Genomic DNA, 57671 nt, shown 5'->3' with positions numbered 1-57671 from the left:
ACCGACGCGCAGATCACGCCGGGGAACGGCACGGGCGCCCAGTCGGGGTGGTAGTCGAGGAACGGCGACGTGGCGCCGTGCTCGGCGAGGACCGCGGCGCCCACGGCGTCGATCTCGCGGAGCGTCACCCCCACGCCGGCAGCGGCCTCCATGGCCTCGTGGGCGCGGGCGACGACACGGCCGGCCTCGCGCATCTTCTCGATCTGGGCGGGGCTCTTCTTCTCGATCACCCGACCGAGCCTAGCCGTCCGTCCCCGGGATCCCGTCGCAGGCGCCGCCACCTGCCGCCTGCCGGGTCGGCGCCGTCCTCGAGGAGGACGGCGCGGACGTCGTCGCGCGCCACCTTGCCCGTGCCCGTGGTGGGCAGCGACCCTGCGACGTACCAGCGACGGGGTCGCTGCGCAGGCGCCAACCGCTCCCGGGCGGTGGTCTCGAGGTCCTCGAGGCTCACGTCGCCGACGACGACCGCGGTGACGACCTCCCCGAGGCGCAGGTGCGGTGTCCCGAGGACGACGACGTCGTCGAGCCCTGGCGTGCCGCGCAGGCCGGCCTCGACGTCCTCGGGGAGGACGGTGCTCGCGCCCGTCTGCACGGCGCCGGTGCCGCGCCCGAGGACGACCAGCGGGTCGCCCGTCGTGCCACTGCCGACGGCGAGGTCCCCGACGGTGACCCATCCGTCGGAGCGGCGCACCGGACCGCCCGCGTCGCCGAGGTAGCCGAGCGCCGTCCACGGCGACCTGACCCACAGCTCCCGCGCACCGGCCAGGGCGGTGGGGCGCAGGTCGATCTCCACATCGGGGAAGGGGCGCAGGCCCGTACCGTCGGTGTCGACCGCGACGAAGGACGTCTCCGCGGCGCCGTAGTAGGTGACCACCCGGATACCGAGCGCCCGGGAACGGTCCCGGAGGGCGTCGGGGAGCGCGGCGCCGCCCACGACGGCGGTCCTCAGGGAGCGTGGCGCGCCCTCGGGCAAGGCCTCGAGGACGTCGAGGACCGTCTCGAGCCCGCCGGGCGTGGTCTGCACGGCGTCGCACCCACGGATCGTGGTTGGTGCGGCCCCGGCGCCCGACGGGGCGAGGTGCACGGCGGCACCCGTGGCGAGACCGTGCAGCGCCGCGAAGCAGAACAAGGAACTGGACGCCGGGCCGGGGACGAGGACCACGCTCCCCGGTCCGATGTCCGTGAGGTCGGTCACGGCCGGGAACGACCCCACCCAGGACTCTGCGCTGCGCACCACCGCGCGGGCGCGACCGGTGCTGCCCGACGTGAGGACCGCGAGCGCTGGGGCACCGGTCCGGCGCGTGACGGAGCGTGGTGGGGCTGGCTGGGCCGCGGCGGAGGACGGCAGCGTCCTGGCGAGCGGGCGGGCGACACGGACGGTGCGCCCCAGCGCCCCGAGGACCTGGGCCTGCTGCTCCGCGGGGCGGTCGTCGCACACCAGGGCGATGCCACCGAGGAGCTCGACGGCGAGGACCGCCACGAGGACGTCGGCCTGGACGGCGCCGGGTCGCCTCCGGGCGCAGTGGAGGAGGTCGAGGGCGACGAGATCGCCCGCGGCGACGGGGTCACGCCCGTCCCTGCCCGATGCGAGGTCGGCGGCGGCGGCGCTCACGCGACCGGCGAGACCGCCCGCGGTGAGCGTCGCCGTGCGCCCGTCGTCCTCGGTCCACCGCAGCGCCGGCGCCCGCGGCGACCGGCGCGCACGGTCGAGGACGGCGCGGGCGAGCACCACGGGTCAGCCGCGGCGCGCGGACTCGACGCCGCGGTTGGCGAGCTCGTCGGCCTTCTCGTTGCCCACGTCGCCCGAGTGCCCCTTGACCCACCGCCACGTCACCGTGTGGCGGGACACCTCGGCGTCGAGCGCCTGCCACAGGTCCACGTTCTTCACGGGCTTCTTCGCGCCGGTGCGCCACCCGTTGCGCTTCCAGCCCGCGATCCACGTGCTCATGCCGTTCATGACGTACGTCGAGTCGACGTGCAGCGTGACGACGCAGGGGCGCGTGAGGGCGCGCAGGCCCTCGATGACCGCCGTGAGCTCCATGCGGTTGTTCGTCGTGGGGTCCTCACCACCGAAGAGCTCGCGCTCGTGGCCCTCGGTGCGCAGCCAGGCTCCCCACCCGCCGGGCCCGGGGTTGCCCTTGCAGGCGCCGTCCGTCCAGATCTCCACCGGAGGACCGTCGGGAAGGGCGCTGGGCGGGGGAGTCTGCAGGGTCATGCGTCAAGACTAGACAGCGAGGACGGGTGCCCCGAGCAGGACTCGAACCTGCAACCTACGGATTAGAAGGCCGTTGCTCTATCCATTGAGCTATCGAGGCGCGCACGACCGCGTCCGGCGCGACGTGCTAGGCGAGGATACCGGGGATGCGGCACACGCTGCGCGTCCGTCCCCACGGTGCCGTGCAGGTCGTGGCCCCGACGGCGGTTTCACCCTCGTACGGCGCGCGCGCTTGGCGGAGCAACCGTTGCACGCGAGAATCATGCTCGTGAGCACTCTCAGCGGCCCCGAGGCCCACCAGCCCATCGCCGGGCGGCACTCCGCCGACGGCGCGGAGGCGCTCGAGCCTCACTCCACGGTGTTCGACGTCGTGACGGACCTGCGCCGTGAGGTCGCCGGCCTGTCCTTCCCGCTGGAGATCGACGAGGTGGACGTCGCCCGTGCCCGCCAGCAGCGCCTCGTGGCCCAGCTGGACGACCACCTCCTGCCGCGCCTGAAGCAGCTCTCCACCCCAGCGGTCGTCGTCATCGCCGGGTCCACCGGAGCCGGGAAGTCGACGCTCATCAACTCGCTCCTGCGCGAGGAGGTCTCCCAGGCGTCCGTGATCCGTCCCACCACCCGGGAGCCCGTGCTGGCGTTCAACCCGCTCGACGCCGAGGTCCTCGCCGGGACCGCTCTCGTGGACTCGATCCGGTCCGTCCCCAACGAGCACGTCCCGCGCGGCATCGTGCTCCTCGACGCCCCCGACCTCGACTCGGTCCTCGACGAGAACCGCCAGACGGCCGAGCGGCTCCTCGAGGGCGCCGACCTGTGGCTCTTCGTGACGACCGCGGCGCGCTACGGCGACGCCCTGCCGTGGCGCACCCTCGAGGGAGCCATGGAGCGCGGCGCGACCGTCGCCATGGTCCTCAACAGGGCACCCCAGGCGTCGCTGACGACGGTCCGCGGGGACCTCCTGGCCCGCCTGCGCGAGCACGGCATGGACAACGCGCCCCTGTTCGTCGTGCCCGACGCCGGTCCCCACGAGGGCCTCCTGCCCGCAGCCTCCGTCGTGGCCATCGACCGGTGGCTGCGCACCCTCGGCGGCGCCGACCGCGCCCGCACCGTCATCCTCCGCACACTTCGTGGATCTCTCGGCGCCCTCCCGCCGTGGGTCGAGGAGCTCGCCGAGCACGTCGACGCCCAGCACCTCGCCGCGACCCGCCTGGAGGCGGCCGCCGGTGCGGAGCTCCCGCCCGTCGCCACCACGGCGCGCAGGCTGGTCGAGTCCGGTGCGCTCGCCGAGGGCGCGGTGGAGTCCCGATGGGCGCAGCTCGTCCGCCCGGCACGCCTCGACAAGGCGATCTCCCGGTCGGGCGTCGCCCGCGGTTCGGCCCGCGTGGGCCGCAACCGCGAGGCGGCGCTCGCCGACCTGGTGGCGGCGGTGCGCGACGCGGCCGTCGCGGGGCTGACGTCCGCCGCGGACGATGCCCACGCCGCCCTGCGCGAGGCGCTCGCTCGGCAGCCCGGGGGAGCGGACCTCCTCGGACCTGGGAAGGGCGAGGCAGGGCGCGCTGCGGCTGCCGCCGACGCCGTCGACGCGTGGATCGCGGCGACGCGGGACCGCGCGGGAGCCGTCGACCCCGCGTCGGGGAAGCAGGCCGAGTCTGCCGTGCGGGCCTTCGGGCACGGCGGCCTCGCGGCGCTCCTCCTCGCCGCAGGACTGGGGCTGGCTGCCGCCGAGGACCTCGTGGGGCGCCTCCTCGGCAACGACGGCCGCGACCTCGTGCCCGTCGTGACGGGCGACCTCGCGGAACGCACCGCTACGCTGGTGGACCGGGAGCTGGACCCCGCGCGGGAGGCCCTGGCGGTCCCGGCTCTCGCGGACGACGCGGCGGTCGGTCTCCGGGTCCGCCTCGCGGAGATGTCCCAGCTCGCGTGACGTCGCCGCTGTGGCGGGACCCGCCGCGCGGACCGTACAGTCCGAGGACGACGAACCGCACCACGGTCCCGACCCTCCAGGTGCGGGCCGGCACCACGACCAGCACCCCACGACCCGCCCCACGACCGCTCAGGAGCAGCCCGTGACACAGTCCGACCCGACCGGTGCAGCCTCGACCGCAGCCCCGGTGGCGACGACCCACGGAGCGCGCTACACCCAGCACGTCGCCAACCTGCGGCACGCGCTCGACGTCGCCGGCGACCGCCTCGACCCGGCCGTCGCCGAGCACGCACGGAACGTCCTCGCAGGCGCCGAGGAACGGCTCGCCCTCGGCGTCGACCACACGATCGTCGCGCTCGCCGGAGGCACCGGCTCGGGGAAGTCGAGCACCTTCAACGCCGTCTCACGCCTGAGCTTCGCCGACGTGGGTGTCCGCCGACCGACGACCGCCCGGGTCACGGCGTGCGCGTGGAGCGAGAGCGCGACGGCGCTCCTCGACTGGCTCGACGTCGACCCGGAGCGCAGGATCGCCCGCGACAGCCTCCTCGACGGCGACGACGAGTCGCCGCTCGACGGGCTCATCCTCCTCGACCTCCCGGACCACGACTCCGTGGAGTCCGCGCACCGCGCCATCGTCGACCGGATCCTGCCGCTCGTCGACCTCCTCATCTGGGTGGTCGACCCCCAGAAGTACGCCGACGAGGCCCTGCACGCCGGGTATCTGCAGGGACTTGCCGGCGCGGAGGCGTCGATGATCGTCGTGCTCAACCAGATCGACACCGTCGCCGAGGCCGCACGGCCGTCCCTCCTCGAGGACGTCGGGCGGCTCCTGCGGGAGGACGGCCTCGTCGGGGTGGACGTGCGGACCGTGTCCGCCCGTACGGGGGAGGGCATCCCGGAGCTCCGGGAGACGCTGCGCGAGGCGGTCGCCCGGCGGAGCGTCGCCGCGAGCCGGCTCGCCGACGAGCTCGACCGGGAGGGACGACGGATCGCGGACGAGGTCCCCTCCTCGGTCCTCACCGACGCCCGGCCGCTCGCGCAGGGCGAGGTCGACCGTCTCGCGGTCGCCGTCGGGGTCGAGGCCGTCGTCGACGACGTGCGGTCGACCGTGCGTGCAGGTGGCGGGAGCGCGGCCTCGGCCCCGAGGTTCCGCGCGCCGCAGGAGTCGGCCGTGCGCGTCGTGCGCAGCCGGTGGATCACGCGCGTCACCGAGAGCATGACGCCGTCCTGGACGCAGTCCGTGGACTCGGCGGTGCCCGGTCACGGCGAGCTCGCGGCCTCTCTCGTGTCGGCCCTCGACGAGGTGCCGGTGAGCGTGGAGGAGTCCGTCGGCGGCCGTCGCGCCCGCACCGTCGCACGTATCCTCGGGGCGGTCGCCGTCCTCGCGGGCCTGGCCGCGCTGCTCCTCGGTACCGGGGTCGTCGAGACCGACGGTCCCTGGGCGCTCGTGATCGGTGCGGTGGCCGTCCTGGCCGCCGTCGGCGCCGTGGGCAGCGTCCTCCTCGGTGCCCGGCTCCGTGCCGCGCGCGGGGACCAGCGCGCGGAGGAGGTGCGGACAGCCGCGACCGCTGCGCTGCTCACGGTCGTGGAGCGCGATCTCGTGGGGCCTGTCCAGCGGGTCCTCGACGAGCACACCGACGTCCGCGAGTCCGCGCTGTCGGTCCGTGACACGTCCCCCCCAGCCGCGCCGTCGGCGAGGTAGTCCACACGCGGTCCGGGTCCTGCGCGTCGGCCGGGCGCCGCCACCCACGCTGTGAGCACACGGGACGGCGACCGGCCGTCCCGGTGGAGCACAGGAGGACTGCCATGAGCGTCGACACCAAGGTCACCGTCGCCGGCTGGGTCGGGACCCAGCCCAAGCACTTCGTCTCGGAGAGCGGGACGGACTTCACGAGCTTCCGGCTCGCGAGCACCAAGCGGTACTTCGACCGCGCCGAGGAGCGCTGGGTGGACGGCCCCACGACGTGGTTCACGGTCAAGACGTGGCGCGGCACCGCGGTGAACGTCGCCGAGTCGTTGCGGCGCTCCGACCCGGTCGTCGTGCACGGCACCCTCACGAGCGAGGAGTGGACGTCACCGGAGGGCCCGCGGTCGTCCTTCGTCATCGAGGCCGACGCCCTCGGCCCCGACCTCTCCCGAGGGCAGGCGACGTTCCGGCACACGGTCCACCAGCGGGCGACCGACGGGGACGGTGGTCCGCGGGGTGCCGCGCGGACCACCGACGGTGAGGACGCGCTCGACACGCCCGACAGCGGCAAGGAGGACGTCTGGACCGTGGCGCCCGGGGGAGCGCCTGCGCCGTCGGACGCCTCGAGCGACCAGGCGGTCGAGGGCGGCACGGCGACCGACGAGGGCGCCGCGGACACGGCCGACCGCGAGGAGCTCCTGGTCCCAGCAGGGGCGTGAGGACGCCGACGCCGGGACGGCGTAGGCTGGGGGGTTGGTGCCCGTCCGTCCGTGCCCGTCCAGCGCCCCCGCGGCGTCGGACCTCACGGACCGGGCAGGCGGGCGCACCCCTGACCCGCGCGAGAGCGAACCCGCTGCGCGCAATCGAGCATGAGGCGGACAGAGAGCCAGTGGCTGAGTTCATCTACTCCATGTACAAGACGCGCAAGGCGCACGGCGACAAGGTCATCCTGGATGACGTCACCCTGAACTTCCTCCCCGGGGCGAAGATCGGTGTGGTCGGTCCCAACGGTGCCGGGAAGTCGACGATCCTCAAGATCATGGCGGGCCTCGAGCAGCCGTCCAACGGCGAGGCACGCCTGTCCCCGGGGTACTCCGTGGGGATCCTCCTCCAGGAGCCCCCGCTCAACGAGGAGAAGACCGTCCTCGGGAACGTCGAGGAGGCCGTCGCCGAGACCAAGGCGAAGCTCGACCGCTTCAACGAGATCTCCGCGCTGATGGCCGAGCCCGACGCGGACTTCGACACGCTCCTCGCGGAGATGGGCGAGCTCCAGGAGGCGCTCGACCACGCGGACGCGTGGGACCTCGACGCCCAGCTCGAGCAGGCGATGGACGCGCTGCGCTGCCCGCCGCCGGACGCCGACGTGACCGTCCTGTCCGGTGGTGAGCGCCGCCGCGTCGCGCTGTGCAAGCTGCTGCTGCAGAAGCCCGACCTCCTGCTGCTCGACGAGCCCACCAACCACCTCGACGCCGAGTCGGTCCTGTGGCTCGAGCAGCACCTGTCGTCGTACGCCGGCGCCATCCTCGCCGTCACCCACGACCGCTACTTCCTCGACCACGTCGCGGAGTGGATCTGCGAGGTCGACCGCGGGCGCCTCTACCCGTACGAGGGCAACTACTCGACGTACCTCGAGAAGAAGGGCGAGCGCCTCAAGGTCCAGGGCAAGAAGGACGCGAAGCTCGCCAAGCGTCTCGCGGACGAGCTCGACTGGGTGCGCCAGAGCGCCAAGGGCCGTCAGACGAAGTCGAAGGCCCGTCTCGCCCGCTACGAGGAGATGGCCGCCGAGGCCGAGCGCACCCGCAAGCTCGACTTCGAGGAGATCCAGATCCCGCCGGGCCCGCGGCTCGGGAGCGTCGTCATCGAGGCGTCCGACCTCAACAAGGGTTTCGACGGTCGCACGCTCATCGACGGCCTGTCGTTCTCGCTGCCCCGCAACGGGATCGTCGGCGTCATCGGCCCCAACGGTGTCGGGAAGACGACCCTCTTCAAGACCATCGTCGGCCTCGAGCCCCTCGACGGCGGCGACCTCAAGGTCGGGGAGACGGTCTCCATCTCCTACGTCGACCAGTCGCGCGGCGGCATCGACCCGAAGAAGACCCTCTGGGAGGTCGTGTCCGACGGGCTCGACTACATCAAGGTCGGCAACGTCGAGATGCCGTCCCGCGCCTACGTCGCCGCGTTCGGGTTCAAGGGCCCGGACCAGCAGAAGCCCGCGGGTGTGCTCTCCGGTGGTGAGCGCAACAGGTTGAACCTCGCGCTCACCCTCAAGCAGGGAGGCAACCTCCTGCTCCTCGACGAGCCCACCAACGACCTCGATGTCGAGACGCTCGGCTCCCTGGAGAACGCCCTGCTCGAGTTCCCCGGCTGTGCCGTCGTGGTCTCCCACGACCGGTGGTTCCTCGACCGTGTCGCGACGCACATCCTCGCCTACGAGGGCACCGAGGAGAACCCGTCGAGCTGGTACTGGTTCGAGGGGAACTTCGCCTCCTACGAGGAGAACAAGGTGTCCCGGCTCGGCGTCGACGCCGCACGTCCGCACCGCGTGACCCACCGCAAGCTCACGCGCGACTGACCCCGCTCGACCGGTGCGAGCAGCGGATCTCCGGCAGACTGCACCCATGCCTGACGGAGCCCGCGCACCCGCACGTCCCGGCGACGCCGTCCTCGACGGCGTCGCCGGGCTCGTCCGGGCCCTGCGTGACCTGCGCGCGCACGTGGAGGCGACCCGCTTCTCCCTCGAGACGGTCAGCGCCCCCCGAGCGCGCCGCGAGCGCGCCGCGGTCCTCGACCAGCTCGACGACTACCTCCTCCCCAGGCTCGAGGCCCAGGGAGCGCCGCTCCTCGCGGTCGTCGGCGGGTCCACGGGGGCCGGCAAGTCCACGCTCGTGAACTCCCTCCTGGGGCAGCACGTCACCATCCCGGGCGCGCTGCGCCCGACCACCCGGTCCCCGGTCCTCGTCCACCACCCGGACGACGCCGTGTGGTTCGACTCCTCCCGGGTGTTCCCGCACCTCGCGCGAGAGGTCCCCGGCAGCGGCCCCGTCCCACCCCCTCCGTCCTCCGGCAGCGCCGTCCCCGCTGGCTCCCGGACCGCCGACGAGCCCGCCCGGTCCCTGCGGCTCGTCGCCAACGAGGCCCTCCCGCCGGGGCTGGCGCTCCTCGACGCACCCGACGTGGACTCCGTCGTCGTCGGCAACCGGGAGCTCGCCGCCCAGCTCCTCGCCGCGGCCGACCTCTGGGTCTTCGTCACGACCGCCTCGCGGTACGCGGACGCCGTCCCCTGGGACATGCTGCACGACGCCGCCGGGCGTCGGGCGCAGGTCGCGATCGTCGTGGACCGTGTGGACCCCGGTGCGGAGGTCGTCCGCGACCATCTGCGCGGCATGCTCGCCGAGCACGGCCTCGCCTCCGCACCCGTGTTCCTCGTCCCCGAGTCGACGCTCGTCGACGGGATGCTGCCCGAGAGCGCCGTCGCACCGCTGTCCCGGTGGCTCACCGACGTCGGCGGCGACGCGACGGCCAGGGACGCGGTGATCTCCGCGACGCGGGACGGTGTCGTCGACGACCTCGCCGGGCGGGCGATGTCCGTGGCGGACGCAGCCGAGTCGCAGACGCACACGGAGGCATCCCTGCGCAGCAGCGTCGTCGCCACGCACGCAGAGGCCCTCGACGAGGTCACCGACGCGCTCTCGGACGGATCCCTGCTCCGCGGCGAGGTGCTCGCCCGGTGGCAGGACTTCGTGGGGACCGGTGACCTCATGCGGAGCGTCGAGACCAAGGTCGGTGTGCTGCGCGACCGGGTCACCGGGTTCTTCCGCGGCCGGCCGGCCGCCGCGCCGCGCGTCGTCCAGGCGGTGTCCTCGAGCCTCGAGGCGATCGTCCACGACGCGGTCGACCGTGCGGCCGGGCGCACATACAGGGAATGGTCGCTGGACCCGGCGGGCGTGGCCCTCCTGGGCGGTCTCGAGCTGTCCCGGGCGTCCGCCGACCTCCGGCCGGAGCTCGCCGCCCAGGTGCGCGCCTGGCAGGCCGACGTCCTGGCTCTCGTCGCGGACCGTGGCGCGGACAAGCGGGGCCGGGCACGCCTGCTCGCCGTGGGTGTCAACGGTCTGGGAGCGGCACTCATGGTCGTGGTGTTCGCGCAGACCGGAGGCCTGACAGGGGCAGAGGTGGGGATCGCCGGCGGGTCGGCCGTCCTCGCGCAGCGGCTGCTCGAGGCGGTCTTCGGTGACGAGGCCGTGCGGTCCCTCGCCCGCGACGCGCAGACCGCTCTGCTCGCCCGTGTCTCGACGGTCCTCGCCGGGCATGCCGCCCGCTACACCGATCGCCTCGACGCGCTGGAGCTGCCGCAGGACGCCGGGCGGCACGTCCGTCTCGCGGCGCAGGCCGTCCAGGTCGCCGCGTCACGGGAACGCGACGGCCGCGCGCCGGTGACCCGCCCTGCCGACGAGGACCGCACCGGACGGACCGGTGCCCTGCGCGGAGCGACGCTCGACGTCGTCGACGACCCGTACGGGCCCGCAGGGACAGCGACCTCGGGTGACGTCCCGGACGGGTCACCTCGCCGAGGGCTCTGGCGTCGGCTCCTCGGGAAGGCCGACAGGTGACGCGGCGCACCCGCTCGCGGCACGGTGCGAGCCTCGACCAACGGGTCCGGTCCCTCGAGGTCGCGGTCGACGTCGGGCGACGGTGGTTGCCCAGGGGTCTCGTCGACCGGGCCGACCACGTCGTCGGGAACGCGCGCGCCCGGCTCGCACGGTCCGTCGACCACACCGTCGTCGCTCTCGCCGGATCGACGGGCTCCGGGAAGTCCTCGCTCTTCAACACGGTCGTCGGGTCGGAACTCTCCCCGGCGGGCGTGGTCCGGCCCACCACGGCGCGCCCTACCGCTGCGGTCTGGGACGCCGGGGGCGAGGTCGGTGACGCCGCGACGCTGCTCGACTGGCTCGAGGTGGACCGTCGCACGGTGCTGCGCGACGAGAGCCGCGACGGGCTCGTGCTGCTCGACCTGCCGGACCACGACTCGGTCGCCGTGGAGCACCGGGTGCGGGCCGAGCGCCTCGTGGAACGTGCCGACCTCCTCCTGTGGGTCGTCGACCCGCAGAAGTACGCCGACGCGGTGCTCCACGAGCGCTACCTGCGACCGCTCGCCGGACACTCGGACGTCGTCGTGGTCGTGCTCAACCAGATCGATCGGCTCGGCGCCGCCGAGCAGGCCCAGTGCCTCGCGGACCTGCGCCGTCTCGTCACCGACGACGGTCTCCGGGACGCCGTCGTCCTCGGTGTGTCGGCACGTACCGGTCAGGGCGTCGACGAGCTCCGTGAGCTGCTCGACCGGGCAGCTCGCCGGCGTGCGGCGTCCACGGAGAGGCTCGTCGCCGACGTGCGCGCCGCGGCGACGGCGATCCTCGACGGCTGCGGGCTCTCGCGGCCGTCCCGCGTCCAGGACGGCGCCCGGGAGGAGCTCCTCTCGGCGCTCGAGGACGCCGCACGGGTGGACACGGTCGTCGATGCGGTGCGCGGCTCCGCCGAGCTGCGGGCGAGGGCCGCGACCGGGTGGCCGGTCACCCGATGGGTCGGGCGGTTCCGGGCCGACCCGCTGCGCCGGCTCAACCTCCACCGCAAGGCGGTCGACGCCGACCTCGCCCGCACCTCGTTGCCGCCCGCGGACCCTGCGATGGCAGCGCGGACCCATACCGCCGTGCGGACGTACGTCGACACGGCCGCAGCGGGCGCACCCGACCCCTGGGTGGTCGCGGTGCGGCACGCGGTCCGCGACGAGTCGCTGCCGGACGCCCTGGACCAGGCCGTGGCGCGCACGGAGCTCGACGGCGAGCGCCGCCCCCGGTGGTGGTCGGTGGTGTCCGCCCTCCAGTGGGGTGTCCTCGGCGTCCTCGTCGTCGGTCTGGCGTGGCTCGGCGCGCTGGCGCTCCTCGCGTTCGTCCAGCTGCCCGTCCCGAGCTCGCCGGACGTCGAGGGGTACCCGATCCCGACGCTCATGGTCGTCGGCTCGGTGGTCGGGGGGGTGCTCGTCGCCCTGGTCTGCCGGGTGGTCGCCGCGGTCGGGGCGCACCGGGCCGCGCGCCGGGCCGCCCGGCGGTTGCGCGCGCAGATCGAGCTCGTGGCCCGCGCGGCCGTCGTGGACCCCGTCGAGCAGTCGCGGCTGCGCCTCGACGAGTGCCGTGCCGCCGCGGCCCTCGCCGGCCGGTAGTCGGGCGCCCGGCGCGCCGCGGCGCGCCGTGGGGCGCCGTGGGGTCCGCCGGTACGGTGGGTGCATGACGCGACTGCACGTCCCCGTCCGCCTGCGCTGGTCCGACCTCGACGCGTACGGCCACGTGAACAACGTCGAGGTCCTCCGTCTCCTCGAGGAGGCGCGGATCAGCGCCTTCTGGGCCCACCCGGAGGCGGAGGAGGTCGACGCGTGGCCCACGGCCGTCCTCGAGTCGGGGCCCGCAGCCACGTCCCACACCCTCGTCGCGAGGCAGGAGATCGAGTACCTGCGTCCGCTCGCCTACACGCGGGCGCCGGTCCGCGTGGAGATGTGGCTCGGACGGGTGGCCGGCGCCAGCCTCGACGTCTGCTACGAGATCCACGGCGACGTCCCGGGGACCCCGCGGACGGGGCCGACGCTCGGCGAGCAGCCGTTCGTCCGGGCGAGCACCACGATCGTGGTGACCGACGCGGCGAGCGGACGACCGCGCAGGATCACCGCGCAGGAACGGCTGGCCTGGCAGCCGTACGTCGAGCCACCGGTGGTCTTCCGCAGGAGATGAGGCCGCCGTGGTCAGCCGAGGAGGTCCAGCACTGCTGCCTCGGCGGCACGCGTCGACCGGGTCGGAGAGATCGTCCTGCCCCGTTCCCAGAGGTCGAACAGCCTCGGGTCGATGTACGAGGCACGGCACACGGCCGGGGTGTTCCCGAGCTCCGCGGCGACCTCCCGGACGACGCCGGTCACCACGGACCTGCGACGGCGGTCCGACGACGGCGGCGCACCGGCGTCGGCGAGCCCCTGCGCGGCGAGGACGGTGGCGTGCCACGTCCTGAAGTCCTTGGGGCTCGCGTCGTCCCCGAGGAGGTCCTTGACGTGCGCGGAGACGTCGCTGGACGTCACCTCACGCCACTCGACCGGTGAGGACGAGACCTGCCACGCGAGCAGTCGCTCCCCGCCGCGTCGCGCCCGCAGGGCCCGGACCGCGGCGTGGACGTCGGGGTCGTCGAGGACGAGCTCGCGCACCTGCCCGGACTTCGCCGGGAAGCAGAACTGCACGGTGCCGTCGGTGCGCGCCGTGACGTGCTCCTTGAGCAGCGTCGACAACCCGTAGGACTCGTTCTGCTGGGCGTAGGCCTCGCCCCCCAACCGGAAGTACCCGACGTCGAGGAGACGGAACGCGAGGGCCAGCACCCGTTCACGGGGCATGCCCTCCACCCTCAGATCACGGGCCACCCTGCGCCGGGCGGCGGGGAGCCGCGCACCCACCAGGAGGACGTGGTCGTGCTTCGCGCGGTCACGCCGCTCACGCCACTGCGGGTGGTAGATGTACTGACCCCGTCCCGCCGCGTCGTGCCCGAACGCCTGGACGTGCCCGTTGTCGACGGGGCAGATCCACACGTCGGTCCACGCCGGTGGGACGGCGAGACCCCGGCACCGGGCGAGGACCTCCGGGTCGGTGATCCGTCGTCCCTGCGTGTCGAGGTACGTGAACCCTTTGCCGGAGCGCCGCCGCGTGAAGCCGGGCGAGGAGACGGAGACACGGCGCAGTCGTGGCATGGTGCCAGTGTGCACACGGCGCCCCGCGCGTCGCGCGGCGAGCGGCCGTCAGACCTCGGGGACGCGGACCATGCCCTCCTGGGCGATGCTCGCGACGAGGGTGCCGTCCTGGGCGAAGACGCGCGCCGAACCGAGGCCCCGACCCCCCTGCGCCGACGACGAGGACTGGACGTACAGCAGCCAGTCGTCGACGCGGACGTCCCGGTGCCACCACATGGCGTGGTCGAGGCTCGCGACGCTCAGCCCGGGCGTCGCCCAGCTGTGGCCCACGGTGCGGAGGATGGGTTCGAGCATGATCTGGTCGCACGCGTAGGCGAGGACCGCGCGGTGCAGGAGCTGGTCGTCGGGCACGGTGCCGCGCGAGCGCATCCACACGGCCTGGTGGTCGGTGGCCTCCGGGCCCGCCCCGAGGTACAGGGAGCCCTGCACGTGGCGGACGTCGAACGCGGACTGGCGTGACCACCACCGGGCTCTGGGGTGGTCGATCGCGCTGAGCGCGTCGTGGGCGGACACCACGTCGTCGGGCGCCGGGACGTCGGGCATGGCGGACGAGTGCTCGAGGCCGGGCTGGTCCTCCTGGAAGGAGGCGATCATCGACAGGATGGCCTGGCCGCCCTGGTACGCGTGCGTCCGACGGGCGCTGAACGAGCGTCCGTCACGGAGGCGCTCGACCGCGAAGTCGACGGGCTGGGCGACGTCACCGGCTCGCAGGAAGTACCCGTGGAGGGAGTGGGGGAGACGTCCGCGGTCCACGGTGGCGCCGGCCGCGAGGAGCGCCTGGGCGAGGACCTGCCCGCCGTAGACGCGTCCGTTGGGCTGGTGCACGCTGGCACCGGAGTACACGTCCTCGCCGGTCTCGGCCCCGTGGTAGCTCAGGGCGAGGACGTCGAGCAGGTGCGCGAGGGGGTCGTGGTCCGCCGTGGCGGTGGTCGGTACGGGCTTCTCGGGGTCCGGCACGGTCGTCCTACTCGTCGAAGGTGTTGATGAGGGAGTGCGCGGCACGCTCGAGGTAGTCCCAGAGTGTCGCCTCGTGGAGCGGCGGAAGGCCGAGCGTCGCCACGGCGGCGCGCATGTGCGCGAGCCAGCGGTCCCGCGCGCCGGGGTTGACCTTGTACGGGGCGTGCCGCATGCGCAGGCGCGGGTGCCCGCGCTGCTCGGAGTACGTCGTCGGACCTCCCCAGTACTGCTCGAGGAACATCGTCAGCCGGACCTTCGCGGGGCCGAGGTCCTCCTCCGGGTACATGTCGCGCAGGACCGGGTCCGTGGCCACCCCGTCGTAGAAGGCGTCGACGAGACGCACGAACGTCTCGTGGCCTCCGACGAGCGCGAAGAAGGACTCGGGGGCTGGGGTGGTGTCGCTCACCCGGCCATCATCGCAAACGTCGACGCCCGGGTGGCCCGGTGCCGGGCGTGCGTTGCCTCACGCCCGGCGGGCGAAGCGGGTCCGACGGGTGCATCCTAGAGGTGGGCGGTGCCGGGCAGGGGGCGGCTGCCGCCGGACGGAAGTCCAGGGTCGGGAGGTGCCGCGACGGAGCGCACCTCCCGTCTCCCTGTCCCGCTGCGGCCACGTCCTCGGACCACGGCCCGTCGTGCACGCGCTCCTCAGAGTCCCAGGGCGTCGAGCTCGGGCAGCCGCGACCGCACGACCTCCCGGGCGTCCTGGGCCGACTCCGCGGCGAGAGCCAGCTGCGCGACCTGCCGGCACGTGTCGACGTCGACCACCTCGAGCGCCGCGGCGACGTCGGCGAGCGCACGGGGGGTCATCGAGAGCGAGGTGACGCCGAGGCCCACGAGGACGAGGGCGAGGACGGGGTGGGAGGCAGCCTCCCCGCACACGCCCACGGGCCGGCCCTGCGCGGCACCGCCGCGGCACGTCGCTGCGACGAGCTGGAGGACCGCGGGCTGCCAGGGGTCGGACAGCTCGGCCAGCGAGCCGAGGAGCCGGTCGGCAGCCATCGCGTACTGCGTGAGGTCGTTGGTGCCGATGGACGCGAACGACGCACGGGCCAGGATGGGTCCGGCGAGGAGCGCTGCGCTGGGTACCTCGACCATGACGCCGGCGACGTCCAGCCCGTGCCGGGCGCAGGCCGCCACGAAGTCCTCGGTCTCGGCGACGGTGGACACCATGGGCGCCATGACCCACACGTCCGCCTGCTCGAGCGAGGTCGCGGTCGCGATCGCCCCCAGCTGGTCCTCGAGGAGCCCCGGGTACCGCTGAGCAGTCCGCAGCCCTCTCACCCCCAGGGCCGGGTTCTGCTCGTCGTCCGCAGCGAGGAACGCCAGCGGCTTGTCCGCCCCGGAGTCGAGGGTGCGCACCACGACCTTGCGCCCCGGGAACGCGGACAGGACGCGGCGGTACTCCGCGACCTGCTCCTCGACGGTGGGCGGTGTGTCGCGGCCAAGGAAGCAGAACTCCGAGCGGAACAGACCGACGCCCTCGGCCCCCGCGTCCGCGGCGGGCCCCGCCTCGTCGGGGGAGCCGATGTTCGCGAGGAGCTGCACGCGGTGCCCGTCGCGGGTGCGACCGGTCCCCGAGAACGTGCGTCGCCGTGCGGCGAGGGCGCGGGCCTCCTGCACCTGCTCCGCGGTGGGGTCCAGGGTGACGACGCCCGTCCCGCCGTTGACGAGGACGGTGCTGCCCGCGGCGAGGACCTGCGACGCGCCGCGCGCCGCTACCACGGCCGGGATCCCGCGGGACCGCGCGACGATCGCGGTGTGCGACGTCGGCCCCGCCCCGTCGGTGACGATGCCCACGACGAGGTCGGGGTCGAGCGTCGCCGCGACCGACGGCGGCAGGTCGGCCGCGACGAGGACCACGGGACCGCTGCACGCGGGCAGCCCCGGACGAGGACGGCCGGTGAGGACCGCGACGAGACGGTCCCGGATGTCCCGGACGTCGTCCGCACGCTCGGCCAGGTACCCGCCGAGGGCGGCGAACTGGTCGGCCACCTCGGCCGCGGCCTCCCACACCGCCCGCTCGGGCACGAGGTGGTCCTCGACGACACGGCGCCGGGCGTCGGCGACGAGCGACGGGTCGGCCGCGATGGCCGCGGTCGCCTCGAGCACCTCCCGCGTCTCGCCCGTCGCCCGCGCCGCGGCGTGCTCGAGGTCCGCGGTGACGACGGTGCTCGCGTCGTCGATGGTCGCGGCGCTCGCCTCGTGGTCGTCCCGGGGCGACAGCCGCAGGCCCGGCGACGGCTCCTCGACGGGTTCGGACAGGTGCACCACGGGCCCGACCGCGAGACCGGGGCACACCCCGATCCCGGTGACGGTGCGGGGACTCGTGCTGCCCATACGGACCTCCTGGTCGTTCGCTCTGAGGAAGTCTCGCAGGACTTCTTCGTCGAGGCGACTACTCTTGGTCCCGGGAGTTCGTCCACGCAACGAAGAGGAGTTATTCGATGAGCAAGGCAGAGCAGATCCTCGAGGCGCTGGGCGGCCAGAAGAACGTCGTCGACCTCGAACCCTGCATCACGCGGCTCCGCGTCGAGGTCACGGACCCGGACCTCGTCGACGAGCCCGGCCTCAAGGCGACGGGGGCGTTCGGCGTCGTCCGCTCCGGCCGCGTCGTCCAGGTGATCGTGGGCCCCGAGGCCGACAACCTCGCAGCAGAGCTCGACGGGCTGCGCTGACCCCTCTGCGTCGCCCCCGGGCCCCGCACCTCGCGAGGCCCGACCCGACGGCCACGTCCCGGCGCACGCCGGGGCGTGGCCGTCCGTGCGTCGCGGGTCAGGGAGGTGTGCCAGGGCCTCCCACGGGTCCCGAGGTGCTCGCGGCCGCGGCGGCGTCCGTCGACGTGGCCCCCGTCTCGGAGACCACGAGCGTCTGTTGCTGGATGGCCATCTGGACGCGTGCCCCCTCGAGCTCCTCGCGCACCGCGACGCGCAGCGCCCGCGCGACCTCCCACTGCATCGCGGGGTTCGTCTTCACCTGGACCTTGAACTTCATGGACTCCGCGCTCAGGGCCTCGATACCGATGACCTCGGGCTCCTCCTGGAGATAGGTGCTCAGCACCGGGTCGTCCGTGAGGCGCCGTCCCGCGCTCCGCAGCAGCTCCCGTGCACCCTCGACGTCCGCGTCCGGGCGGAGCTGGACCTCCACCATGGCGCGGGCCCACCCCTGGGTCTGGTTGCCGACGCTGAGGATCTCCCCGTTGCGCAGGTACCAGAGGGTGCCCGAGATGTCCCGCACCTTCGTCACGCGCAGCGCCACCGCCTCCACGGTCCCCGTGACCTCGCCGAAGGTCACGACGTCACCGACGCCGTACTGGTCCTCGAGGAGCATGAACGTCCCCGAGAGGAAGTCCTTCACGAGGCTCTGGGCACCGAAGCCGAGGGCCACACCCGCGACGCCGGCGGACGCGAGCAGCGGCATGATGTTCACGCCCACGTCCGAGAGCATCATGAGCAGCACGACCGCCCCCACCACGAGGGTCGCCCCCGAGCGCAGGACCGAGCCGATGGTCCGGGCGCGCTGGGCGCGGCGGGCGCTCGCCAGCGGGTTGTTGCGGAGGATCGCGGACCCCACCTCGGTGCCTCCCAGCTCCCGGAGGCCCGGCCTGCCGAGAGCCGTGCCGTCCGCGATGTGGTTGGTCACCGTCCGGATCACGCGGCGCAGCACGACGAGCACGACGAGCCCGACGACGAGGGTGATGAGGAGGCGCAGCGGGGTCCCGAGGAACCAGTCGAGCCACCAGTCGGCGCTCGAGGGCTCGAAGTCCTCGGGAGCGATGTCGGAGAGGTCCATGGGGGCAGGTTACCGATCCAGGGAGGCCGCCGCGCCGACGTCCCTGCTGCCGGTGGGCGCGCTCTCTGGCAGGATTCAAGCGTGGACCCCGTCGAGCAGAAGTCAACGCCCTCACCCGCTCTCGTCGACCTCGCGGTCGCCTACGGCATCTCGCCGGACCACTGGGGGTTCCACGGGGAGAAGAAGTACGCCGCCGAGCACACCCTCGTCGCCGTCCTCGACGCCCTGGGGGTCGACGCGTCGAGCCCCGAGCGGATCGACGTGGCGCTCGCGAGCGTCGCGGACCGCGAGTGGCGCCGGATGCTCCCCCCCACGGTCGTCGCCACGGCGGGGCGTGCCACCGAGCTGCCGGTGCACGTCACCGACGGGCTCGAGGTCGAGGTGTGGGTCGAGCTCGAGGACGGTGCGGGGGAGCGGGTGCTGGGCCAGCTCGACGTGTACACGGAGCCGCACGTCGTCGACGGGCGCGCCATCGGTCGTGCGGTCTTCGAGCTGCCAGAGGACCTCCCGCTCGGGTGGCACGAGGTCCGTGCGCGCACCGCCGACGGACAGTCGCGTGCGACCCTCGTCGTGACGCCCGCACGGCTCGAGGTCCCCGCCGATCTCGCGGAGCGGCAGGCATGGGGGCTCATGGCGCAGCTCTACTCCGTGCGTTCACGCCAGTCGTGGGGCGTCGGGGACTTCGCGGACCTGGCCGACCTCGGGTGGCTCGCGGGACGCAGCCTCGACGCCGACTTCCTCCTCATCAACCCGGTGGCCGCGGCCGAGCCCACTACCCCCATGACCCCGTCCCCGTACCTGCCGGTGAGCAGGCGCTTCGTCAACCCCATCTACCTGCGCGTCGAGGACATCCGGGAGACCGCGTACCTGTCCGCCGCCGACCGGTCCCTCATCGAGTGGTCCGCCGACGGGGTTCGGGAGATGAGCACCGACCCCGGTCCCATCGACCGCGACGCGTCGTGGGAGGCCAAGAAGTCGGCTCTGCGCGTCGTCTTCGGGGCGCCGCGCTCCGCGGCGCGGGAGACCGCGTTCCAGGAGTTCCGCCGCTCCCAGGGCCGTGGCCTCGAGGACTTCGCGACGTGGTGCGCGCTCACCGACCACTTCCAGGGCGGCCCCTGGCCCGACGGTGCCGACGACGTCACGTCGGACGTCGTCAAGGAGCTGCGAGCAGAGCTCTCCGACGAGATCGACTTCTACTGCTGGTTGCAGTGGGTGGCGGACGTCCAGCTCGAGCAGGCGCAGCGCGCCGCCCTCGACGGCGGGATGTCCATCGGTGTCATGCACGACCTCGCCGTCGGCGTCCATCCCTCCGGCGCCGACGCCTGGGCCCTCGCGGGGGTCCTCGCGAACGGCATCGGGGTGGGTGCCCCGCCGGACATGTACAACCAGCAGGGTCAGAACTGGTCCCAGCCCCCGTGGCACCCGGAGGAGCTCGCACGGACCGGCTACGCCGCGTACCGCGACCTGCTGCGCACCGTGCTCCGTCACGCCGGCGCGCTGCGCATCGACCACGTCATCGGTCTCTTCCGGCTCTGGTGGATCCCGCAGGGTCAGGGGGCGGACGAGGGCGTGTACGTGCGCTACGACCACGACGCGCTCATCGGGATCCTGTGCCTCGAGGCCCAGCGTGCCGGGGCGATCGTCATCGGCGAGGACCTCGGGGTCTTCGAGCCGTGGGTGCGGGACTACCTCACGGAGCGCGGTGTCCTCGGAACGTCGGTCCTGTGGTTCGAGAAGGAGCAGGACGGCCTGCCCGCCAGGCCGGAGAGCTTCCGTCCGCTGTCCCTCACCACGGTCACGACGCACGACCTGCCGCCGTCCGCCGGGTACCTCGCCGGCGAGCACGTGGAGATCCGCGAGCGGCTGGGTCTGCTCACGGAACCGGTGCACACCGTCCGTCAGGCGGCGAAGGAGGAGCGTGACCAGATGGTCGCGGCCCTGTCGGACCTCGGGCTCGTCGGGATCGAGCCGTCCGAGCGCGAGCTCGTCGAGGCCCTCCACCGGTACGTCCGCATGACGCCCGCCGTGCTCCTCGGGGTGTCCCTCGCGGACGCCGTGGGGGAGAGGCGCGCGCAGAACCAGCCCGGGACGGACCAGGAGTACCCCAACTGGAAGGTGCCGCTCGGGGACTCCATCGGCAACGTCGTGCTCCTCGAGGACCTCCTCGACAACGCGCGCCTGCGGTCCCTCGCCCGAGTCATGAACGGCTGATCAGCCACGTCACCGGGACGGTTCACCGCTCGTCCGTGCTGGTGGGGAGCACCCGTCGGGGTGGTCGGCGGTCGCCCGCCGGCCACCCCGACGCCTGTCAGGCGCCGTCGACCGCCTGCGCGGCGAGCGCCCGCTCGACGCCCGCGAGGTTCTCCACGACGATCCGGCGCAGCGCGGGCGCTGCGTCCGGGTGGTCAGCGAGCCACGCCGTGGTCGCCGCCCGGAGGGACTCGTCGGCGAGCGGGGCCGGGAAGAGCCCGTCGACGAGCGTCTCCGCGATGTGGTAGCTGCGCTCGGCCCAGAGGCGCTCCAGGCACGCCAGGTACTGCTCGACCAGGGGAGCGAGGACCGCGGGGTCGTTCACGTGCCCGAACCCGATGGTCGTCGCCCGCACGATGGCGTTCGGTGCCTCGTCGGAGTCCACCAGCGACGCGAACGCGGCGAGCTTGGCGTCGACCGTGGGGATCGTCGCGCGGGCGCGTGCTGCCGCCTGCTGACCGTTCGCCGTGTTGTCCGCGGCGAGGGCGGCGTCGATCTCGGCGGCGCCGGCCCGGCCGCCGAGGACGAGGCCCTCGAGGATCTCCCAGCGCAGGTCCGTGTCGATCTCCAGCCCGTCGAGGGTGCGCGTCCCGTCGAGCAGCGCACCGAGGACGTCGAGGTGCGCGCCGGTGCTCGCGAGGTTCGCGAAGTACTTGACGAACTGGAACTGGGCGTCGGACCCGGCCTCCGCCTGCTGGGCGAGGTCCCACAGCCCGTCGCCCACCGCGGCGACCGTCTCGGCGCGCCGCTCCGGCGCCACGTAGCTGCGGGCAGCGAGGGCCAGCTGAGCGAGGGTGGTGCGGATGGTCGTCGACTCGGTCTCCGTGGCGATGTTGCCGAGGACGAGCCGCACGTAGTCGCTCGCGGGGCTCTCCGCGTCGCGGGTGGCGTCCCAGGCTGAGCCCCACACGAGGGACCGTGCGAGGGGGTCCGTGATCGACGCGAGCCGCTCGACGGCCACCGACCAGGAGGCCTCGTCGAGGCGGATCTTCGCGTAGGCGAGGTCCTCGTCGTTGATGAGCACGAGCGCGGGGCGCGTCGCCCCCACGATCTCGGGGACGTCGGTGCGGGCACCGTCGACGTCGATCTCGACGCGGCGCGTCCGGACGAGCGACCCGCTGCCGTCCTCGTCGTAGAAGCCGACGGCGAGGCGGTGCGGGCGGATGGTGGGGTGCTCGGCGGTGGCGGTCTGGAGCACGGCGAACGCCGTGATCACGCCGTCGTCGTCCACCTCGATCTCGGGGCGCAGCGTGTTCACGCCCGCGGTCTCGAGCCACAGGCGGGACCACTCGCCGAGGTCCCGGCCGCTCGTGGCCTCGAGCTCGACGAGGAGGTCCGTGAGCTCGGTGTTGCCGAACTCGTGCTTGCGGAAGTAACGGCCCACGCCCTCCATGAACGCGTCGATCCCCACCCAGGCGACGAGCTGCTTGAGGACCGACCCGCCCTTGGCGTAGGTGATCCCGTCGAAGTTCACCTGGACGTCCTCGAGGTCGTTGATCGTGGCGACGATCGGGTGCGTCGAGGGCAGCTGGTCCTGCCGGTACGCCCACGACTTCTCCATGGCGGCGAACGTGGTCCACGCGCCCTTCCACTCCGTGGCCTCCGCCGTTGCGAGGGTCGACGCCCACTCGGCGAACGACTCGTTGAGCCACAGGTCGTTCCACCAGCGCATGGTCACGAGGTCCCCGAACCACATGTGCGCGAGCTCGTGGAGGACGGTCACGACGCGACGCTCCTTGATGGCGTCGGTGACCTTGGACCGGAACACGTACGTCTCGGTGAACGTCACGCAGCCGGCGTTCTCCATGGCACCCGCGTTGAACTCGGGCACGAAGAGCTGGTCGTACTTGGCGAAGGGGTACGGGTAGTCGAACTTCTCCTCGTAGAACGCGAAGCCCTCGCGCGTCTTGTCGAAGATGTAGTCGGCGTCCATGTGCTCGGCGAGCGACGCCCGGCAGAAGACACCGAGGGGGATGGTGCGGCCGTCGCGGCTCGTGAGCTCGCTGCGCTGCACGACGTACGGCCCTGCGACGATCGCGGTGATGTAGGAGGAGATCACGGGGGTGGGCTCGAAGGCCCACGTCGAGGTGCCCTCGCCGGCGGGGACGGGCTCGGGGGTGGGCGAGTTGCTCACGACCTGCCAGGCCGACGGCGCGGTGACGGTGAACCGGAACGTCGCCTTGAGGTCGGGCTGCTCGAAGACCGCGAAGACGCGACGGGAGTCGGGGACCTCGAACTGCGAGTACAGGTAGACCTCGCCGTCGACGGGGTCGACGAAGCGGTGCAGGCCCTCGCCGGAGTTCGTGTAGGCGGCGTCGGCGACGACGCGCAGCTCGTTGTCCGCGGCGAGCCCGTCGAGGGCGATGCGCGAGTCGGCGAAGACGACCGCCGGGTCGAGAGCACGTCCGTTGAGCGTCACCTCGTGCACGGCGGGTGCGACGAGGTCGATGAACGTGCTCGCGCCGTCCTCGGCCGCGAACCGGACCACGGTCGTGGAACGGAACGTCGTGGGGCCGGTCGTGAGGTCGAGCTCGACCTCGTAGGACCGGACGGTGACCAGCGCAGCACGCTCCGTCGCTTCGATTCGGGTCAGGTTCTCTCCGGACACGGGCGCCTCCTCGGCTTCGTGGTGCTCGTCGGACGGGCGGTGCCGGTGAGCGCGCCTCGGTCCTGTGAGCACCGGGTTCGGTGGCCTGTGGCGGCCACTGACGATCATTCCACGGACGTCGGGGAACAGCGCCACCCCTGTTCGGGTTAGGTTCGACGTCACCAGCCGCCCCACCTCGAGGAGCACCATGAACGACACCGCCGGCACGACCCCCGCCACCCAGGATCCCGTGACGCGCCACGCCGACTTCTGGTTCGACCCCCTGTGCCCGTGGGCGTGGATGACGAGCCGGTGGATCGGCGAGGTCGAGAAGGTCCGTGACATCACCGTCCGGTGGCACGTCATGAGCCTGTCCGTCCTCAACGAGGGACGTGAGCTGCCCGAGGCGTACCGGGAGAGCATGGACGCGGGGTGGGGCCCCGTCCGCGTGGTCGTCGCCGCGCAGGCCGAGCACGGCGACGACGTCGTGAAGCCGCTCTACGACGCCATCGGCACCCGGTTCCACCCGGGTGGGCGCTCCGACCGGCGCGAGGTCGTCGCGGAGGCGCTCGCCGAGGTGGGCCTGCCCGCGTCGCTCATGGACCACTACGACGCGACGACGTACGACGACCGGCTGCGGGCCTCCCACACCGAGGGGATCGACAGGGTCGGGGAGGACGTCGGCACCCCCGTCGTCGCCTTCGGGGACGTCGCGTTCTTCGGTCCTGTCGTGACGCCCGCCCCGAAGGGCGAGGACGCGGGCCGCCTGTGGGACGGGTGCGTCCTCGTCGCCGGCACGCCGGGCTTCTTCGAGCTCAAGCGGACGCGGACGCAGGGCCCCGACTTCTCGTGACGGCCGTGAGCACCGCGGCGTCGTGGGGGACGGTCCGCGAGGACGACGCCCACCTCGCCGACCACGCCCGCGCCCGGTTCGCCGCGGGTGGCGAGCACGTGCTCGCCACCCGCACGCTCATCGGGACACCCCGCCTGAGCGCGGCGCGCGTCGGGTGGTGGGGGGACGAGATGTGGTTCGGGTGCTCGGAGGGCGCGGCACGAGACCTGCGGGCGGACGCCCGGGTCGGGCTCCTCGCGGCGCCCGACGGAGACCGGGCGGACGAGGTGAAGGTGTCCGGGCGCGCGGTGGAGCTCGTCGGGGACGCGCGCGCCGCGGTGGTGGACGGGTGCGGAGCCGAGGGCGAGCTGTTCGTCCTGCGCGTGCGGAGCGTCGCGCTCACCGTGCCGTCGCTCCTCGGCCCCGCGCGGGTCCTGCGGTGGGACGCGAGTTCGGTGACCTGACCGGGCACGTGTCATCCTGGGCGCTGAGAGCGGGTGAAGGACGCCCGCGACCAGCGTGAGGAGACCGCATGGCAGGCATGTCGACGCCACCCCGGCAGGCAGAGGGGCAGGCCCGGCGCGGGCGCATGTCGCCAGCGCTGGTCGCCTTCGTCGTCGCCGACGTCCTTCTCGTCCTCCTCGCCGTGTGGATCGGGGTGAGCATGTCCTCCGGTGACGAGGAGGAGCCGACGGCGAGCCAGAGCACCTCCGCGAGCGCGAGCCCGTCACCTACCTCCGACCCGGGGGACGGCGACGCCGAGGGCACCGCCGAGCCGGCGGCCGACGCCGAGGCGTTCGCGTCGCCCTCCGGCAACATCGTCTGCCAGGTGTCGTCCACCGGCGCGTCCTGCGGGATCGTCTCCCTCGCGACGGAGCCGGCTCCCGTGCCCGGGTGCGACGGGACCGTCGGGCACGTCGTCGAGGTCACCGGCGACGGCGTGAGCGTCCCGTGCGTCGGGCCCGCGGACCAGCCCGCGGCGCCCCCCGCGGGAACCCAGCAGCTGGCGTACGGCTCGTCCCTGGCCGTGGGGCCCTACTCGTGCGACAGCACCGAGACCGGCGTGACGTGCACGGACACGGCCACGGGCCAGGGCTTCACCCTGGCCCGTGCCGGCATCACCCGGGTGGGCTGACCCGGGTCACCAGATCCGCACCCGCTCCTCGGGTGCCAGGTACAGGGCGTCCCCGGGCTGCACGTTGTACGTCGAGTAGAACTCGTCGATGTTGCGGACCACGCCGTTGCACCGGAACTCCGCCGGGGAGTGGGGGTCCGTCGCGAGACGCTGGATCATCGCCTCGTCGCGCATGGCCGTCTGCCACACCTGCGCCCAGGACAGGAAGACCCGCTCGGCGCCGGTGAGGCCGTCGACCACCGGGGCGTGCGCGAGGTCGGTGCCGAGGGCGATCCGGTACGCCTTGAGCGCGATGGACAGACCGCCGAGGTCGCCGATGTTCTCCCCGATCGTCAGCGCGCCGTTCACGGTGTGCTCCGGGGAGAGCTGGGCCGGGTGGAACGCGTCGTACTGCGCGACGAGCGCCTCGGCACGCGCCTCGAACTCCGCGCGGTCGGAGCTCGTCCACCAGTCCTCGAGGCGTCCCTGCCCGTCGTACTTCGAGCCCTGGTCGTCGAACCCGTGCCCGATCTCGTGCCCGATGACCGCACCGATGCCGCCGTAGTTGGCGGCGTCGTCGGCGTCGGGGTCGAAGAACGGCGGCTGGAGGATCGCCGCCGGGAACACGATCTCGTTCATCGACGGGTTGTAGTAGGCGTTGACCGTCTGCGGGGTCATGAGCCACTCGTCCCGGTCGATCGGGCGCCCGATCTTCGCCAGCTCGTGGTCCAGGTCGAACGTGTTCGACCGGCGCACGTTCCCCACGAGGTCGTCGGCACGGACCTCGAGGGCCGAGTAGTCGCGCCACCGGACGGGGTACCCGACCTTCGGGGTGAAGGCAGCGAGCTTCGCGAGGGCCTTGGTCCGGGTCTCCTGCCCCATCCAGTCGAGGCGGGTGATGGAGTCGCGGTACGCCTCGATGAGGTTCGCCACGAGCACGTCCATGCGCTCCTTGTGGGACGGGGGGAAGTGGCGCGCGACGTACACCTCGCCGACCGCCTCGCCGAGGGCACCCTCGACGAGCGAGACCCCACGCTTCCAGCGCTCGCGGACCTCCTGGGTGCCGGACAGGGTCCGTCCGTAGAAGTCGAAGCTCGCCTCGACCACGTCGGACGACAGGTAGGCGGCGCGGGCGGTGACGAGGTGGTAGACGGCCCAGGCGGCCCAGTCCTCGGGGTCCGCCCCCTGCCACAGGTCGGCGAGGCCGGCGAAGAAGTCGGGCTCGCGGACGACCACGTGGTCGAGCGCCCCTGCGGGGGCGCCGAGGGCCTCCGCCCAGGCGTGCCACGGGAACCCGGGCGCGGACGTCGCGAGGTCGGCGAGCGTCGACGGGTTGTAGGTGAGCTCCGAGTCGCGGTCCTTGACGACGTCCCAGTGGTGGCCGGCGAGGCGGGTCTCGAGGTCGAGGACGCGCTGTGCGGCGGCGGGTACGGACCCCCCGTCGAACTCTCCGGTGAGCACGAGCATCCGTGCGACGTGCGCGAGGTAGCTCGCCCGCGTCCCCGCGTACCTCTCCTCGCGGTAGTAGGACTCGTCGGGCAGGCCCAGGCCGCCCTGGTGCAGGTAGACGACGTACCTCTCGGGGTCCTTCGCGTCGTTGTCGACCCACAGGCCGAACGCGCCTCCGCCTCCGGTGCGCTGCAGGGTCCCGAGCGCCACGGCACGCTCGTCGGGCGAGGACGCCTCGCGCAGGAGGTCCAGGTCCGGCGTCAGGGGGTCGGTGCCCAGACGCTCGACGGTCTCCGTGTCCATGAAGCTCGCGTAGAGCGCCCCGATCTGGGCCATGACACCGGTGGGGCTGTCGGCGGCGCCTGCCTCCTCGATGATCTCCCGCACGTGGAGCTCCGCCGCGTCGTGCAGCGCCCGGAAGGCGCCGTCGGCGGCGCGGTCGGCGGGGATGGTGTGCGAGGCGATCCACCTGCCGTTGACGTGCCGGTAGAGGTCGTCCTGCGGTCGGACGGTGGGGTCGAACGCACCGGTGTCGATGCCGGACCGGGCGCCCGTCGCGGGCGCCGTGCTGTCGGTGTGAGTCATGCGTCTCAGGTTAGGTCCTGGTCGCGGGCCCGCGCGCAGCGATGCGGCAGAATGGCGGCATGCGCGTTCACATTGCCTCCGACCATGCCGGCTTCGAGCTCAAGGCGGCCCTCGTCGAGCACCTGCGGGCCGTCGGGCACGACGTCGTGGACCACGGTGCCCACGAGTACGACGCCCTCGACGACTACCCGTCGTTCTGCTTCGCGGCCGGTGAGGCCGTCGTCGCCGAGCCCGGCAGCCTCGGCATCGTCATCGGCGGGTCCGGCAACGGCGAGCAGATCGCGGCGAACAAGGTCCCCGGTGTGCGCGCGGCGCTCGCCTGGAACCTCGAGACGGCCCGCCTGGGGCGGCAGCACAACGACGCGAACGTCGTGGCCATCGGGGGCCGTCAGCACACGGTCGAGGAGTCCACGGCGTTCGTCGACGCGTTCCTCGCCGAGCCGTTCAGCGGCGACGAGCGCCACCAGCGCCGCATCGACCAGCTCGCCGCGTACGAGGCCGCTCGCTGACGTGACCGCTCCTGGCCCCTGGTCCCGAGGACGCGCGCGTGCCTGAGGGGCACACCGTCCACCGGCTGGCCCGGACGTTCGCCGACCTCTTCGCCGGGAGCGCGGTGGCGGTGTCGAGTCCCCAGGGCCGGTTCGCCGCCGGGGCGGCTGTCCTCGACGGCGGCACGATGGTGGCGAGCGAGGCGCACGGGAAGCAGATGTTCCTCGCGATCACGCCGCGAGGCGCGGACCGGAGCAGCGACGCCGACGTGCGCTGGTTGCGCGTGCACCTCGGGCTCTACGGGGCGTGGACGTTCGCGGGCGACGGGAGCACCGCCGTCGTCCATGCGATCGGCGCACCGCGCAAGCGGGTGGGCGAGGCGGAGAGCGCTCTGCCGGTCGCCGAGGGCGAGCACGACGCGCACGAGCACGACGACGGGGCGTGGGAGCCGCCCGGGCCCCGCGGTCAGGTGCGCGTCCGGATCCGGTCGGAGCACGCGGTCGCGGACCTCACCGGCCCGACGGCCTGCGAGGTCGTCACACCCGAGGAGAAGGACGCCGTCGTCGCGCGCCTGGGTCCGGACCCGTTGCGTCCCGACGCCGACCCCGCACGGTTCGTCGAGGCGCTGCGACGGTCGCGGTCACCCGTCGCGGGGCTCCTCATGAACCAGGCGGTCGTCGCCGGCGTGGGGAACATCTATCGGGCTGAGGCGCTCTTCCGGGCACGCCTGGCCCCGATGCTGCCCGGCCGGGCCGTGCCCGCGGAGACCGCCCACGCGGTCTGGGACGACCTCGTGGAGATCATGACGGACGGGGCGCGGACCGGCGCCATCGTCACCACCGAGCCGCGCCACCGCGGGAGCGTGGGGGCAGGCTCGTCGCAGGAGCGGCGAGGGCGTCGGACCCGGCAGAACACGGACGTCGTGCCGGGTGCGGTCGCCTCCGACGACGCCTTCTACGTCTACCACCGTGACGGCCTGCCGTGCCGGGTGTGCGGCACCGGTATCGCCCTCACGGAGCTCGCGGGGCGGAACCTCTTCTGGTGCCCGCGGTGCCAGGCCTGAGCCCTCAGAACACCCAGCTGCAGACCGGGGCGAGCGGCCAGCCGAAAGCGGCCGACGCGCGCAGGAGCGCCCCGTCGGTGTGCTCCTCCACGGCGCCCGCACCCGCGAGGGCGGTGAGCGACACCCCGCCCAGGTAGGCCGACCCCAGCGCCCCGACGGTCACCGCGAGGTCCGGCGCGTCCGTGGTGCGCTCGACGTGGACGGGGCCGAGACCCTCCGACTGCAGCCTCCACGTCCCGTCGTTGTGCTCGAGCCTGTCGTCGGCGACGTGCAGCACGAGATCGAGGTGGCACGCGTACCTGCGCGCCGCGAGCGCGCCGGCGACGTCGACCAGCCGGACCCAGAGGTTGTCGGCGACCCGCGGCTGGGCGGACCGGGGATCGACGAGCAGACCCATGATGGGGTCGTCGACGGGGAGCACGAACGGCTCGACCTCGCTCATGAGGTCGAGGTCGAGCAGCGTCGACCACAGCCGGTGGGCGGCCGCCGGGTCGAGGGCGACGACCTCGCCGGCGTGCACGGTGCCGCGCGGCCCCGGGGTCTCCCAGCGCAGGGCCCGCCGGAGCACCGTGTACCCACGTGGCTCACCGTCGGCCTCCACGACGACGATCTTCCTGGTCTCCCTGCCGCCGCGGAGCGCCGGCACGTCGGAGAGGTGGTGCGCCCGCAGCGCCTCGGTCTCCCGGGTCGCCCACCCGGGGCGCAGGATCCCCGCCTGGGTGCCAGCTCGCTCGTGGAGATCGGCGACGAGCCCTCCGTGCCGTGCGGGGTCCAGCTCCTCGACGCGGACGGTGAGCCGGTCCGACCCTGTCACGGGGTGCAGGGCGGCACCACGGGGGATCCGCACGCGCAGGTCGTCGGCCGCGTGGCCGTAGCCGAACCGGCCGTAGATGGCGGCCTCGGCCGCGAAGAGCGCCGAGACGGTCTCGCCCCGCTCGAGGCACTGCGCGAGGTGGTGGTCGATCATCGCCGTGAGCAGCCCGCGTCGTCGGTCCTGAGGATGGACGGCCACCCAGGTGAGGCCTGCGACGGGGGTGCGAGCACCGGGCACCGGGAACCTCGAGAACCGGTACGAGGAGTGCATGGCGGCGAGGTCGGTGCGGGTGGGCACGGCGCCGTCGATGGGTACGGCGGCCTCGTCGGGGGCGTCGCGGACGACGCCGACGGTCCGCTCCCAGTCGAGGGGGAGGGGCACGCCCTCGGCGTCCTCGACGGACGGCGCGTCGGGGAAGGCCCACCGGTCGAGGCGCAGGACGTCCTCCCGGCGCCCGTCGTCGAGCTGGACCAAGCGGTACGGCGTGGGGAGCGTCATGACCGCAGTCTCCAGCACGGCTCCCGGGCGCACCAGGGTTTTGTCGGGATCTCACGGCCTAGGGTGGTCGCGTGGACGAGGAGTACGTGGAGACGGTGCTCGACGTCGTGGGCACGGTCCCGGTGGGTCGCGCGACGACGTACGGCGACGTCGCGGAGGTGGTCGGTGAGGTGCTCGGCCGCGGCGGCCCTCGACAGGTCGGGGCGGTCCTTGCCCGCGCCGGTGGCGCGGTCCCGTGGTGGAGGGTCGTGAACGCGGCCGGTCGACCTCCGTCGCACGCCGGTGCGCGGGCGCTCGCCCTCCTCGCGCACGAGGGCTGCCCCCTGGTGCCCGCGCGGGACCGGGTGGACCTGCGCCACGCCCGGGCCGAGCTCGAGGTCCCGGCACGCTGAGGAGCGAGCTCAGCGGGCGGCGTGGACCACGGCCTCGACGGCGGCCGCGTCGCCCTGCACGACGATCGTGGTCACGGCGGTCCGTTCCCATGCCGCAAGGTCCGCGCGGATCTTCGCGGCCGGTCCGACGAGCGCGACGTCCTCGACGAGCGAGGTCGGGACGGCAGCGGCCGCCCGGTCGCGGTCGCCGGCGAGGTAGTGCGCCTGGATCTCGTCGCACGCCTCCCCGTACCCCAGCCGCTCGACGGCGTCGCGGTGGAAGTTCGCGCCCTTGGCGCCCATGCCCCCGATGTAGAGGGCGAGGAAGGGGCGCACCCGGTCGGCGGCCTTCTCGACGTCGTCGTCGACGACGACGGGGACCGTCGCGCTCACCTCGAAGTCCTCGACGGCCGAGCGCTCGTCGGCCCGCCGCGCGAAGCCGTCCGCGAGGAGGCTCCTGAACTCGTCGTCCAGCCGGGGGGAGTAGAAGAGGGGGAGCCAGCCGTCGGCGATCTCCGCGGCGAGCGCGATGTTCTTGGGGCCTTCGGCGGCGAGGTGGATCGGGAGGTCGCTGCGCAGGGGATGGACCGTGGAGCGCAGGGCCTTCCCGAGCCCGGTCACCGCACGTCCCCCGGCGGCCTCCGCCGTGAGCGGCAGCGTGTAGAAGGAGCCGTCGTGGCTCACGGGACGGTCACGCGCGAGGACCTGCCGGACGATGTCGACGTACTCCCGGGTCCGCGCGAGGGGCCGGGGGTAGGGCTGGCCGTACCATCCCTCGACGACCTGGGGGCCGGAGACCCCGAGGCCCAGGACGAACCGTCCGCCGGAGAGGTGGTCGAGGGTCATGGCAGCCATCGCGGTCGCGGTCGGGGTCCGCGCCGACATCTGCACGACGGCGGTGCCGAGGCGGATCCGCTCGGTGCGGGCGCCCCACCAGGCCAACGGGGTGAGGGCGTCCGACCCGTAGGCCTCCGCCGTCCAGACGGAGTCGACGCCGAGGGCGTCGGCGTGGACGACCGCGTCGGCCGTCCCCGGAGGTGGCCCGGCCGACCAGTAGCCGGTGTGGATCCCGATACGCATGGTGCTCCTCGTCGTTGAGGGTCGGTGGGGGCTGTCGGTGTGCGGTGCGGGGCGTCGCCGCCGGAGACACCTGAGACCCCCGGTACGACGTACCTGGCCGAGACTACCCGTCGTCGGGCGTGCCGCGCCCCCGTGACGCGAGCGAGTTGAGCAGCGCCGCGGCGGAGGCGGCGTCCGGGGTGGTCACGACGAGGACGCGGCCACCGGTCTGCTCGACCTGGAGCGCCTCGCCCTTGCCGAGGACGATCCCGACGGCCCCGTCGGTGCCCGTCCGCCAGCCCCACCCGCCGAAGTCGCGCAGCGGGTCGACGTGCGTGACGGACGCCTGCTCGACCTCGGAGAGAGGGACGACGGTCCGGGGAAGGCCGAGGACGGACCGCACGCTCAGCCCGTCCGTGTCGACCCGCACGTCCCAGCGGAACATCGCCAGGAAAAGCACGACGAGGGCGGCCGGGACGGTGAGGAGCCAGGGGGAGCGGGACAGGACTGCGAGGACGGCGGTCCCGAGGACGGCCGTCGCACCGACGGTGATACCGCCGCGCGCCGTCACGGTGCGGAACCAGGCCACCCGCTCGTCGGGGCCCATCGCGAGTCGGGCCGCCTCGGTGGGGACCGCTGCCGTCGCGGGCAGCGGCCGGTCGCGGGGGACGAGGAGTGCGGAGACGATCGCCGCACCGGTCGCGAGGGCCAGCGCCAGCGCGATCGTCCCGCCGACGTCTGGCGCGTCGTCGGGGCTGGTCAGGCCACGTTGGCCCGCCAGGGACCCGAGCATGACTGCCACCAGGAAGGCCGCGAACCATGTGCTCATCCCTGTGGCTGCACGACGTGTCGATGCCGCCTGGCCGCGCAGCAGCGCCAGCAGCCACGCGCCGACGTGGAGAGGGACCGCGCTCCCAGCGAGCACCGCGACGAACGAGGTGAGCGGGGCGAACCCGTCGGCACCGTCGGCGCCCCAGTGCACGGCGACCGGGTCCGGCAGGGCGTCGCGCCACGAGAGAGCGACGGCGACACCCACGGCGAGCACGAGGACCGGCGCGACCAGCGTGAGGAGGGTCGTGGACAGGGCGTGCTCGCGCGGGCCCCTGCGCCGGGCCGGGCGGGGGGTCGGTGACGTCATCGCAGCGCCTCCTTGAGGAGGGCGGTCGTCGTCTCGGGGGAGAGGTCGAGCGCTCGGGAGGTGCGTGCCAGCGCCGCGAGGGCCTCGCGCAGCGGTGCGTAGTCCGAGCCGGCGCGATCGGTGACGACAGCGCCCCGGCCGCGTCGCAGGTCGACGAGTCCTTCGTCGCGCAGCTCCTGGTAGGCGTGGAGGACGGTGTGGACGTTGAGGTCGAGCGCTGCGGCGATCTCGCGCGCAGCGGGCAGGCGGTCCCCGGGGGCGAGGTCGCCGCGCACGATGGCGGTGCGGACCTGGGTCGCGATCTGACCGAAGAGGGATTCGTCCGCGGAGGGGTCGATGCGGAAGAGCATGGATGAACCATACTTGTTCTAGTGCAAATATGAGAATGCCGCGATCAGATGAAGATCGCCGGGTCCTCGCAGTGGTCCACCACCGGCGACGACGAAGGCCGGGACCGGACCCGCGCGGGGACCCCCACGGCGACCGACCCCTCCGGGACGTCCTTGACGACCACGGCGTTCGCGCCGATCTGGGCGTCGTCCCCCACCCACACGGCGCCCAGGACCTTCGCGCCGGCCCCGACGACCACGCGGTCACCGAGCGTCGGGTGCCGCTTCCCGTGCGTCATCGACCGACCCCCGAGCGTCACCCCGTGGAACAGGGTCACGTCGTCCCCGACGACCGCCGTCGCCCCGATCACCACGCCCATGCCGTGGTCGATGAACAGGCGTCTGCCGAGGGTCGCCGACGGATGGATCTCGATCCCCGTCGCGGCACGCGTCGCCTGCGAGAGCAGCCGTGCCGGCAGCCGCAGGAGCGGGTGACGCCACATCCGGTGCGTGAGGCGGTGCGCCCACAGCGCGTGCACGCCGGGGTACGCGAGCGCCACCTCGACCGACGTCCGTGCCGCCGGGTCGCGGTCGCGAGCCGCCTGCAGGTCCTCGCGCAGCAGCTTCCACGCGTCGGAGGGTCGAGACATCGGTGACTGTCCTGTCGGTCGGTGACGGGCCCGCGGGGCGCCGCACGTGCGACGCCCCGCGGAGGAGACCAGCGTGGTGGGTCAGTCGAGCAGGTCCGCGTAGAGGATCGACGTCAGGTACCGCTCGCCGAAGGACGGGACCACGACGACGATGAGCTTGCCGTCGTTCTCGGGCCGGCGCCCGATCTCCAGCGCCGCGTGGATCGCCGCACCCGAGGAGATCCCGACCAGCAGCCCCTCCTCCTTCGCGGCGCGGCGGGCGACCTCGACGGACGTCTCGGCGTCGACGTCGAACACCTCGTCGTAGACCTCGGTGTCGAGGATGTCGGGGACGAAGTTCGCCCCGATCCCCTGGATCTTGTGCGGGCCGGGCGCGCCACCGTTGAGGATGGGCGACTCGGCCGGCTCGACCGCGACGATCTTCACGCCCGGCTTGCGCTCCTTGAGGACCTGGCCGACGCCGGTGATGGTGCCACCCGTCCCGATGCCCGCGACGAAGATGTCGATCTCACCGTCCGTGTCCGCCCAGATCTCCTCGGCGGTGCCGGCACGGTGCGCGGCGGGGTTGGCCTCGTTGGCGAACTGGCTCGCGAGGACGGACCCCGGGCGCTCCGCGGCGATCTCGTTCGCCTTCGCGACCGCGCCCTTCATGCCCTCGGACCCGGGGGTGAGGACGAGCTCGGCGCCGTACGCGCGCAGGAGGGCCCGCCGCTCCTTCGACATGGTCTCTGGCATGGTGAGGACCACGTCGTAGCCGCGCGCGGCACCCACGAACGCGAGCGCGATGCCCGTGTTGCCCGACGTCGCCTCGACGATGGTCCCGCCCGGCTGCAGCGCACCGGACGCCTCGGCGGCGTCGACGATCGACACCCCGATGCGGTCCTTCACCGAGTTCGCGGGGTTGTAGTACTCGAGCTTCGCGACGACGGTGGCGCCGACGCCCTCGGCCATCCGGTTGAGGCGCACGAGCGGTGTGTTACCGACGAGCTTGGTGACGTCATCGTAGATCCGGGCCATGAGATGTCCTTTTCGTGGGGGCGGCGGTGCCGCGGTGTGGGTCCTGCGAAGGGGTACGGAGCGTCGCGGTGGTCCGAGCGGCCTCGGAGGATGCCGGGCGGCGGCGACGGCGCGGCCGCATGGGGCGCAGTGCGAGGCCGCGCGGGCGTCGTCGTGTGCGCCGCGGCGTGGGGTCGGAGCATTGGTCGGCACGGGTGGCCGGGACCAACGCTCTAGAGACAGCGACAGGCGGACGGGACGGAGCGGTCGAGGGTGCAGCGTGCGTGTGCGTTCAGGCTCACGGCGCTTCCTCACTCGTCGGCTCGTCCCGGGCACGCACCGCCGGGCCGGGGCGCGGAGGTGCGGCAGGAGCGGCGTAGTGCCGCCGCTCCGAGACTATAGACCCGGAAGGGGAGACGCAACGCCCGTCGCACCGGACGGGCCGTTCCGTCGGGCGGTGTGCTGTGGAGCGGGCGACGAGAATCGAACTCGCGTCATCAGTTTGGAAGACTGAGGCTTTACCATTAAGCTACGCCCGCATTGCCGTGACAGGTTCGGCGAGACCCTGTGAACCCGTGTGAACCGGATAGGGCCTGGACCGTGCGACGGCGGGACAACAGTAGCAAACCTTCGAGGTCGTCCGATCCGTGGAGCCACCGTCCGCCGCGGCGTCCGGTGCCCACTACACTTGCCGGGTGCTGGTCCCGCCGATCGCGGGTCCGTACGGGGTGTGGCGCAGGTTGGTAGCGCGTCCGGTTTGGGACCGGAAGGTCGCAGGTTCGAATCCTGTCACCCCGACGTCGACGACAGGGCCCCGTCGGCCGCTCGAAGGAGAGCGGGATGGGTCCGTCCACCCCCCTGTGTGCCACCTCCTCCTGTGGCGTACCATCGACAGGTCGCTCGCGAGCCGTCCTGGTCCGCGAAGGGGCGGGGTGGCTCCGGTCGCCCCGGGCCGGCGACACCCGAACCCAGAAGTGTCCGTGCCGTTCAGGCGGCATGCCATCGATCAGTTGGAGATCATCGAAGTGAAGAGCGCCGTCGAGACCCTGGACCCGACCAAGGTCAGGCTGACCGTCGAGGTGGAGTACGACGAGCTCAAGCCGAGCATCGATCACGCCTACGAGCACATCGCGCAGCAGGTGGTCGTCCCCGGCTTCCGCAAGGGCAAGGTCCCGCCCCGCATCATCGACCAGCGGGTCGGTCGCGGAGCGGTCCTGGAGCACGCGATCAACGAGTCGCTGTCCGGCTTCTACCGCCAGGCCGTGAACGAGACGAACCTCCGGCCGCTCGGACAGCCCGAGGTCGAGGTCGTCAAGGTCCCCGACGTCAACGAGACCGAGGGCGAGCTCCACTTCACCGCCGAGGTCGAGGTGCGGCCCGAGGTCGAGCTGCCCGAGCTCTCCGGCATCTCCCTGACCGTCGACGACGTGGACGTCACCGACGAGGACGTCACCGAGCGCCTCGACGCGCTCCGTGAGCGCTTCGGGACCCTCGTCGGCGTCGACCGCCCGGCGACCGAGGGAGACTTCGTCGTCCTCGACCTCTCCGCGAAGGTCGACGGCGAGGAGGTCGACACCGTCTCCGGTGTCTCCTACCAGATCGGCTCGGGCAACATGCTCGAGGGTCTCGACGAGGCGCTCACGGGCCTGTCGGCGGGCGAGACGACCACCTTCGTCGCCCCGCTCGCCGGTGGCGAGCACGAGGGCAAGGACGCCGACATCACCGTGTCCGCGACCACGGTGAAGCAGCGCGACCTCCCCGCCGCCGACGACGACTTCGCGCAGCTCGCGAGCGAGTTCGACACGCTCGAGGAGCTCACCGCCGACCTGCGCGAGCAGGTGGCGAGCACGAAGACCTCCAACCAGGCCGTCCAGGCGCGCGACCTGCTGCTCGCCGAGCTCACCGCAGGCGACGTCCCGCTTCCCGCCGGTGTCGTCGAGGCCGAGGTGGTCCGCCACCTCGAGGGTGAGAACCGCCTCGAGGACGAGGAGCACCGCGCCGAGGTCACGGAGCAGACGAACACCGCGCTCAAGAACCAGATCGTCCTCGACATCCTCGCCGAGAAGCTCGAGGTCAAGGTTGCTCAGAACGAGCTGCTCGACTACCTCGTGAACGCTAGCCGTCAGTACGGGATGGACCCGAACACCTTCATCAAGACCATCGACGAGAACGGGCAGATCCCCGCCATGGTCGGCGAGGTCGCGCGCTCCAAGGGGCTCGCGGTCGCCCTGCGCCAGGTGACGGTCGTCGACGGCCAGGGCAACGCGGTCGACCTCTCGGAGTTCATCGGCTCCGACGAGGAGGACGCCGCGGACGAGGTCGCCGAGGCCGCACAGGACGCGACGACGGACGAGAGCGCCCCCGAGGAGAGCACCACCGAGGCCGACAAGGCCTGATCGACCCGGCGCTACGCGCATCCTCACGACCGGACCGCCCCACCCTCAGCCGAGGGTGGGGCGGTCCGGTCATTCGGGCGTCGGGCCGTCGTGGTCACCGCAGGTCACGAGCCGTGCACGGCGAGTGCGCCCAAAGCGAAACACGCGCGTCCTGGGACGAACCAGCGGCGCACGGCGCGTTAGGGTCACTGCAACGCACGGCAAGCAGGAGCGATGGGAGATGGCGTGAACGAGCAGATGCCAGTGGCAGCGCGCGGAGACGTGGCCGGCCTCGGACTGAATGACAGCATCTACAACAGGCTCCTCAAGGAGCGCATCATCTGGCTGGGTTCAGAGGTCCGCGACGAGAACGCGAACGCCATCTGCGCGCAGATGATGCTCCTCGCGGCCGAGGACCCCGAGAAGGACATCTACCTGTACATCAACTCCCCGGGCGGCTCCATCACCGCGGGTATGGCGATCTACGACACGATGCAGTTCATCCAGCCCGACGTCGCGACCGTCGCCATGGGGATGGCCGCCTCGATGGGGCAGTTCCTGCTCTCGTCCGGGGCCAAGGGCAAGCGTTACGCGACGCCGCACGCTCGCGTCATGATGCACCAGCCCTCGGGTGGCATCGGCGGCACCGCGACGGACGTCCGCATCAACGCAGAGCTCATCCTCCACATGAAGCGGGTGCTCGCCGAGCTCATCGCCGAGCAGACGGGCAAGTCCACGGAGCAGATCCACACCGACTCCGACCGTGACCGCTGGTTCACGGCGCCGGAGGCGCTGGAGTACGGGTTCATCGACCACGTCGTGACCCACGCCGGTTCGGTGTCGGGCGGCGGCGGCACGACCGGCGCCTGAGCCGGCGACCGTCACCCGCAGACCAGCAGAGACATCGAGGAGAATCCCATGAGCACCGAGTCCCAGTTCATCTCGACCGCCCAGCGGCTCGCCGGCGCCGGTGGGCGTGCCCTGCCGTTCGGCGCCCCCTCGTCGCGGTACGTGCTGCCCCAGTTCGAGGAGCGCACGGCCTACGGCTTCAAGCGTCAGGACCCCTACACCAAGCTGTTCGAGGACCGCATCATCTTCCTCGGCGTCCAGGTCGACGACGCGTCGGCCGACGACGTGATGGCGCAGCTGCTGGTCCTCGAGAGCCAGGAGCCCAACCGCGACATCATCCTCTACATCAACTCGCCCGGTGGGTCGTTCACCGCGATGACCGCGATCTACGACACGATGCAGTACATCACCTCGCAGATCCAGACGGTCTGCCTCGGCCAGGCCGCGTCGGCCGCCGCCGTGCTGCTCGCAGCGGGAGCCCCCGGCAAGCGCCTCGCGCTGCCGAACGCTCGCGTGCTCATCCACCAGCCGGCCATGGAGGGCGGCGGGTACGCGCAGGCCTCCGACATCGAGATCCACGCGAACGAGCTCATCCGGATGCGCGAGTGGCTCGAGGGCACGATCGCCCTTCACACCGGGCGTGACGAGGAGCAGGTCCGCAAGGACATCGAGCGCGACAAGATCCTCAGCGCGAAGCAGGCCGTCGAGTACGGACTCGTGGACCAGGTCCTCGAGAGCCGCAAGCCGGTCATCCAGAACAAGCCCTGAGCCGGAAAGTCCACCCGGGACGATTCGGGTACCATCGGAGCGCCATGCTGACATCGGCGTTCCGGTGGTGTGGAATGGACGTACAGGCGTTCTTCCGCGTGGTGTCCGACGGGCACACATGAGGTGGGATGGCGTTCCGCCCCAACCGGGGGCGGTCCGGGAGGAGACCTACAGTGACCCGTATCGGTGATGGTGCTGACCTGCTGAAGTGTTCCTTCTGCGGGAAGTCCCAGAAGCAGGTCAAGAAGCTCATCGCGGGCCCGGGTGTGTACATCTGCGACGAGTGCATCGACCTGTGCAACGAGATCATCGAGGAAGAGCTCACCGAAGCGGCTGAGGTCGGGATGGTCGAGCTCCCCAAGCCCCGGTCGATCTTCGACTTCCTCGAGCAGTACATCATCGGCCAGGAGAGCGCCAAGCGGTCCCTCGCGGTCGCCGTGTACAACCACTACAAGCGCATCCAGGCGGGCGAGGCCACGCGCACCGTGTCCGACGAGGGCGGGCCGGTGGAGATCGCCAAGTCGAACATCCTCCTCATCGGGCCCACGGGGTGCGGTAAGACGTACCTCGCGCAGACCCTCGCGAAGATGCTCAACGTGCCGTTCGCCATCGCCGACGCGACGGCTCTCACGGAGGCCGGGTACGTCGGCGAGGACGTCGAGAACATCCTCCTCAAGCTCATCCAGGCGGCCGACTACGACGTGAAGAAGGCCGAGACGGGCATCATCTACATCGACGAGGTCGACAAGATCGCCCGGAAGTCCGAGAACCCGTCGATCACCCGCGACGTGTCGGGCGAAGGGGTGCAGCAGGCCCTCCTGAAGATCCTCGAGGGCACCACGGCCTCCGTCCCGCCGCAGGGCGGGCGCAAGCACCCGCACCAGGAGTTCATCCAGATCGACACGACGAACGTCCTGTTCATCGTGGCGGGTGCGTTCGCCGGACTCGACGAGATCATCTCGTCGAGGGCGGGCAAGCACGGCATCGGGTTCGGCGCTCCGCTGCACTCACCCGCGGACGAGGCGGACGTCTACGACGACGTCATGCCCGAGGACCTGCTGAAGTTCGGGCTGATCCCGGAGTTCATCGGCCGAGTGCCCGTCATCACGACCGTCTCCCCGCTGGACCGTTCCGCCCTGGTGAGGATCCTCACCGAGCCGCGCAACGCCCTCGTGAAGCAGTACCAGCGGATGTTCGAGATCGACGGGGTGGAGCTCGAGTTCACGGAGGACGCGGTCGCGGCCATCGCCGACCAGGCGTTGCTCCGCGGGACCGGTGCCCGAGGGTTGCGGGCCATCATGGAGGAGGTCCTCCAGCAGGTCATGTTCGAGGTGCCGAGCAGGGACGACGTGGAGAAGGTCGTCATCACCGGCGAGGTCGTCCTCGAGAACGTCTACCCGACCCTCGTGCCACGGAGCAAGACACGGACCAAGGGCACCCCCCGCGAGAAGAGCGCCTGACACCGATGTCCTCGGACACGCGGTCGCCGGTCCGGGACGACCCCACCGAGGATCCCGACATCCGGGGTGAGATCCTCCGCCTGCGCGGCAGCATCGACAACGTCGACGCGGCCCTCATGCACCTGCTCGCCGAGCGGTTCAAGTTCACGCGACGTGTCGGCGAGCTCAAGGCCGCCGCGGGTGTGGCCCCTGCCGACCCGGCGCGCGACAAGGAGCAGGTCGAACGGCTCGCGCGGATCGCGGAGGATGCCGGTCTCGACCGGCGTTTCGCCGAGCAGTTCCGGGACTTCATCGTCGCGGAGGTCGTGCGCAGGCACGCCCAGATCGCCCGGGAGCACCACGACGCGGTCGTGCTCGACACCTCGTCCTGATGCCGGCTCGTGCCGGCACCCGCCAGCACGAGCCGGTAGGCGCCAGGCCACAAGCGCCCGGGTGATTGCCTCCGCCCGACTGGCACCGAACCACGAAGTGTCGGAGGGTGGAAGGGTCCCGGGGCGCCGCAGCCGGACCGCGTGTCGGAGCGTGCGCCCACCTCCGACGAGTGTGAGGTACGACCGGATGAAGATTGACTGGCTGAAGCCGCTGATCGGGCACGACGGACCGTTCACGTCCGTGTACATCGACGCCACCCGCGCCGACGAGGCAGGTGAGCGCGAGGTCGAGAACCGCTGGAAGGGCCTGCGGCGGATCCTCGAGCGGGAGGGAGCCCCCGAGGCGATCCTCGAGGAGATCGGTGAACGCCTCGCTCGACCGACGCACGTCGCAGGTCCGCACGGGCGTTTCGTGGTCGCGGCGCACGGGGAGATCGTCCTCGACAAGCTCCTCTCCAACCCGCCCGTCCGTGAGTCGGCGTCCCACGGGCCGCTCCCGTGCCTGCTGCCGGCCGCGCACGCCGCGGACCAGTCCGTCGCGCGTCTCGTCGTCGAGGTCAACCGGGAAGGGGCCGACCTCACCTACGTCGAGTCGGCGCGCGCGCTCGGTGGGAGCCTCGAGAAGATCCGGACCGCGGTGAGCGGGGGCCACGACGTCATCAGCAAGGCTCACGCGGGAGGGTGGTCGCACCGCCGTTTCGAGTCGCGGGCGGAGGACTCCTGGGAGCGCAACGCCGAGGCCGTCGCCGCGGAGATCGACTCCGTGGTCATCGAGAGCACGCCCGAGGTGGTCATCCTCACCGGTGACGTCCGCGCCGTCGCGCTCGTCCGTGGTGCCCTCGCGAAGCGGTCTGCGGACCTCGCCATCGAGGTCCCCGGCGGGTCGCGCAACGACGGGGTCAAGGACGACGTGTTCAGGGACCGGCTCGACGAGGCTCTCGACCGCTTCAGGGAGGGTCGACGGTCCGTCGTCCTCGACCACTTCCGTCAGGAGCACGGCCGGGACGGTGCTGCTACCTCGTCCCTGGACGACGTCGTGACGGTTCTCCAGCGCGGCCAGGTCGCCGAGCTGATCTTCGACGAGTCGGAGGCGATCACCGCCGACAGGCTGGGTGACCGACAGCTGTGGGTGGGGGAGGAGCTCCTGCAGATCGGGACATCCCGTGCCCAGCTCGACGACATCGGTGCGGGTTCGTCCGCGCGGGAGATGACCGCTGACGTCGCGCTGGTCCGTGCTGCGCTCGGCCAGGACGCGGGGATCACCTTCGCGCCCGCCGGGTCCGTCGACCTGCCCGACGGTGTCGGGGCGGTCCTCCGGTGGCACGACCAGAGCACACCGAGCGAAGGTGCCCCGAGCCTGTCGAGCGACACCGAGCGCCTGCACGACGTGGGCTGACCGAGGACGCGGCGGGACCGCCGGGCGACGCGCACGACGGTGCGTCGCCCGGCGGTCCGTCGAGAAGGCTAGGCGGTACCCGGGTGCTGGTGCGTGGGATCGAGCACCCGCTCGAGGAACGCCTGGGTCCGCTCGTGCTGCGGTGCCCCGATGACCTGCGCGGGAGCCCCCTGCTCGACGATCTGTCCGTCGTCCATGAAGACCACCCGGTCGGCGACCTCGCGGGCGAAGGCCATCTCGTGCGTGACGACGAGCATCGTCATGCCGCGCTCGGCGAGGGCGCGCATGACGGACAGCACGTCCCCGACGAGTTCCGGGTCGAGCGCCGACGTGGGCTCGTCGAAGAGCATGAGCTGTGGGTCCATGCTGAGGGCCCTCGCGATCGCGACCCGTTGCTGCTGTCCGCCGGACAGGTGCGACGGGTGCGCAGGGGCGCGGTCAGCGAGGCCGACGTGCGCGAGGTTGCGCATCGCGACCTCCTCGGCCTCCGCCTTCGACCTGCGTAGGACCTTGCGCTGGGCGACCGTGCAGTTCTCCAGCACGGTCTGGTGCGTGAAGAGGTTGAACTGCTGGAAGACCATCCCCACACGCTGGCGCACCGCGTCGATGTCGACGTCGGGGTCGGTGATCTCCGTACCGAGCACGGTGACCGTCCCTCCCGTGGCCTCCTCGAGCTGGTTGACGCACCGGAGCAGCGTGGACTTGCCTGACCCAGAGGGGCCGATGATGCACACGACCTCACCCGGGGTGACCGTGAGGTCGATCCCCTTGAGGACCTCGCGGTCCCCGAACGACTTGCGCAGGCCGACCATCTCCACGACGGGGGCCGTGGCGCCGCCTGCGTTGGTTCCTTCGGCGGTCGCGGTCATGAGCGAGCTCCCTTCCCGGTGCGCCGCTCGAGCCATCTGGCGAAGAGCCCGAGCGGGATGGTGATGGCCAGGTAGCACAGCCCCACCACGAAGAGCCCGGTGAGCCCACCCCCGCTGGCGCTGTTCAGGGCGTCGCGCCCGACGCGGGTGAGGTCGAGCTGCGTCGACATGAGTCCGAGCGCGAAGACGAGGGAGGTGTCCTTGGTGAGGAGGACGATCTCGTTGGTCATGGGTGGCAGGACGATGCGGAACGCCTGGGGGATGACCACCGTGACGAGGGTGCGCCCGTGGGACATCCCGAGCGAGCGGGCGGCCTCGACCTGACCCGGGGGGACCGCCTGGATGCCGGCCCGGATGGTCTCGGCGATGTACGCCGCCGCGACCATCCCGAGCGCGAGCGCGACCTTGAGGGTCAGCGAGTCGATGCGCACACCCAGGGCGATGGGTACGGCGTAGCCGAAGGAGAAGACCACGAGGAGCGCCGGGATGCCCCGGAAGAACTCGATGTAGGCGGTCGCGATCCACCGGTACGGCGCCACGGACGACAGGCGCATGAGCGCCAGCACGGTGCCGAGGCTCAGACCCACCGCGAACGCCGAGAGCGTGTAGGTGATGGTGTTGAGGAACGCGCCGGGGAGCTTCGGGAGGAGCGCCTTCGCCGCGTCGACGTTGAAGATGTTCTCGCCGATGCGGTCCCAGTCCATCGCGAGTGCGAGGGCGAGGAGAGCGACCACCAGCAGGGCGTACTGGATGCCGCGGGAGATGCGCGCGCGGCGTCGGGGGCTCATCCGAGCCCGCCCCTGGACGGGGCGGGCTGCGGGTGCGGAGGCGGGGACGGACACGTGATCAGCCCTCGGAAGGGGCGGTGCCGATCCACTCCGTGTAGAGGGCGTCGTAGGTGCCGTCCTCCTGGATGCGCTCGAGCGTGCCGTTGACCGCGTCGAGGAGCTCCGTGCTGCCCTTCTTCACGCCGAGCCCGTACTCCTCGTCCGTGGCGAAGTTGTTGCCGAGCTCGAAGCCGTCCGACACGAAGGGAGTGAGGGTGGCGACGTCGTTGACGATGGCGTCGACCTGCCCGGTCTCGAGCGCCTGGACCTGGGCACCGAGGTCGTCGAACTCGGTGACGGTCAGCCCGTTGTCGAGCGCCCACGCCTGCCCGGTGGTCTCCACCATGACGCCGACGTTGGCGTCGGCCAGCGACTCGATGCTCGACAGGTCGGAGCCCTCGGGGACGAGGAGCCCCTGGTCGGCCGCGAAGTACGGCTCGGAGAAGTCGATGTTGTTCTGACGCTCGGGGGTGATGGTGATCCCGGACGCGACGAGGTCGCACTGGCCGGCGTTGAGCGCGGCCCCGGACTGGATGCCCTCGAAGGGGGTGATGACGGTGGCGACCTCGACGTCGAGGTCCGTCGCGATCTCCTCGGCGATGGCGATGTCCAGGCCGACGATCTCGCCGTCCTGCTCGAACTCGAAGGGCTCGAACGGGGGGTTCGTGCAGACGGTGAGCTGCCCGTCGGTGACGAGCGCGAGGCCGCCCTCGTCGTCGCTGGTGCCCGAGTCGGTGGAGCTGCACCCGGCGAGGACGAGCACACCGGCGGCGATGGTGGGGACGATGAAGCGTGGCTTGCGCATGGCGACCTCGGTTCGTTGAGAGTTTATTCACCGCACACACTACATATACGTGGGACGTCCCGTCTCCTCCGGCGACGTCGTGGGGATCCCGGAGACGAGGACGACGGCCGCATAGTAGATCTTGGTGAGGTCCACCGCGGGCGCGGTCATCTGGCTCGGGTCCAGGACGTAGGCCATGGCGACGGGCAGGTCCCGCATGTCCGACGTGAAGGGGGTGCCCTGGACGCGGGGCGCGAGGACGAGGCCGTGGACGTCCGCCTCGACGGAGCCGTCCGGGCCGTACCGGACCAGCAGGGGGTCGGCGCCCGACAGGTCGACGCCCTCGGCGACCAGGTGTGCCAGCGTGCTACGGACGCGGACGGGCCGTCGGGCGACGGCGAGCGTGTAGTCGGGTCGGTCGGGACCCGGGAGGAACCGCCGCAGGCGGACCACCACGGGCAGCTGCTCCTGCAGGTCGACCGGCCCGACCTCGACGGCGTCGATCGAGACGAGAGGTCCGCCTGTCATCACGCCTCCGCGGGGGTGGTCGGCGGGGTCACCCGTAGATGGCCTCGATGTCGTCGGAGAAGTCGGTGAGCACCGTGGCTCGCTTCACCTTGAGGGACGGTGTGAGGTAGCCGTTCGCCTCGGTGAAGTCGGTCGTGAGGACGCGGACCTTGCGGATCGACTCCGCGCGGGACACGTTCTCGCTCGCGCGGACCGCGGCACGGTCCATGGCCTCGAGCACCGCGGGGTGCTCGGCTGCTGCCGCGACGTCCATCTCGGGCAGCCCGTGGGACCGCAGCCACCCGGGGAGCATCTCGGGGTCGAGGGTGACGAGCGCCGCGACGAACGGCTTCTGGTCCCCGACGACGACGCACTGGCTCACCAGGGGGTGCCCGCGGAAGCGGTCCTCCAGACCGGAGGGTGCGACGTTCTTGCCGCCTGCCGTGACGATGATCTCCTTGGACCGGCCGGTGATGTGCAGGTACCCGTCGTCGTCGAGCGAGCCGAGGTCCCCGGTGCGGAACCAGCCGTCGTCGAAGGCGGCCTCGGTGGCCTCGGGGTTCCCGTGGTAGCCGCGGAAGACGTGGTCACCACGGACGAGGATCTCGCCGCCGTCGGCGATCCGGAGCGTCGTGCCGGGGAACGGCAGCCCGACGCTCCCGATGCGGGTGCGGTCCGGGAGGTTCACCGACGTGGGTGCGGTGGTCTCGGTGAGCCCGTAGCCCTCGAGGATCGTCACACCGACGCCTCGGTAGAAGTGGCCGAGGCGCTCGCCGAGGGGAGCGCCGCCGGAGATCGCGTACCGGAGGTCGCCTCCGAGGGCGGTCCGGAGCTTGCGGAACACGAGCGCCCCGGCCAGCGCGTGCTGGGCACGCAGGGCGGCGGACGGCCCTCCGGAGCGGTCGGTCGCACGGGACATCTCGATCGAGACCTTCGCGGCCCACCGGAAGATCCGCAGCGACGCCCCCGTGCCCGCCTTCTGCTCGGAGGAGCCGTACACCTTCTCGAAGACGCGTGGCACGGCGAGGAGGAACGTCGGCCGGAACGACGCGAGGTCGGGCAGGAGGTTCCGGGTGTCCGGGGTGTGACCCATCACGGCGCCGGACGTGACGCACAGGACCTCGACGAACCGCGCGAACACGTGAGCGAGGGGCATGAACAGGAGCGTGCGGGCGCCGGGGACCGCGCACACCTCGCCGAGACCTCCGACGCCGTTGCGGGTGAGGTGGACGAAGTTCCAGTGGGTGAGCTCGGCACCCTTGGGGCGGCCGGTGGTGCCCGACGTGTAGATGATGGTCGCGAGGTCGTCGCTGCCGACGGCGTCGCTGCGCCGGGCGACCTCGTCGTCGGGCACGTCCCTGCCTGCGGTCCGGAGCTGGGCGACGGCGTCGTCCTCGATGACGAGGATCCCGGTGACGTCGGGGAGGGTGCTGCGGGCCTCCTCGACGAGGCCGGCGTGCGTCGAGGTCTCGACGACGACGAGGCGGACGCCCGCGTCGGAGCAGATCCACCGGATCTGGTCGACGGAGCTCGTCTCGTAGACGGGCACGGGGACGGCCCCGGCTGCCCACACCGCGAAGTCGAGCAGGGTCCACTCGTAGCGGGTGCGCGACATGATCGCGACCCGGTCACCCACCCCGACACCGTGAGCCAGGAGCCCCTTGGCGACGTCGCGCACCTGGTCGGCGAACGCCTGCGCGGTCACCGTCGTCCAGGTCCCTCCGAGGCCGCTCTTGCGCTCGATGAGCGGGAGCGCACCTGACGTGCGGACGCGGTCCGCCAACAGGGTGTTGATGGAGGCGCCGCGAGGGACGTCGTTCAGGCTCGGGGTCTCGAGCTCGCGCATGGGTCGTCTCTCTCCGGTGCGGTCGGTGCGGGGTGGGTGGAACGGGTCAGGCGCGCGGCGTGCGTGCCTCGGGCTCGCCGAGCTCGGACCGCACGACGACGATCCCGCCCTGGACGGCCGGGTCCCCCTGCCCGTCCGCAGCGGGGACGAGGTCGAGGTCGCCGGTGACACGCCCGGCTCCCCGGACGTCGACGAGCGCCGACCGGATGGCGTCGACGGACGCTGCCGGGACGGCGAGCTCGGCGGCGAGTATCGGGGTGCGCATGGAGACCTTCGCCTCGGACTTGATCTTGCGCAGCGTCGCGAGCGCGTGCCCGGCGGCGACGAGCACGGCCACGTCGGTGTCACCCGCGGCGGAGCGCAGCGCGTCCGAGGTCGGCCACGCGGCGTGGTGGACGGATCCCTCGCGCCACCAGGACCACACCTCCTCGGTGGCGAAGGGGACCACCGGGGCGAAGAGCCGGAGGAGGACGTCCAGAGCGAGGGCGAGGCTCGTCCGTGCGGACTGCGTCTCCGCGGTCACGTCGGTGGACCCGGCGCCGTACGCGCGGTCCTTCACGAGCTCGAGGTAGTCGTCGCAGAACGTCCAGAAGAACGTCTCGGAGACCTCGAGCGCCCGAGTGTGGTCGTAGCCCTCGAGCGCGGCGGTCGCGCGGTCGACGACGTCTGCGAGGCCGGCGAGCATGGCCCGGTCGAGGGGCTCGGTGACGAGCGACGGGTCGAGGACGACCTCGCCGTCACCCGCGAACGACAGCGCGAACTTGCTCGCGTTGAGGATCTTGATGGCGAGGCGACGGCCGATCTTCATCTGGCCCACCTCGAACGCCGCGTCCGTGCCGAGGCGCGCGGAGGCCGCCCAGTAGCGGACCGCGTCGGACCCGTGCTCCTCGAGGAGCCCCATGGGCGTCACGACGTTGCCCTTGGACTTGGACATCTTCTTGCGGTCGGGGTCGAGGATCCAGCCGGAGATCGCGGCGTTCGTCCAGGGGAGCGACCCGTGCTCCAGGTGGGAGCGGACCACGGTGGAGAACAGCCAGGTGCGGATGATGTCCTGGCCCTGCGGGCGCAGGTCCATGGGGAACACCCGGGAGAAGAGGTCCGGGTCGTCCAGCCAGCGTCCGGCGATCTGCGGCGTGAGGGACGACGTCGCCCACGTGTCCATGATGTCGGGGTCGCCCACGAACCCGCCGGCCTGACCGCGCTGCTCCTCGGTGTACCCGGGCGGCACGTCCGAGGAGGGGTCGACGGGGAGCGTCGCCTCGTCGGGCACGATGGGGGAGTCCCAGCGGGGCTCTCCGTCACCGTCCACGGGGTACCACACGGGGATGGGGACACCGAAGAACCGCTGACGGGACACCAGCCAGTCGCCGTTGAGGCCACCGACCCAGTTCTCGTAGCGCACCTGCATGAACTCGGGGTGGAAGTCGAGCTCGGCGCCGCGGGCGAGGAGCGCCGTGTTGAGGTCGGCGTCGCGGCCGCCGTTGCGGACGTACCACTGGCGGCTCGTGACGATCTCGAGGGGCTTGTCGCCCTTCTCGAAGAAGTTCGCCTTGCGCTGGGTGGCGACGGGCTCGCCGTGGAGGTCACCCGACTCCCGGAGCGCGTCGACGACCGCCGTGCGTGCGGAGAACGTCGTCTTCCCCGTCATCTCGCCGAAGAGCGCGACGCCGCGCTCGGACGTGATCCAGTCCGGGGTCTCGCGGACGATACGCCCGTCCCGGACGAGGATCGACCGGGTGGGGAGCTGGAGCTCGCGCCACCACTGGACGTCGGTGAGGTCCCCGAAGGTGCAGCACATGGCGATGCCCGCGCCCTTGTCGGGCTCGGCGGCGGCGTGCGCGAGGACCGGGACCTCGACGTCGAAGAGCGGGGAGGTCACGGTCGTCCCGAACAGGTGCTGGTAGCGCTCGTCGTCGGGGTGCGCGATGAGCGCGACGCACGCGGGGAGCAGCTCGGGACGCGTCGTCTCGATGACGACATCGGTGCCGTCCGCGGCGTGGAAGGCGACCTTGTGGAAGTGGCCCGGGTAGTCGCGCGCCTCGAGCTCGGCCTGCGCGACCGCGGTCTGGAAGGTCACGTCCCACAGGCCCGGCGCCTCGGCCTGGTAGGCCTCGCCGCGCGCCAGGTTGCGCAGGAACGCGGTCTGCGCCGTGGCCTGCGCGGTCCGTCCGATGGTCTGGTAGTGGTGCTGCCAGTCGACGGAGAGGCCGAGGTAGCGCCACAGCGACTCGAACTCCTTCTCGTCCTCGGCGGTGAGGCGCTCGCAGAGCTCGACGAAGTTCTTGCGGCTGATCGGCTGCTGGTCGGCCGCCTTGACGCTCTTGCCCTCCGCGCCCTGGAGCGGAGGCTCGTAACCCTCGACGTAGGGGAGCGACGGGTCGCAGCGCACCCCGTAGTAGTTCTGCACGCGGCGCTCGGTGGGCAGGCCGTTGTCGTCCCAGCCCATCGGGTAGAAGACGGACTTGCCGCGCATGCGCTGGAAGCGGGCGACGACGTCCGTGTGCGTGTAGCTGAACACGTGGCCGACGTGCAGCGACCCGGAGACGGTGGGCGGCGGAGTGTCGATCGAGTAGACGTCCGCGCGGACCGCCGAGCGGTCGAAGGAGTACGTGCCCGACTCCGCCCAGGCCGAGTCCCAGCGCTGCTCGAGACCGTCGAGGCTGACCTTGTCCGGTACCTGCGTGACGCGGGCGACCGTCGGCTGGGTCTGCTCGGTGTCGGGTGCGGGCACGGTGCGGTCGGCTGATGAGCTCATGCGCCCATCTTCCCAGATCCGCTGGTCGCCTCGCACCGGTGGTGTGCCTGCGGAGGGCGACGTCGTCCTGCTCGGCGGGACCGCACCGGGTGCGGTTGCATGGGACGACGACGGGACGACGTCCCAGGACGGGGAGGGCGCGGTGCGACGGATGATGACGGGGGCCCGGCTGGTCCACAGGCTGTGGGGGGCTCTCGGGGGTGTGCTCGCGGCGACCCCGGAGCGCTGCGAGCCGGACCCGGGACCCCGGCCGGGCGGTGAGCCCCCGTCGGTGGGTGACGCGGCACGACACACAGGAGCGTTCGACGCGCTGGCTCCGGACGACCGTGCGGCTGTGGATGCCGTCCTCGCGCGCGTCCCCGGCGAGCGGCACAGGGAGTGGGTCCTCGCCGCCCGCGCCGCGGGTTCCCGGCCTGCGGTGCTCGGACGGTTCGCGGACCGCATCGCCGCCCTGGGCGCGGGTGCGCTCCCCGGTGTCCTCGACCCGACGAGCGCCCACGTGACCGCGCTGCGCACCAGCGGCGGGGGCCGACCGCTCCGTCAGTCGACCGCGACGACGTGCGGCTCGGCCGCGCTCGTCGTCGCGTGGATGCTCGCCGATCCGGTCCGTGCGCTTCGGGTCCTCGACGGCTTCGACGCGACGACCGGCACCGCCGACCCGGCGGGCGCCACGGCGGACGGGATCGCGTCGCGCTTCCGGCGCGAGGAGCTCGAGGTGCAGGCACGGACCGCCTCGCCGGCTGGACGGTCCTCCGGCTCTGGCTCCCGGTCCCGGGTCGGGGTGCCGTGGCCGAGGTCGCTCGGCACGGCCCCGTGGGGTGCGAGCCGCGAGATGACCGACATCGCGGGCGATCCCAGGACGAGGTACCGCGTGGTGGTCGTCGACCCCGGGAGCGCCGCCCAGGTCCGGCGTCTCCACGGGGAGGTGGTGAGGGCGGTCGGGGCCGGGCTGGCCGTCCCGCTCTACACCGGGTCGGAGGCCGTGCCGCGGCACGTGGTGCTCGCCGTGGGCCAGGAGCCCGACGGGCGTCTGCGCCTGTTCGACCCTGCGACGGGAGGCGTCACGCGAATCGGTGAGGACGGGCTCGTCGCCGGGGGCGACGGTCTGCGACGGGCGGCGTCCTGGCCCCGGCTGTGGGCGGCGATCGTCCCGAGGGCGGTGGGACCTGCGGACCCGGGTACTACGCTGTCGTGATGGACCTGACCATCGGCTACGCGGCCATGCTCGAGCAGTTTCATCCGACCGACATCATCGCCCTCTCGGAGTACGCGGAGACCCAGGGCTTCAGCGGGGTGATGGCGGCGGACCACTTCCAGCCGTGGGTGCCGCAGCAGGGGCAGAGCGCGTTCGTGTGGAACGTGCTCTCCGCCCTCGGTGAGCGCACCAAGGGTGACCTCGGCCCCGGCGTGACCGCGCCGACGTTCCGCTGGCACCCCGCGATGGTCGCGCAGGCCTCGGCGACGCTCGCGGCCATGTACCCCGGGCGACACTGGCTGGGCCTCGGCTCGGGGGAGGCGCTCAACGAGCACATCATCGGGCAGTACTGGCCCGAGGCGCCCGAGCGGATCAACCGCATGTTCGAGGCCATCGACGTCATCAAGAAGCTCTTCGCGGCGAGCCTCGCGGGCAAGGACGTCAAGCACTCCGGCCCGTTCTACAAGCTCGAGTCCACCCGCCTGTGGACCATGCCCGAGGTGGCGCCGGAGATCCTCGTCGCCACCGCCGGCCCGGTGACCGCCAAGCGGGCCGGCAAGCACGCCGACGGGCTCATCACGGTGGGCGCGCCGCTCGAGAAGATCTCGATGCTCTTCGGCAAGTTCGACGACGGGGCCCGCGAGGTCGGCCGCGACCCGGAGAGCATGCCCAAGGTTCTGCAGATCCACCTGTCGTGGGCCGAGACGGACGAGGAGGCCATGACCAACGCGATGACGGAGTGGCCCAACGGCGGCATGAAGTTCCCCAAGGCCGACATCCGCTCGCCCTTCGAGTTCGAGCAGATCGCCAAGCTCGTCCGACCGGAGGACTTCGAGGGCCGCATGGTGATCTCGAGCGACCCTGACGTGCACCGGGCGAACATCCAGAAGTACGTGGACCTCGGCTTCGACCGCATCTACCTGCACAACGTGGGCCGCAACCAGCGCGAGTGGATCGACGTGTTCGGGCGGGACGTGCTGCCCAAGCTCGTCCGGTGACCGTCCCGGGGCGACTGACGGTCTGGGCGCCGGACGGCATCGGGGAGGTCGCCGACGGGGACGACCTCGCCGGTGTCGTCGCGGATGCCTGCCCGGACCTCATCGACGGCGACGTGGTGGTCGTCACGAGCAAGGTCGTCTCCAAGTCCGAGGGGCGGATCGTCGCCGCCGAGGACCGTGAGGCGGCGATCACCGCGGAGACGGTCCGCGTCGTCGCCGTGCGCGAGCGTCCCGACGGGCCGCCGCTGCGGATCGTCGAGAACCGCCTCGGTCTCGTCATGGCCGCCGCGGGCGTGGACGCGTCGAACACCCCTGACGGCACGGTGCTCCTCCTGCCGCTCGACCCCGACGCGTCGGCCCGGGCGCTGCGCGCGGGCCTGCGGGAGCGCCTCGGGGTGACCGTGGGCGTCGTGCTCACCGACACGGCGGGGCGCCCGTGGCGCGACGGTCTGACCGACCTCGCGATCGGGGCGGCCGGTGTTCGGCCGCTCGTCGACGACCGGGGGACGGTGGACACGCACGGCCGGGAGCTGTCCGTGACGGTGACTGCGGTGGCCGACGAGATCGCCGCCGCCGCAGAGCTCGTCAAGGGGAAGGCCACGCGCCGCCCGGTGGCGGTCGTGCGCGGCCTCGCGCACCTCACGACGGAGGACGACGGGCCAGGGGCGCGGGTGCTCGTGCGCCTCGGACCGGCGGACATGTTCTCCGAGGGGACCGCAGAGGCGTACGCGCGGGGTCTAGCCGACGGTCAGCGCGGCGGGTCGGTGTAGTCAGCGAAACCTCGAGGTGGAGGGTAAGTCGTCACCCGCTCCACGACACAGGGCCAGGTCAGAGCACCCGCTCGAGCTTGGCACTCGGTCTGCCCCACGGCAGGGGGGCTTCGGCGCACTCCTGCGAGCGATCCGCTCACGGTCGGTCGCGCACCGGGTTCTCCGTCCAGAGCCCGAACGAGACGCCCGTCGGGTCCTGGAACGTCCCGAACCACCGGTCGTCGCCGCCGAGCTCGACCCGGGTACGCTCCACGCGACCACCGAGCTCGACCACACGGAGGAGCGTCGCCTCCAGGTCGTCGACCGGCAGGTAGACCCGGGTCCCGCCCTGAGCCTGCGGATCCGACACCGCACCTCGTTGCAGGCCGCCCACACCCCGGCCGTCCAGCTGGATGATCCAGTAGTCGACGCCGAGCTCGGTCTCCTCGAACGCCCGCTCGAAGGCCCACCCGGACAGTGCCGAGTGGAATTGCTGGAACGACTCGGGCTCGGCCGTCACGATCTCCCACCACACGATCCCCGTCACAGGGTGACGCTACCGGCGGGCGACACAACCGCCAAGGGACCCGCCCGTCGGCGGCTCTGCTGCCACAACCGCGAGGGCGGGCGCCCGCTCGCCGACGGTCAGCGTGGCGGGTCGGTGGAGCGCACCTCGGACGCCGCGAGGCCTGCGGCGAGCACAGCCTCGGCGAGGTCGTCGTCGCATGCGAGGTAGGTCTGCGTGAGGTCGGTGTCTGCGTACGCGAACCACGACCGGTCGTCCGGCCAGCACAGGTCGACGGTGTCTTCCCACGCCCACGCCCAGCCGCTGCGGCGCAGCCACGCGGGGTCGCGCAGCGCCGTCGTCGTGCCACGGAACAGGGCGTACTCGCGCCCGGGCAGCTCGAGGAGCGGCTCGGAGCGGACGTCGACGTCGAAGGTCGTGACCCACCCCTGCTCGCGCTGCCTCGTGAGGTCACGGACGTCGTCGCCGGACACCCGGGACCGCGCGCGCAGGTACCGGTGCAACAACCCTCGGGGGAGCCTGCTCGCGATCGGCCCGACGCGGACGTACGTCATCGAGGCGCCGGTGCGGCGGGCACCGGGTGCCACGACGTGCCCGTACCCGGTCCACATGCCGACGGTGACCGGCGAGGGCCCCGCAGCGCTGTCCACGGCGCCCATGAGCGCTGCGAGCCGGTCGGGCGCCAAGGTGCCCTCCCGGCGCTCCTCCGGGTCGAGGTCGGCGAGCGGCCAGGGAACGTCGAGGTCGTTCGGGACCGCAACGATCCGTGGGTAGCCCAGCGGGACGAACATGCCGAGCTCGAACGGGTCGTCCGGAGCGTGCGCCGCCCTCCCGGTCGCCTCCCGGATCCACGAGCCGAGCCCGACGTCCGTGGTGTGCGTGAAGCGTAGGCTGTTGTCCACCGTCGTCCTCTCGGTCGGCCCGCTGGCGTGCTAGGCGTCGTCAGGGCCGCAGGAGCACCTTGGTGGCGCGACGCTCGTCCATCGCGGCGTACGCCTCGGCGGCCTGCTCGAGGGGGAGCTCGAGGTCGAAGACGCGCCCGGGGGTGATGGCCCCGGACAGGACCTCGGGGAGCAGCTCCTCGACGTACCCGCGCACGGGAGCCACGCCGCCGTTGACACCGACGTTGGTCCCGAAGAGGCGGCCGACGGGCAGCTCGGGGCCGCCGTTGGGCACGCCCACGTACCCGACCATGCCGCCGGGGCGGGCGGAGCGGATCGCCTGGTCCATGGACTCCTTGGTGCCCACGCACTCGAGGACGCAGTCGGGGCCCACCCCGTCGAACATCTCCTTGATGCGGGCCACGCCCTCGTCGCCGCGCTCGGGGACGACGTCCGTCGCGCCGAACTCCCGGGCGATGACCTGCCGGTCGGCGTGCCGGGACATGGCGACGATGCGTGACGCGCCGAGGCGCTTGGCGGCGAGCACGGCGCACAGCCCGACCGCGCCGTCACCGACGACGACCACGGTGCTCCCGGTGGTGACCCCGGCGGAGAGCGCGGCGTGGTGCCCGGTGCCCATGACGTCGGCGAGGGTGAGCAGGCTCGGCACGAGCCCGTCGTCGGGGACCTCGGGGGTCGCGACGAGCGTGCCGTCCGCGAGGGGCACGCGCACGCGCTCGCCCTGGGCACCAGGGACGGGTTTCCCGTCGCGGTCCGTGGACCCCCACCAGCCGCCGGTGAGGCAGGACGTGCTCACGCCGTTGCGGCAGTTCACGCACGTGCTGTCGCAGAAGTAGAAGGGTGCGATGACGAAGTCCCCGACGTGCACGGTGCTCACGTCGTCGCCGACCTCCTCGACGATCCCCACGAACTCGTGCCCGATGGCCTTGGGCTCGTCGGTGGGCGTCACGCCCCGGTAGGGCCACAGGTCGGAGCCGCACACGCAGGCGGCGACGACGCGGACGACGGCGTCGGTCGGGGTCAGCAGGCGGGGGTCGGGGACGTCGTCGACGCGCACGTCACGCTCGCCGTGGATGATCGTTGCTCGCATGGTCGCGAGTCTACGAGCGCCCCGACTGCTTCGCCGCGCGGGCGGCGGCCTTGGCGGCCTTCTTCGTGGCGCGGACCTCCTCGAGGCTCTCCGGGGACGTGACGTCCGCGATCGACCGGCGTGCGTCCTCGTCGCCGTAAGGCCCGGTGGCCTCCCGCCAGCCGTCGGGGCACACCTGGAGCTGCTTGCCGAGCAGGGCGAGGAAGATGCGCGCCTTCTGGTCGCCGAAGCCGGGCAGGGCCTTGAGCCGGCGCAGCACCTCCGGTCCGTCGGGGTCGCCCTCGGTCCACAGGCGGGTGACGTCACCGTCGTGCTCGTCGGCGACCACCCGCGCCACGGCCTGGACGCGACCGGCCATGGACCCCGGGTAGCGGTGCACGGCAGGCGGCGTGGCGCAGAGCTCCGCGAACCCGTCGGGGTCCGCGTCCGCGACCGTCCGCGGGTCGAGCCCGCCCAGACGCTCGGCGATCTTGCGCGGTCCGGCGAAGGCGCTCTCCATGGTCACCTGCTGGTCGAGGAGCATCCCGAGCAGCAGGGCGAACGGGTCCGCGGACAGCAGGGCGTCCGCGTCGGGGTCTCCGGTGAGCCACAGGTCCGGCACGGGGCCTCCTCAGTGCTGACCGGGCGCGTCGGCGAACGGTGTGATGCGACCTGTGAGGAGGGTCTCCACCCCCAGGTCGTGGACGAGGGTGCGTGTCTGCTCGGGGAGGGCCGTCACCTCGTCGTCCGCCCGGACCTTGCGGACACCGGTGAGGACGTAACGGAAGCCGCCGCGCACGAGCTCGCAGCGCCCGGCGTCCTCCACCTCGCGGACCCAGGGGGCGTCGGGCCCGTCCGTGAGCGCCACGGCGACGTGCACCGTGCGCTCGGTCCCGGTCGGAGCCCGGAAGGCCACGACCGGCGTCCGACGGGTGCGGCCCGTGCGACGGTCCGTCCTGCGCAGCGTCGCGAACGGGGGTGTACGCGACGACACCAGGAGCAGGAGGGGAGCGGGGACGTGGTCGACGGCGCGGGCGACCCAGCGGTTCATCGGCATCGTCCCAGTGTGGCGCGGTGCGCCACCCCTCGCACGGGGAACGTCAGTGCTCGCCGAACACGAGCACCGGGCGACCGGTCGAGGGGTGGGTGAGCACCTGTGTGCGTACGCCGTACACGTCGTCGAGGACGGCGGGCACCAAGACCTCGGTCACCGGTCCTGCCGCGACGACGCGCCCGGCGGACAGCAGGATCACGTGGTCGCAGGTGCTCGCGGCGAGGTTGAGGTCGTGCAGCGCGGCGAGCACCGCGACCCCGTCCGCCGCGAGTTCGGACACCAGCCGCATGGTCGCGAGCTGGGCCGCGACGTCCAGATGGTTCGTCGGCTCGTCGAGCAGCAGGACGCGCGGCTGCTGCGCGAGTGCCCGTGCCATGTGCACGCGCTGGCGCTCGCCGCCGGAGAGCGTCGCCAGGTCCCGCCCCGCGAGGTGCGCGACGCCGGCACGGTCCAGCGCGTCGAGGGCGAGCGCCCGGTCGGTGGCCGTGTCGCCCGCGAGGAGCGAGCGGTGCGGGATGCGCCCGAGGAGCACGGCGTCGAGGACGGGCAGGGGGAGGTCGGTGGCGGCGTCCTGCTCGACGAGCGCGAGCAGCCGCGCACGGTGGCGCCGCGGCATGGCGAGGAGGTCGTCCCGCCCGAGGCGGACGTCGCCGACGTCCGGCGACTCCACTCCTGCGAGGAGGCGGAGCAGCGTGGACTTCCCGGACCCGTTGGGTCCGAGCAGCCCGGTGACCTGCCCGGGCGGCGCGGTGCAGTCGATCCCGTCGACGATGAGACGCCCGTCGACGGACCACGCGAGCCGTTCGCTCGTCAGCCCCGCGGTGACAGCGGGCGGGGGCTGAGCCGACGGAGCCGACGGAGCCGACGGTGCGGAGGGGACGAAGGGGCTCACAGCGACCGCCGCCCCCGCCAGAGCACCACCGCGAAGACGGGAGCGCCGATGGCCGCGGTGACGATGCCGACGGGCAGCTCGCGGGGTGCGAACACGGTGCGGGCCGCGGTGTCGGCCCACACGAGGAACGTCGCCCCGCACAGGGCGGACAGGGGCAGGAGGAGGCGGTGGCGGGCGCCGGTGACCAGGCGGACGGCGTGGGGGAGAATCAGCCCGACGAACCCGATGGACCCCGAGACGGACACGAGCGCGCCCGTGAGGAGGGCGACGCCGACGAGGAGCAGCCAGCGCGTCCGGTTCACCGCGAGACCGAGGGCCGCCGCGGCAGTGTCCCCGAAGGTGAAGGCGTCGAGCACCGACCCCGTGGACGCCAGCACCGTCCCGAGGACGAGGACCGCGCCCCCGGCGATCGCCACCGAGGACCACGTGGCCCCGGCGACCGAACCCATGAGCCACGAGAGGATCTCCCGGTAGGAGTCGCCCGTCGCGGACCAGAAGATCACGAAGGACGTCACCGCGGCGCACAGCTGGCTCACCGCGAGCCCCGCCAGGACCGTGCGCGTCGGCGTGAGCGCACCGAGGGCACCAGCGAGCAGGAGAGCGGCCGCGAGGGCCGCGACGGCCCCGACGAACGCGGCAACCGGCAGGAGCACGGTGGCGCCGAGGACGAGCACGAGGACGGCCCCGAGGGAGGCGCCGGACGACAGCCCGAGGAGGTACGGGTCGGCGAGCGGGTTCCGCGTGAGGGACTGCATGACCACACCGCACAGCGCCAGTCCGGCGCCGACGGCCGCCGCGGTGAGCACCCGGGGCAGCCGCAGCTGCCACACCGTCCCGTCCTGGAGCAGTGGGACGGGGTCGACGCCGAGGAGCGGGCCTGCGCCGAGGTGCGTGACGATCGAGCGCCACACGTCGGCG

The 57671-nt window shown here is 72.6% G+C and carries 52 protein-coding genes, 3 tRNA genes and 1 pseudogene (1 of these 56 running past the window's edge); 25 read left to right on the top strand and 31 right to left on the bottom strand.

Annotation, left to right across the window (positions count from 1 at the left end; translation table 11 throughout):
- The 4 genes from map to JAV76_RS08620 form a co-directional block, all read right to left on the bottom strand.
- Positions 1-230, bottom strand: the 5' portion of a protein-coding gene (gene map, locus JAV76_RS08635; protein WP_198733641.1) for a type I methionyl aminopeptidase. The gene continues 538 nt to the left of window position 1, outside the view; 230 of the gene's 768 nt are visible here — the first part of the coding sequence; its start codon is at positions 228-230; the stop codon falls past the left edge of the window.
- Positions 227-1732: a class I adenylate-forming enzyme family protein gene (locus tag JAV76_RS08630; protein WP_198733640.1), complete on the bottom strand. Its 1506-nt coding sequence runs from the start codon at positions 1730-1732 to the stop codon at positions 227-229. The genes map and JAV76_RS08630 overlap by 4 nt, the downstream gene beginning before the upstream one ends.
- Before the next feature lie 3 nt (positions 1733-1735).
- A complete protein-coding gene (rnhA, locus tag JAV76_RS08625) occupies positions 1736-2215 on the bottom strand; it encodes a ribonuclease HI (RefSeq protein ID WP_198733639.1) in 480 nt (159 codons plus the stop codon).
- Between the two features lie 27 nt (positions 2216-2242).
- Positions 2243-2315, bottom strand: a tRNA-Arg gene (locus JAV76_RS08620).
- 168 nt (positions 2316-2483) lie between these two features.
- On the opposite strand from JAV76_RS08620, the gene JAV76_RS08615 reads away from it, so the two are divergent.
- The 7 genes from JAV76_RS08615 (at position 2484) to JAV76_RS08585 (ending at position 12596) form a co-directional block, all read left to right on the top strand.
- On the top strand, positions 2484-4136 hold the full coding sequence (locus tag JAV76_RS08615; RefSeq protein WP_198733638.1) for a GTPase domain-containing protein: 1653 nt from the start codon (positions 2484-2486) through the stop codon (positions 4134-4136).
- Positions 4137-4278: 142 nt separating this feature from the next.
- Positions 4279-5838: a P-loop NTPase family protein gene (locus JAV76_RS08610; RefSeq protein WP_198733637.1), complete on the top strand. Its 1560-nt coding sequence runs from the start codon at positions 4279-4281 to the stop codon at positions 5836-5838.
- Positions 5839-5942: 104 nt separating this feature from the next.
- Complete coding sequence (locus JAV76_RS08605) at positions 5943-6542, top strand: single-stranded DNA-binding protein (RefSeq protein WP_198733636.1); 600 nt, start codon at positions 5943-5945, stop codon at positions 6540-6542.
- Between the two features lie 170 nt (positions 6543-6712).
- Complete coding sequence (gene ettA / locus JAV76_RS08600) at positions 6713-8395, top strand: energy-dependent translational throttle protein EttA (protein ID WP_198733635.1); 1683 nt, start codon at positions 6713-6715, stop codon at positions 8393-8395.
- 46 nt (positions 8396-8441) lie between these two features.
- Positions 8442-10430, top strand: a complete 1989-nt coding sequence (locus JAV76_RS08595; RefSeq protein WP_198733634.1) for a GTPase domain-containing protein — start codon at positions 8442-8444, stop codon at positions 10428-10430.
- Positions 10427-12034 carry a GTPase gene (locus tag JAV76_RS08590; RefSeq protein WP_307844096.1) on the top strand — a complete coding sequence of 536 codons (1608 nt, stop codon included), beginning with the start codon at positions 10427-10429 and terminating at the stop codon, positions 12032-12034. Before JAV76_RS08595 ends, JAV76_RS08590 begins: the two co-directional genes overlap by 4 nt.
- A gap of 64 nt (positions 12035-12098) precedes the next feature.
- Positions 12099-12596 carry an acyl-CoA thioesterase gene (locus tag JAV76_RS08585; RefSeq protein WP_198733633.1) on the top strand — a complete coding sequence of 166 codons (498 nt, stop codon included), beginning with the start codon at positions 12099-12101 and terminating at the stop codon, positions 12594-12596.
- An 11-nt stretch (positions 12597-12607) separates the two neighbouring features.
- Here the strand turns inward: JAV76_RS08585 and JAV76_RS08580 are convergent, their stop codons facing one another.
- From JAV76_RS08580 to ptsP, 4 genes are all read right to left on the bottom strand, one after another.
- Positions 12608-13591 carry a DNA topoisomerase IB gene (locus JAV76_RS08580; protein ID WP_198733632.1) on the bottom strand — a complete coding sequence of 328 codons (984 nt, stop codon included), beginning with the start codon at positions 13589-13591 and terminating at the stop codon, positions 12608-12610.
- A 48-nt stretch (positions 13592-13639) separates the two neighbouring features.
- On the bottom strand, positions 13640-14548 hold the full coding sequence (locus tag JAV76_RS08575; RefSeq protein ID WP_198733631.1) for an acyl-CoA thioesterase: 909 nt from the start codon (positions 14546-14548) through the stop codon (positions 13640-13642).
- A 7-nt stretch (positions 14549-14555) separates the two neighbouring features.
- Positions 14556-14954, bottom strand: coding sequence for a globin (locus JAV76_RS08570; protein ID WP_198733630.1), 399 nt, complete (start codon positions 14952-14954; stop codon positions 14556-14558).
- 239 nt (positions 14955-15193) lie between these two features.
- On the bottom strand, positions 15194-16885 hold the full coding sequence (ptsP, locus tag JAV76_RS08565; RefSeq protein WP_198733629.1) for a phosphoenolpyruvate--protein phosphotransferase: 1692 nt from the start codon (positions 16883-16885) through the stop codon (positions 15194-15196).
- Between the two features lie 104 nt (positions 16886-16989).
- Here ptsP and JAV76_RS08560 point away from each other — a divergent pair.
- A pseudogene (locus tag JAV76_RS08560) lies at positions 16990-17223 on the top strand (PTS sugar transporter subunit IIB); the annotation flags it as partial.
- Positions 17224-17320: 97 nt separating this feature from the next.
- On the opposite strand, the gene JAV76_RS08555 reads toward JAV76_RS08560, so the two are convergent.
- On the bottom strand, positions 17321-18337 hold the full coding sequence (locus JAV76_RS08555) for a mechanosensitive ion channel family protein (RefSeq protein WP_198733627.1): 1017 nt from the start codon (positions 18335-18337) through the stop codon (positions 17321-17323).
- 81 nt (positions 18338-18418) lie between these two features.
- Between JAV76_RS08555 and malQ the strand changes: the two genes are divergently transcribed.
- Complete coding sequence (gene malQ / locus JAV76_RS08550; RefSeq protein WP_198733626.1) at positions 18419-20548, top strand: 4-alpha-glucanotransferase; 2130 nt, start codon at positions 18419-18421, stop codon at positions 20546-20548.
- A 97-nt stretch (positions 20549-20645) separates the two neighbouring features.
- Here the strand turns inward: malQ and pepN are convergent, their stop codons facing one another.
- The gene (gene pepN, locus JAV76_RS08545; protein ID WP_198733625.1) at positions 20646-23195 is read right to left on the bottom strand and encodes an aminopeptidase N; all 2550 of its coding nucleotides are present in this window, start codon (positions 23193-23195) and stop codon (positions 20646-20648) included.
- A gap of 187 nt (positions 23196-23382) precedes the next feature.
- Here pepN and JAV76_RS08540 point away from each other — a divergent pair, with 187 nt between their 5' ends.
- The 3 genes from JAV76_RS08540 to JAV76_RS08530 all read left to right on the top strand — a co-directional run bounded on the left by JAV76_RS08540 (position 23383) and on the right by JAV76_RS08530 (position 25141).
- Positions 23383-24027, top strand: coding sequence for a mycothiol-dependent nitroreductase Rv2466c family protein (locus JAV76_RS08540; protein WP_198733624.1), 645 nt, complete (start codon positions 23383-23385; stop codon positions 24025-24027).
- A gap of 5 nt (positions 24028-24032) precedes the next feature.
- Positions 24033-24470 (top strand): hypothetical protein, encoded by a 438-nt coding sequence (locus JAV76_RS08535; protein WP_198733623.1) that lies wholly within the window; start codon positions 24033-24035, stop codon positions 24468-24470.
- Between the two features lie 68 nt (positions 24471-24538).
- The gene (locus JAV76_RS08530) at positions 24539-25141 is read left to right on the top strand and encodes a hypothetical protein (RefSeq protein WP_198733622.1); all 603 of its coding nucleotides are present in this window, start codon (positions 24539-24541) and stop codon (positions 25139-25141) included.
- A gap of 6 nt (positions 25142-25147) precedes the next feature.
- On the opposite strand, the gene JAV76_RS08525 is transcribed toward JAV76_RS08530, so the two are convergent.
- The gene (locus JAV76_RS08525; RefSeq protein WP_198733621.1) at positions 25148-27154 is read right to left on the bottom strand and encodes a M13 family metallopeptidase; all 2007 of its coding nucleotides are present in this window, start codon (positions 27152-27154) and stop codon (positions 25148-25150) included.
- Positions 27155-27213: 59 nt separating this feature from the next.
- Between JAV76_RS08525 and JAV76_RS08520 the strand changes: the two genes are divergently transcribed.
- A complete protein-coding gene (locus JAV76_RS08520) occupies positions 27214-27663 on the top strand; it encodes a ribose-5-phosphate isomerase (protein ID WP_198733620.1) in 450 nt (149 codons plus the stop codon).
- Positions 27664-27701: 38 nt separating this feature from the next.
- Positions 27702-28706, top strand: coding sequence for an Fpg/Nei family DNA glycosylase (locus JAV76_RS08515; protein ID WP_198733619.1), 1005 nt, complete (start codon positions 27702-27704; stop codon positions 28704-28706).
- Between the two features lie 4 nt (positions 28707-28710).
- Here JAV76_RS08515 and JAV76_RS08510 read toward each other — a convergent pair whose 3' ends face one another.
- Positions 28711-30018: a GNAT family N-acetyltransferase gene (locus JAV76_RS08510; protein WP_198733618.1), complete on the bottom strand. Its 1308-nt coding sequence runs from the start codon at positions 30016-30018 to the stop codon at positions 28711-28713.
- Positions 30019-30089: 71 nt separating this feature from the next.
- On the opposite strand from JAV76_RS08510, the gene JAV76_RS08505 reads away from it, so the two are divergent.
- Positions 30090-30410 (top strand): MGMT family protein, encoded by a 321-nt coding sequence (locus JAV76_RS08505; RefSeq protein ID WP_198733617.1) that lies wholly within the window; start codon positions 30090-30092, stop codon positions 30408-30410.
- Positions 30411-30419: 9 nt separating this feature from the next.
- Here the strand turns inward: JAV76_RS08505 and JAV76_RS08500 are convergent, their stop codons facing one another.
- From JAV76_RS08500 to JAV76_RS08475, 6 genes are all read right to left on the bottom strand, one after another.
- Positions 30420-31469: an LLM class F420-dependent oxidoreductase gene (locus tag JAV76_RS08500; protein WP_198733616.1), complete on the bottom strand. Its 1050-nt coding sequence runs from the start codon at positions 31467-31469 to the stop codon at positions 30420-30422.
- Positions 31470-31572: 103 nt separating this feature from the next.
- On the bottom strand, positions 31573-32586 hold the full coding sequence (locus tag JAV76_RS08495) for an SdpI family protein (protein ID WP_198733615.1): 1014 nt from the start codon (positions 32584-32586) through the stop codon (positions 31573-31575).
- On the bottom strand, positions 32583-32936 hold the full coding sequence (locus JAV76_RS08490; RefSeq protein ID WP_198733614.1) for a GntR family transcriptional regulator: 354 nt from the start codon (positions 32934-32936) through the stop codon (positions 32583-32585). The genes JAV76_RS08495 and JAV76_RS08490 overlap by 4 nt, the downstream gene beginning before the upstream one ends.
- 44 nt (positions 32937-32980) lie before the next feature.
- On the bottom strand, positions 32981-33565 hold the full coding sequence (gene epsC, locus JAV76_RS08485; protein ID WP_198733613.1) for a serine O-acetyltransferase EpsC: 585 nt from the start codon (positions 33563-33565) through the stop codon (positions 32981-32983).
- Between the two features lie 81 nt (positions 33566-33646).
- Positions 33647-34582 (bottom strand): cysteine synthase A, encoded by a 936-nt coding sequence (gene cysK / locus JAV76_RS08480; protein WP_198733612.1) that lies wholly within the window; start codon positions 34580-34582, stop codon positions 33647-33649.
- Positions 34583-35026: 444 nt separating this feature from the next.
- Positions 35027-35100: transfer RNA gene (locus tag JAV76_RS08475), tRNA-Gly, on the bottom strand.
- 185 nt (positions 35101-35285) lie between these two features.
- Here JAV76_RS08475 and JAV76_RS08470 point away from each other — a divergent pair.
- The 7 genes from JAV76_RS08470 to JAV76_RS08440 all read left to right on the top strand — a co-directional run bounded on the left by JAV76_RS08470 (position 35286) and on the right by JAV76_RS08440 (position 41780).
- Positions 35286-35359 (top strand) — tRNA-Pro (locus JAV76_RS08470).
- A 227-nt stretch (positions 35360-35586) separates the two neighbouring features.
- Positions 35587-36957 carry a trigger factor gene (gene tig, locus JAV76_RS08465; protein WP_198733791.1) on the top strand — a complete coding sequence of 457 codons (1371 nt, stop codon included), beginning with the start codon at positions 35587-35589 and terminating at the stop codon, positions 36955-36957.
- Between the two features lie 225 nt (positions 36958-37182).
- Complete coding sequence (locus JAV76_RS08460; RefSeq protein ID WP_307844094.1) at positions 37183-37806, top strand: ATP-dependent Clp protease proteolytic subunit; 624 nt, start codon at positions 37183-37185, stop codon at positions 37804-37806.
- A 48-nt stretch (positions 37807-37854) separates the two neighbouring features.
- A complete protein-coding gene (locus JAV76_RS08455) occupies positions 37855-38553 on the top strand; it encodes an ATP-dependent Clp protease proteolytic subunit (protein ID WP_230402063.1) in 699 nt (232 codons plus the stop codon).
- 173 nt (positions 38554-38726) lie between these two features.
- Positions 38727-40013: an ATP-dependent Clp protease ATP-binding subunit ClpX gene (gene clpX, locus JAV76_RS08450; RefSeq protein WP_198733611.1), complete on the top strand. Its 1287-nt coding sequence runs from the start codon at positions 38727-38729 to the stop codon at positions 40011-40013.
- A 5-nt stretch (positions 40014-40018) separates the two neighbouring features.
- The gene (locus tag JAV76_RS08445) at positions 40019-40384 is read left to right on the top strand and encodes a chorismate mutase (RefSeq protein WP_198733610.1); all 366 of its coding nucleotides are present in this window, start codon (positions 40019-40021) and stop codon (positions 40382-40384) included.
- Positions 40385-40571: 187 nt separating this feature from the next.
- A complete protein-coding gene (locus JAV76_RS08440; RefSeq protein WP_198733609.1) occupies positions 40572-41780 on the top strand; it encodes a baeRF2 domain-containing protein in 1209 nt (402 codons plus the stop codon).
- Positions 41781-41848: 68 nt separating this feature from the next.
- Here the strand turns inward: JAV76_RS08440 and JAV76_RS08435 are convergent, their stop codons facing one another.
- From JAV76_RS08435 to valS, 6 genes are read right to left on the bottom strand one after another with little or no spacing between them, the layout of a single operon-like run.
- Positions 41849-42649 (bottom strand): amino acid ABC transporter ATP-binding protein, encoded by an 801-nt coding sequence (locus JAV76_RS08435; RefSeq protein ID WP_198733608.1) that lies wholly within the window; start codon positions 42647-42649, stop codon positions 41849-41851.
- Positions 42646-43437, bottom strand: coding sequence for an amino acid ABC transporter permease (locus JAV76_RS08430; RefSeq protein ID WP_198733607.1), 792 nt, complete (start codon positions 43435-43437; stop codon positions 42646-42648). The genes JAV76_RS08435 and JAV76_RS08430 overlap by 4 nt, the downstream gene beginning before the upstream one ends.
- A gap of 58 nt (positions 43438-43495) precedes the next feature.
- Positions 43496-44281, bottom strand: a complete 786-nt coding sequence (locus tag JAV76_RS08425) for a transporter substrate-binding domain-containing protein (RefSeq protein WP_198733606.1) — start codon at positions 44279-44281, stop codon at positions 43496-43498.
- A gap of 39 nt (positions 44282-44320) precedes the next feature.
- Entirely contained in the window at positions 44321-44788 is a 468-nt protein-coding gene (locus tag JAV76_RS08420; RefSeq protein WP_198733605.1) for a hypothetical protein, read from the bottom strand.
- Between the two features lie 28 nt (positions 44789-44816).
- Positions 44817-46613, bottom strand: coding sequence for an AMP-dependent synthetase/ligase (locus tag JAV76_RS08415; RefSeq protein ID WP_198733604.1), 1797 nt, complete (start codon positions 46611-46613; stop codon positions 44817-44819).
- A 46-nt stretch (positions 46614-46659) separates the two neighbouring features.
- Positions 46660-49368: a valine--tRNA ligase gene (valS, locus tag JAV76_RS08410; RefSeq protein ID WP_198733603.1), complete on the bottom strand. Its 2709-nt coding sequence runs from the start codon at positions 49366-49368 to the stop codon at positions 46660-46662.
- On the opposite strand from valS, the gene JAV76_RS08405 reads away from it, so the two are divergent.
- From JAV76_RS08405 to JAV76_RS08395, 3 genes are read left to right on the top strand one after another with little or no spacing between them, the layout of a single operon-like run.
- Complete coding sequence (locus JAV76_RS08405; protein ID WP_198733602.1) at positions 49367-50563, top strand: hypothetical protein; 1197 nt, start codon at positions 49367-49369, stop codon at positions 50561-50563. The two genes, valS and JAV76_RS08405, sit on opposite strands and share 2 nt — an antisense overlap.
- Positions 50563-51561, top strand: a complete 999-nt coding sequence (locus JAV76_RS08400; RefSeq protein WP_198733601.1) for a TIGR03557 family F420-dependent LLM class oxidoreductase — start codon at positions 50563-50565, stop codon at positions 51559-51561. The genes JAV76_RS08405 and JAV76_RS08400 overlap by 1 nt, the downstream gene beginning before the upstream one ends.
- Positions 51558-52331: a coenzyme F420-0:L-glutamate ligase gene (locus tag JAV76_RS08395; protein ID WP_198733600.1), complete on the top strand. Its 774-nt coding sequence runs from the start codon at positions 51558-51560 to the stop codon at positions 52329-52331. The genes JAV76_RS08400 and JAV76_RS08395 overlap by 4 nt, the downstream gene beginning before the upstream one ends.
- 136 nt (positions 52332-52467) lie before the next feature.
- Here the strand turns inward: JAV76_RS08395 and JAV76_RS08390 are convergent, their stop codons facing one another.
- From JAV76_RS08390 to JAV76_RS08360, 7 genes are all read right to left on the bottom strand, one after another.
- Positions 52468-52857, bottom strand: a complete 390-nt coding sequence (locus JAV76_RS08390; RefSeq protein WP_198733599.1) for a VOC family protein — start codon at positions 52855-52857, stop codon at positions 52468-52470.
- 98 nt (positions 52858-52955) lie between these two features.
- Positions 52956-53738 (bottom strand): hypothetical protein, encoded by a 783-nt coding sequence (locus JAV76_RS08385; RefSeq protein ID WP_198733598.1) that lies wholly within the window; start codon positions 53736-53738, stop codon positions 52956-52958.
- 40 nt (positions 53739-53778) lie between these two features.
- Positions 53779-54828, bottom strand: a complete 1050-nt coding sequence (locus JAV76_RS08380; RefSeq protein WP_198733597.1) for a zinc-dependent alcohol dehydrogenase family protein — start codon at positions 54826-54828, stop codon at positions 53779-53781.
- A 10-nt stretch (positions 54829-54838) separates the two neighbouring features.
- Complete coding sequence (locus tag JAV76_RS08375; protein ID WP_198733596.1) at positions 54839-55429, bottom strand: HhH-GPD-type base excision DNA repair protein; 591 nt, start codon at positions 55427-55429, stop codon at positions 54839-54841.
- A gap of 9 nt (positions 55430-55438) precedes the next feature.
- Positions 55439-55864, bottom strand: coding sequence for a hypothetical protein (locus JAV76_RS08370; protein WP_198733595.1), 426 nt, complete (start codon positions 55862-55864; stop codon positions 55439-55441).
- Positions 55865-55907: 43 nt separating this feature from the next.
- Positions 55908-56633 (bottom strand): ATP-binding cassette domain-containing protein, encoded by a 726-nt coding sequence (locus JAV76_RS08365; RefSeq protein WP_372403409.1) that lies wholly within the window; start codon positions 56631-56633, stop codon positions 55908-55910.
- Positions 56634-56749: 116 nt separating this feature from the next.
- The coding region (locus tag JAV76_RS08360) for a putative F420-0 ABC transporter permease subunit (protein WP_198733594.1) at positions 56750-57671 on the bottom strand (922 nt) is incomplete at its 5' end.

It is taken from the genome of Sanguibacter suaedae (genome assembly GCF_016342785.1).
Taxonomy (GTDB): domain Bacteria; phylum Actinomycetota; class Actinomycetes; order Actinomycetales; family Cellulomonadaceae; genus Sanguibacter; species Sanguibacter suaedae.
The sequence above is the reverse complement of the archived record's forward strand: the minus strand, read 5'-3'. Positions and strand labels throughout refer to the sequence as shown.

Bases quoted from the DNA above. Each gene is read 5' to 3' on its own strand.
- rnhA (WP_198733639.1), bottom strand. From the start codon at position 2,215: ATGACCCTGCAGACTCCCCCGCCCAGCGCCCTTCCCGACGGTCCTCCG.
- JAV76_RS08605 (WP_198733636.1), top strand. From the start codon at position 5,943: ATGAGCGTCGACACCAAGGTCACCGTCGCCGGCTGGGTCGGGACCCAG.
- JAV76_RS08595 (WP_198733634.1), top strand. From the start codon at position 8,442: ATGCCTGACGGAGCCCGCGCACCCGCACGTCCCGGCGACGCCGTCCTC.
- JAV76_RS08585 (WP_198733633.1), top strand. From the start codon at position 12,099: ATGACGCGACTGCACGTCCCCGTCCGCCTGCGCTGGTCCGACCTCGAC.
- JAV76_RS08580 (WP_198733632.1), bottom strand. From the start codon at position 13,591: ATGCCACGACTGCGCCGTGTCTCCGTCTCCTCGCCCGGCTTCACGCGG.
- ptsP (WP_198733629.1), bottom strand. From the start codon at position 16,885: ATGGGCAGCACGAGTCCCCGCACCGTCACCGGGATCGGGGTGTGCCCC.
- JAV76_RS08555 (WP_198733627.1), bottom strand. From the start codon at position 18,337: ATGGACCTCTCCGACATCGCTCCCGAGGACTTCGAGCCCTCGAGCGCC.
- JAV76_RS08540 (WP_198733624.1), top strand. From the start codon at position 23,383: ATGAACGACACCGCCGGCACGACCCCCGCCACCCAGGATCCCGTGACG.
- JAV76_RS08530 (WP_198733622.1), top strand. From the start codon at position 24,539: ATGGCAGGCATGTCGACGCCACCCCGGCAGGCAGAGGGGCAGGCCCGG.
- JAV76_RS08525 (WP_198733621.1), bottom strand. From the start codon at position 27,154: ATGACTCACACCGACAGCACGGCGCCCGCGACGGGCGCCCGGTCCGGC.
- JAV76_RS08520 (WP_198733620.1), top strand. From the start codon at position 27,214: ATGCGCGTTCACATTGCCTCCGACCATGCCGGCTTCGAGCTCAAGGCG.
- JAV76_RS08510 (WP_198733618.1), bottom strand. From the start codon at position 30,018: ATGACGCTCCCCACGCCGTACCGCTTGGTCCAGCTCGACGACGGGCGC.
- JAV76_RS08500 (WP_198733616.1), bottom strand. From the start codon at position 31,469: ATGCGTATCGGGATCCACACCGGCTACTGGTCGGCCGGGCCACCTCCG.
- JAV76_RS08495 (WP_198733615.1), bottom strand. From the start codon at position 32,586: ATGACGTCACCGACCCCCCGCCCGGCCCGGCGCAGGGGCCCGCGCGAG.
- JAV76_RS08490 (WP_198733614.1), bottom strand. From the start codon at position 32,936: ATGCTCTTCCGCATCGACCCCTCCGCGGACGAATCCCTCTTCGGTCAG.
- epsC (WP_198733613.1), bottom strand. From the start codon at position 33,565: ATGTCTCGACCCTCCGACGCGTGGAAGCTGCTGCGCGAGGACCTGCAG.
- cysK (WP_198733612.1), bottom strand. From the start codon at position 34,582: ATGGCCCGGATCTACGATGACGTCACCAAGCTCGTCGGTAACACACCG.
- JAV76_RS08455 (WP_230402063.1), top strand. From the start codon at position 37,855: ATGAGCACCGAGTCCCAGTTCATCTCGACCGCCCAGCGGCTCGCCGGC.
- JAV76_RS08445 (WP_198733610.1), top strand. From the start codon at position 40,019: ATGTCCTCGGACACGCGGTCGCCGGTCCGGGACGACCCCACCGAGGAT.
- JAV76_RS08440 (WP_198733609.1), top strand. From the start codon at position 40,572: ATGAAGATTGACTGGCTGAAGCCGCTGATCGGGCACGACGGACCGTTC.
- JAV76_RS08435 (WP_198733608.1), bottom strand. From the start codon at position 42,649: ATGACCGCGACCGCCGAAGGAACCAACGCAGGCGGCGCCACGGCCCCC.
- JAV76_RS08430 (WP_198733607.1), bottom strand. From the start codon at position 43,437: ATGAGCCCCCGACGCCGCGCGCGCATCTCCCGCGGCATCCAGTACGCC.
- JAV76_RS08425 (WP_198733606.1), bottom strand. From the start codon at position 44,281: ATGCGCAAGCCACGCTTCATCGTCCCCACCATCGCCGCCGGTGTGCTC.
- JAV76_RS08420 (WP_198733605.1), bottom strand. From the start codon at position 44,788: ATGACAGGCGGACCTCTCGTCTCGATCGACGCCGTCGAGGTCGGGCCG.
- JAV76_RS08415 (WP_198733604.1), bottom strand. From the start codon at position 46,613: ATGCGCGAGCTCGAGACCCCGAGCCTGAACGACGTCCCTCGCGGCGCC.
- JAV76_RS08405 (WP_198733602.1), top strand. From the start codon at position 49,367: ATGCGCCCATCTTCCCAGATCCGCTGGTCGCCTCGCACCGGTGGTGTG.
- valS (WP_198733603.1), bottom strand. From the start codon at position 49,368: ATGAGCTCATCAGCCGACCGCACCGTGCCCGCACCCGACACCGAGCAG.
- JAV76_RS08400 (WP_198733601.1), top strand. From the start codon at position 50,563: ATGGACCTGACCATCGGCTACGCGGCCATGCTCGAGCAGTTTCATCCG.
- JAV76_RS08380 (WP_198733597.1), bottom strand. From the start codon at position 54,828: ATGCGAGCAACGATCATCCACGGCGAGCGTGACGTGCGCGTCGACGAC.
- JAV76_RS08370 (WP_198733595.1), bottom strand. From the start codon at position 55,864: ATGCCGATGAACCGCTGGGTCGCCCGCGCCGTCGACCACGTCCCCGCT.